Consider the following 43536-nt stretch of genomic DNA (forward strand, 5'->3'; position numbering starts at 1 on the left):
TGAGTAGATGCCAACTTCCATGTCGATCACACCTTTTTCATCTATGTCTTTGGCTACTTGCGAATAATATTTCATTTGGTTCGCAAGATTATTGATATTTACAATGACTTGATTGCCATCATTCATGTTCAATTGGATCAGGTTTTTATTACTTGCTCTTGGTGTATACTTGATTTCAGAGATTGCTTTTTGCAATTCTGATGATAACTGATTGTATTGCTTTGTTAATTCTTTGATTTTTGCTGAATCTTTGAACTCTTCTAAGATAGGGAGATTTTTTGTAGGATTTGCTACTTTTTCATCTAATACTGTTCCATTTTCAATTACTGGATAGTATTGATTATCTTTTGCAATCAAAGCGATTTCTTTGTATTCTGTCACATCCAAATCGAACTCATTTATCCCTTTGAAGTGTATAGCTGCTTTTTCGATTCTCGGCTGTGCTTTTTTTAGCCGTTCGATATAAGTGGATCGATCGAAATACTGCCCCCAGACATTTTCTCCCAATGACAATTTGGTATCAGAGATGATTTCCTGACTGTTGACTACCTTATTACCTGACACTGCAACTGCTTGTAGCTTGCTATAAGGAGAAACATAATAGATCAAAAAAATCAGCGGTATGCCCAATACAGTAATAATCAATGCTAACCGACGAAACAGTACTTTATGCCTTTGACTTTTTAAATTGGGGAGACGATTCAAAAAAGAACCGTTATACGGGCCACCGTTTTTCTTTTGCTTGATCTCTTCAAAAAATTCGATTTTTTTCTCGGACTGGCTTTCTGACTGGCTTGTTTCTTGCTGTTCCTCTTGAACCGTTCTTTCTTCTTCAGAATCTGAAAGGGGTGTGTCTAATGGTGTGTCTTCTTTTTTTGGCTCTTGGTTTTTCATCCCTTGTTCTGCCAGATATTTTCGGTTAGCCTTTTGCCAAGGAGTCAAATTGTTTTCATCAGAAGACGAATGAGACAATTTTTTAGGTTCTTTTTTCTTACTCACTAAGACCACCGCCTTTATTTTTTGATTATTTGATTCACTACGTCATAAAGACGTTTTGAAGCATCAGGGATGCCTTGTTCTTTAGAAGCTCGGCACATTTGCTTTTGCAATTCTTCATCATCCATGATTTCGTTAATTGTCTGACTTAGTGATTCACCCGTTAGCTCATTATCCGCAATCATTTTTGCTGCTCCTGCATGAACAAGACTCATTGCATTTTTAGTCTGATGATCATTCGTAACATATGGACTGGGAACAAGCACTGCCGGAAGCCCCAAAGCTGTAAATTCTGCGATCGAAGTTGCACCAGCACGTCCCACTAGCAGATTGCTCGAAGCCATGACTTCTGCCATGTTTTTGATGTAAGGCTGGACACTAATGTTTTGTATTTCAGGATTTATTTTATTTAGGATTTCTTCATAATATCTTTCTCCTGAAGCATACAAGACTTGATAAGAGGAAGGAATATATTCACTTAAAAAAACCGATACCGCTTGATTGATTTTAAGTGCTCCTTGACTGCCGCCAAAAATCAAGACTGTTTTCTTTTCTGGATCCAACCCAAATGTTTTCAAAATATCTGATTTTTTAGTATCTGCTACTTCTTGTGCTCGAGGATTACCTACAAGGACTGATTTGTTTTCAGGAAAAAAAGGAGCCGCATCTTTGAATGAAAGAGCGATCCGATCCACATATCGGCTTAAAAATTTATTGGTAACACCTGGTACACTGTTTTGTTCATGGATAATAGTTGGAATTCCCATTTTTGATGCAGCATACACTACCGCTCCGGATACATATCCTCCAGTACCGATAACGATATCTGGTTGAAAATCACTGAGGATTTTTTTTGCTTGACGGATACTCTTAAGAAACAATCGGATTGTCTTGATATTATGCATGGAAATTTTTCGTTTAAAGCCTTGAATCTCCAAAGTATGGAAAGGCATTCCTGTATCAGGGACAATTTTATTTTCCAGACCACGTTTTGCTCCCACATACATGAATTCAGCATTCGGTTCTTGAGTCTTCACATAATTGACAAAGGCAAGAGCCGGATAAATATGTCCTCCCGTTCCTCCGCCTGTAACCAAAATTTTCATTTTTTATCGCTCGCTTCTACTTTTTCTATTTTAATTGATTCACAGCTTCCATGAATCGGTTTCCTCTAGTTTCAAAATTAGGGTATTGATCCCAGCTGGCATTCGCTGGTGATAATAAAATCACATCACCATCTGTACTGTTTTCTAATGCTAAAGGAACTGCTTGTTCTACAGAATCGGCTGTTACTATCGTTTCGATGCCTGCTTTTTTTCCAGCATCGATCAATTTTTCTTTTGTTTGACCAAATACGATCATTGCTTTGATTCCTTTTAGTGAAGGAACCAATTCATCAAATGTATTTCCTCTATCTAATCCGCCTGCCAATAACACGACCTTAGCCGTTTCAAATCCGCTTAGAGCCATTTTAGTCGCTAAAATATTGGTTGCTTTTGAATCATTATAAAATTTTCTGCCTTGAATCTCTCCTACATATTGCGTACGATGCGGCACGCCATGGAATAAATGCAACGTTTGTCGTATAGCTTCATTTGATACACCATACAATTTTGCTACAGTAATAGCAGCTAGCGCATTTTCTACATTATGCGTACCTGGTACGCCAAGTTCAGAAATTTCCATTATTTTTTCTTTTCTATAATAAATTGCGTGATCGTCAGCATACACACCGTCTTCCAACACTTCTTTTGTCGAAAAAGGCAGGACGCGTGCTTTTGTTCTTTGCGCTAATTCTTGTAGTTCTGACTGATTCCAGTTAAGAACCAGATAATCTTCAGCTGTCATATTTTTTTGAAGGTTCCATTTAGCTTTGACGTATTCTTTTCTTGTGCCATGATAATCAATATGTGCTTCATAAATATTGGTGATCACCGCTATATGAGGATGGAAATCTGTGATTCCCATGAGTTGAAAACTAGATAACTCCATCACGATTTTATCTTCTGGTTTCGCTTCTTGCGCGACACCACTTGCTGGATACCCAATATTTCCTGCTAAACGGGCAACTCCTTTGTCTACGCCTGCATTCAGTAGTAGTCCAGTCATCGTTGTTGTCGTGGTTTTTCCATTCGTTCCTGTAATCCCAATAATTGGGCATTCCGCTACTTCGTAAGCTAGCTCCACTTCCGTAATTACCGGAATACCCATTTCTTGGGCTTTTGCTACTAAAGGATGGCTGTAGGGAATCCCAGGATTTTTGACCATCAACGAAAATTCTTCATCTAGTAATTCGATTGGATGACTGCCTGTTATTACTTTTATCCCTAAAGAAAGCAATTCTTGTGCTTCCGGATTTTCATCAAAAGGTTTTCCGTCATTAACGGTGACAAGTGCGCCCAATTCATGTAATAATTTGGCCGCACTTACTCCGCTTTTTGCGAGTCCTAAGACAAGCACTTTTTTATTTTCATATGTTGATATTTTTTTCATTTCCTGTCATCTCCTACCAAACGATCCATAATGTGATCAATGAAGTCACAATGCTGATCAACCAAAAAACTGTATCAATCTTCCACTCCGACCATCCGCACATTTCAAAATGATGGTGGATTGGAGACATTTTAAAAATTCGTTTTCCCGTAAGTTTAAAGGATGTAACTTGAAGCATCACACTTGCAGTTTCCATAACATAAATCAAGCCAATCAAAAGCAATGTCCACTCTTGGTTCAGCATCATAGAAATTGCCGCTAAAAGTCCGCCCAAAGCTAATGAACCAACATCTCCCATAAAAATCTTGGCAGGTTTCCGGTTATAGACGAAGAATCCAAGTAAACCACCTAAGACACTGAGACAAATGATTAATACATCATACTGATGCTGATGCCAAGCAATCAGACCGTAAGCTGCAAAAGAGATGCTGCCTAAGCCAGCAACTAATCCATCGATACCATCCGTCAGATTGACCGCATTTGAAAATCCAACAAGCCAGAAGATAGCGAAAACCCCATAAATGATTCCTAAAGGCAGATCCAGCCCAAAGAAATTCAATACACCTGGATAGCCTTCAGAACGGTAAACAAGATAAAAGATGATTCCCCCTAGAACCTGTCCAATCAGTTTCTGTTTCGAGTTCAGCCCCATGTTTCTTTTCTTGAAGATCTTTATAAAATCATCAAGAAAACCAATTACTCCATATAATGCTAATACAAAAAGCAAGATGAAAAGAGTAGGAGTCAGCTGTTTTTGCCAAGCTCCAACCCAAATCCCTGTCAAAATAGAGCCGATCAGAAACACTAAGCCGCCCATTGTAGGAGTTCCGGCTTTGATATTATGCCACTTTGGTCCCTCCTCGCGAATCGCCTGACCTTGCTTTTTCATTTGAAAGTAACCAATAAATAGCGGCATTGCGGCAATCGTCATTGCACAACTGCTGACAATGGGAATCAATGCTTGTGTCCATTCCATGCTCTTTTCTCTCCTATTTCTCTTCTTATTCTTCTAAAGTAAAATTAAGTTTTTCTTTTGTGATTTTTTCATATGGAGCAAGTTCTTGTTTGACACAATAACCATCCCCATCAAAACTAACTTCGATACCAAGGATTTTCCCTAGCTTCATGATATCTGCTTTTGACCATCCAGTTACATCAGGCATCAGCTTGTCGCCGCCAGTATATAGAATCAGTTTTTCTCCAGAGATCAACTGATCACCGTTGGCAGTAGATTGTTTTTGTACTTTTTTCCCGTTACCGATAACGACAGGTTGCAGTCCGCTTTTTTGAGCATCCGCTGCTGCAACATCTGCTTCTAGATTACGATAATCGGCTACGGATACTTTTTCTGTTTTGGTTTCTGTATCCGTATCTTCTTCAGTTTCTTTAAAATCCATTGCCCGTTTCATCAATGGATTTGCGATTTTAGCCAAAGCCATTCGATCATATGTCTTAGGGTGTTTCATTGTTAGATACAAGACATAGTCTGGATCTTCAGAAGGAACCATCTCCACAATCGAATACAGGTAGGCTGTATCTCCTGTTTGGTATCCCCCTGTATCAGAAGCGATTTGGGCTGTTCCGGTTTTTGCCGATACATTGTATCCAGGTACACTATATACGCCATAAGCACTACCGTAGTTTTCGCTTTCGACAACATCTCTCATATATTCACGGACTTTTTCTGTTGTTTCTTTTGAAAAAGGTTGTCCTAGAACTTCTGTTTGAGTTGTTCGCTCTTCTCCAGTTTGAGGATCCACTACTTTGCTGATATATCGAGGTTGAATCATTGTACCGTTATTCGCAATAGAAGTGAAAGCTTTCATCATTTGGAAATTCGTCACACCTACCGCTTGTCCATAAGCACTCATTGCTCGGTCGACAATATTTGATGTAGGCAAAGCACCATTTACTTCGTCATCTAATCCAGAATGGGTACTTTGTCCAAATCCTAGTTTTTGTAAATAATTGTACCATCGTCCGCCTAATCGCTGTTCCAGTATGACCATCCCGACGTTACTTGACCATGAAAGAGCTTGACGCATGGTCAGCACACCTTTTTCACCAAAGTCATGGTCATTGATCGTCGCATCTTCTACTTGGATTTTTCCAGATTGGAAGGTTTCATTCTCGTTGAATTCTCCTTCTTCGATAGCGGCTGCAGTAGTGAAAACCTTCATGGTTGATCCTGGCTCATAACTATCTTGTACCAAGAAATTACGCCAGATAGCATCTTCTCCAGTCAAACCTTCCATTGTTTCGGGATTGAAAGTAGGACGCTGCCCCATCGCCAAAATCTCTCCAGTTTTTGCTTTCATCAAGACTGCTGTCAATTCTTCCGGTTGATATTCTTCATTTACTTGATCCATCAGTGTTTCCAAATAACTTTGTAGTCTACTGTCCAAAGTCGTGTAGATATCTTGTCCATCAACAGCTTTTTCTTCTTCTGCTACTGTACCTGGCAGAGGATTTTGAAAATTATCTTTTTGATAAATAATCTTACCATCTTTACCGCTCAAAATATCATTGTAAGCAGACTCCAAACCTAGTTTACCAACTAAGCCATTCTCATCTTTGTCTGGAACTGCATATCCGATAAAATGAGAAGAAAAGACGCCATTTGGATACATCCGAGCCTGATGGTCGACAAAGTAAAGACCAGCGACACCTTCTTTTTTCATATCTGCTTCGATGTTTTGCTTGGTTTCTTGGGAGATATTTTTCCCATAGCTACCAAATTCAACTTGATATAGCTCTTTTTTTGCGCCGTCTTCTAAAATATTCAGTGCATCTTTTTTGTCTATAGAAAGATTCTTATGCAGGATTTCTGCTATTTTATCAAAATTCTTTTCTTCGACATACAGTTTTTTATCCCCAGAAGTATATGTTTTTGAGAGTATCGCTTTAATTGAATAAGAGGAGGCATCTTCTGCGAGCGCCACACCGTTACGATCATAAATCGTTCCTCTTTTTGCTTTTACTACTTCACTTCCTTGGTACAACTGTTTTGTTTTTTCAGCTAATGAGGTACCAGCAACATGACCTCCAATAACGATATACGAGAAACGGACGGCAAATAAAAAGAACAATCCAATACTCGTAGCAAATAAAATGATACCTACTTTTTTGCGATTGTTCATCGGATTTAGATTTTTCTTTTCCATAAACCGCCGAATTTTATTTTTAAGACTCATTTACTTCACTTTCCTTAAATTGTCGTCATTAATAGACAATCCTTTTTCTTCTGCGATTTGTTTAATCCGTTCAGTACGAGAAAGTTCATTTTTTTCTTGTTCTAAACTCGTTTTTTCTTGCTTTTTATCCTTGATTTCTGTTTGTATTGATGTGATTTCTTTTTCAGCTCCGCTGATATTTGTACGCAACATGACTGTTAAAACACACAAAGCAACAATAGCAATCGCCACGCTTGCCACAGCAATTTTTTCCAAAGCAGAAATCTGCTTCAATCGTTTTGCTGGTGATTGTGGAAGAATGATTTCTTGATTCGAAGAAGAATCTGGCATTTGTTGTTCTGGCTGATCCACCAATTCAGGTAAATCATATTCGTACTCTTGCATTTTCTTTAATTCTGCCATCATTCTACTCCTCTTTCATTCTTATTTTTTCTGCAATACGTAACTTTGCACTGCGTGATCGATTGTTTTCTGCTAACTCTTCCTCTGAAGGAAGGATTGGTTTACGAGTAATGACTTTCAGTTCCGGTTGAAATTCGTCAGGTATGACAGGAAGTCCCGGTGGTAAATCTTGAACCGTACTATATTCTTTAAACATACTTTTGACAATTCTGTCTTCTAATGAGTGGAATGTGATCACACTGATTCTTCCATTGACTTTCAATAACCGGATTGCCTGTTCTAAAGAGGCCTCTTCGGCACCAAGTTCGTCATTTACTGCAATCCGCACAGCTTGAAAAATTCTTTTTGCAGGATGCCCGCCTTTTCTTCTTGCGGGAGCTGGGATGACTTGTTTAATGATTTCGACAAGCTCACCAGTTGTTTGGATTGGTTTTGTTTTTCGTACTCGTTCGATTTCACGAGCAATTTGTTTGGAAAATTTCTCCTCGCCATAGCGGAAGAAAATCTTTACTAATTCATGGTAGGAATATTCATTAATTACGTGATAAGCGGTTAAAGGAGCTGACTGATCCATACGCATATCCAAGGGTGCATCTTGATGATAACTAAATCCACGTTCTGCTTCATCTAGTTGAGGAGAGGAAACCCCTAAGTCATACAAAATACCATCTACCTTATCTACATACTCACTCAAGCGTTCTTCTAATTCTCTGAAATTCGCTTTGATAAATGTGACCATCCCTTGTTCGACATAAGAAGCTAAACGCAGCTTGGCGTGATCGATTGCTTTTTGATCTTGGTCAAACGCATACAGGTGCCCTTTAGAACTTAGTTGGCTCAATAAATATTCACTATGTCCGGCACCGCCGAGTGTACAGTCTACATAAACGCCATCCGGTTTGATGTTCAATCCATCTACCGTTTCTTTCAACATGACTGTATAGTGTTGAAATGTTTCAGTCATTAGTCAGCCTCTTCCTATTCTTATAGTCCGAAATCAATCATATTTTCAGCAATTTCGTCAAAATTCTCTTCTGCTTCTGCAGAAAAATCTTCCCATCGTGTCTCATCCCAAATTTCAATTCGGTTAGATACGCCGATGATTACGCACCCTTTTGTCAAAGCTGCATAATTTCTTAACGTGCTTGGTATATTGATCCGTCCTTGTTTATCAAGTTCGCATTCAGTGGCAGCCGAATAGAAGAATCGCACAAATGTACGTGCGTCTTTTTTAGCCAACGGCATTTCGTTCAGCTTAGCTTCCAGATTTTCCCATTCGCTCATCGGATAGCCGAAAAGACAACCATCCAATCCGCGTGTCAGAACAAACTTTTCGCCAAGTTCTTCACGAAGTTTTGAGGGAACGATTAAACGTCCTTTTGCATCAATATTATGTTGGAATTCACCCATCAACATTGAAAGCCCCCCATTCCTCCACTAACTAAAATTAGTCTACCACAATCCCCCACTTTCTACCACCTTTTCTAGGAAATCCGGGAACAACTTTTTTTATTCATAAACATTTTTTTAAGAATCAAGCTGCAAAAAGCCTTTTAAAAGACTTTTTACAGCTTTTCTGCTTTTTTCATAGGTAAGAAAGTATATTCACAATGATCAAGACCGCGTACAAGACGATCGTCAGCAGAAATACCAAACGCCAAGTCATCTTGAAATAACGCGGATAAATGATTTCTTCATAATAATATGCTTGAAAAACAGCAATACAGATGCCCATTAGTAAAACAGAAATAAAGAAAAACGGCAGGATAGAAATTGTCGCTGTGTTTCTAGACAACGCATGCATACCGCCCCACAAAAAAGGAATCGCCAAATCAGGGGCTTTTATTTTAAAACGACGATTTAACGAAAATAATTTTACAAGAAATTGGCAACCAAACAAAACGATTACCGGGTAAATATACCAAAACAAGATAAGTGGTGTGAATGTGCCCATGAACGTAAACTCCTTTTTTATCGTTGCTTCAAGTATACTGTATATACTTTACACAACTGTTTCATTTTATTTAAATTTATGCAGTTATATTCTATATCTTACAAACACATTCCATGTATTCCAATCCCCTATCCGTTATAATAAAAGAAACAGGCAACAGGAGGAAAATCATGATCAAATATTTTACATTAGATAATGAGAAACTGCGTAATACCGGAAAGGAAACTGACCAAACGATCTGGTATTGTGTAGAACGTCCCAATCAAGAAGAGATTCATCAGCTGACACATCAATTTGAAATTCCGTCAGATTACATCACTTCCATATTGGACGATGCAGAAAATTCCCGTACAGAAGAATTCAATCAATCAAAGTTGACAAAACCAGCGTTATTATTGTTACAATATCCGTTTGCTAAAACAAGTCCTAGCGGTTATTTTCAAGTGGATACATACCCGCTCTCTATCATTTTGACGCCCAAAAAGAAGCTTATCACAATTACGAATCATGAACCACTATTTTTAAAGAAAGTCTTTAGTCAAACCTTTCCAAAAAGCGATGTTTCACCCAATCTCAATATCTTCTTTCAATTCATCTGGCAGGTTACACTGTCTTATAACAGTTATTTAGCTACGCTTCAATCTCAATGCGATACTTTGGAAGCCAAACTTCAAGTATCAACTGAAAACAAACAACTTTATCAAATCATGGATATCCAAAAAAGCCTTGTTTATTTCAGAGAAGCGACTTCTGCTAATTTAGATGCATTGAAAGAATTAGCGCAAAATAAACTTTTCCAAGAAAATCATGCGTTGAAAAACCATCTGCGTGATGTATTGGTAGAAACAGAGCAAGCAATGACTACTTCTCGCATTCAATTAAAACTAGTAGAACAAATGAATCAGACTTTTTCAGCAATTGTATCGAATAATTTGAATAATATTATGAAAATTTTAACTTCTTTAACGATTATATTAACTATACCAACAATCATCGGAAGTATCTATGGGATGAACATCAAGCTACCCATTGCTGAAAGAGATGATGCGTTTATCTGGCTAGTCCTATTAACATTATTTATTTGTATCGTAACTACCTATTATTTAAAAAAAGGGAAGTTTTTATAAAAAAGACCTCTTGTAGAAAAGACAAAAAGATTGTACACTTGGATTAACTAATTAATTACGAGGTTGAAAACAATGCGTGAAAAAAAACAAACAAGTACTTTTGCTAAAGTAACAAAATTTGTCATTTGGACGATGCTGATTTTAACGATTGGGTCTGTTGTCTTGACTGCTGTCATGAGTGTCATGTAAAAAATAAAATATAGCTATCAGCTGCTAAAAAGGACCTGAACCACTACGAGGTGGATCAGGTCCTTCTTGCGAGTTGCAATAGTTCTTTTGCATGTTCGAGTGTCAGTTTTGTAATCTCACTTCCAGCTAGCATGCGTGCAATTTCTTCTTCTCTTTCTTTTGTTTTCAATTCTGAAACAGAAGTTTGCGTACGACCATCAATCACTGCTTTCACGATATAATATTGATAGTCGGCGACTGCGGCGACTTGCGGTAGATGAGTGATGCACAAAACTTGAGAGTATTTCGATATTTGAGAAATTTTATCCGCGATGGCTTGTGCAACTCTTCCACTTACACCTGTATCCACTTCATCAAAGATAATACTTGTCATACCTTGCTCAGAAGAAAAAATCGTTTTCAAAGCCAGTAACATCCGAGATAATTCGCCGCCAGAAGCGACTTTCACTAAAGGCTTCAGCGGCTCTCCTGGATTGGTCGTAATGTAGAATTCGATTTGGTCAAACCCATCATGATTCAATTGTCTGTTTTCTTCTTTTAAGAAACGTACTTCAAACTCAGTGTTTTCCATATACAGACTTTTTAATTCATGCAGAATGGATTTTTCCAATTCTTTTGCGATTTTTTTACGCGCTTCATGAAGATCTGCGGCTTGTTGCTGAAGTAGAAGCTCTTTTTGCTCTAGTTCCTCTTTCATTTTGTCCAATTGACCTTCTGAAAAATCAGAAGAAGCTAGCTCTTCGGTGATTTCGTCATAGTAAGCCAATATCGACTCAATGGATTCGCCATATTTGCGTTTCAACTGTCGGATTAATTCTAGACGTTGAGTCACTTCTTCTAAACGGTTCTCATCTAACTCCAACAAATCGATTTGACGACTCATGTCTCCGATTGCATCTTGTAACAAATAGTAAGCACTTTGGATATTTTCATAAATTGCTTCATACTCCACATCTAGATGTGCGATCCCTTGCAATTCTGCAACGGCCAAGCCAACGCCATCTACACTGTTTTGTTCATTATTCGTCAGTGCTCCGTAGCCTGCAGCTAATCCATCAGCAATTTTTTGATAATTGCTAAGTTTTTCTCTTTCTTCTTTTAATTTCTCTTCTTCTCCGACTTGCAAATCAGCAGCAGCTATTTCTTCTTGCTGGAAATGGAGCATATCTATTCTCTGAACATAGGATTTTTCATTTTGCTGCACTTTTCGTACCCTTTTTTCCAGCTCACGATAAGAGGTATATTCTTGCTGATAACTCTTTTTCTTCTGTTGGAAAGCTGCATCTCCAAAACGATCCAATAAAGCAAGATGTGATTCAGGCTGGAGCAGTTCCTGATGTTCGTTTTGCCCTTGGATATCCACTAAATAACTGCCGATTTTCCTTAGATTAGCTAGCGTGATGATGTGACCATTCACTCGGCAAACATTTTTTCCAGTCAACGACATATCTCGTCGAACGATCAGATTGTCTTCATCCGTTTCGATACCTAATTCAACCATCAATTCAGAGAATCCTTCTTGTTTCGGAAGTTCAAACAATCCTTCAAGAATGCATTTTTCTGCGCCTTGACGTATATAATCGCTTGAACCTCTTCCTCCTGCTAACAAACCTAAAGCATCGATAATGATGGATTTACCCGCACCAGTCTCTCCGGTCAGCGCGGTCATTCCTTCGTGAAAAGAAAGCCGCAATTCCGGAATAATCGCAAAGTTAGTAATACTGATTTCTTGTAGCATCACATTCGCTCCTCAACTTAAAGGTAATGCAGGAAGTCTTTCTTTAGTAAAACTGCCTGGTCTTCAGTTCGTGTAATCATCAAAACATTATCGTCATCATTGATAATCGAAAATAATTCTTTCTTGTAGCGCTTATCGATCAAATTCGCTGCTGCCGAAGCATTCCCCGGCAAAGTTTTCAAAGTAACAAATTTTTCCATTTGGTCAACTGCTACGAAAGCGTCTTTTAACAGTTTTTCCAATTTAGTATTTACATCTTCATTTGTTTCAGCTGGTATACTATAACGGTAGCCGCCATCTGAGGCCGGTACCTTAATCAGTTTTAGTTCCTTTATATCTCTGGAAATCGTAGCTTGAGTAACAGATATTCCTTTGCTTTTCAGGATTTCAACAAATTCTTCCTGCTTTCGGATATCTTGCTCACTCAACAATCGAGTAATCAAACGATGCCGATCTTTTTTTCTCATTACGTCTTCGCTCCTTAGCTTATTCTTCTTAACCAATGATAGCTTATTTCCTTGGTATAATAAAGAAGAATCCGCATACTTCTCACTTGATTTTCACAGTTACAATTTATTTATGGTCAAACTGTTCGTGTGCGTTTGAAACCACTTCTGCCATATTAATAGCTGGATTGATCGTGCCGCTTTCAGGTACCTTCCTCAAGTGAGCCAAGAACTCGATATTTCCTTCTCCCCCCGTGATTGGAGAATAACTTACTTCCAGCACATCATATCCACCTTGTGCCGCAAATGACAAAATGTCTTCTAAAACTTTTTGATGGGTCTGTGCGTCACGAACAATTCCGTTTTTCCCTACAGCTTCTCTGCCTGCTTCGAATTGGGGTTTGATTAAGGCAATCACTTCTCCCTCTTCTTTTAAAATAGCATGTAATGGAGGCAGCATCAGTTTTAGTGAAATAAAAGAAACATCGATGACAGCAACTTCTGGAATCCCTAAGGTAAAGTCATCGGGTTTTGCATAACGAAAATTCACTCTTTCCATTACGACGACTCTAGGATCTTGTCTGATTTTCCAAGCTAGCTGATTGTAACCGACATCTAAAGCATAACTCATTTTAGCGCCATTTTGCAAAGCTGCATCAGTAAATCCGCCAGTGGAAGCACCGATATCTAACAATGTTTTTCCTTCAACAGATAGATCAAATGCTTTGAGCGCTTTTTCTAATTTTAATCCACCCCGAGAAACATAAGGAAGTTTTTTACCTTTGACTCTTAATTCACTACTTACTGGAATTTTTTCTCCCGGTTTATCAAACCGCTCGTTTTTTTCGTTGTAAATCAAACCAGCCATAACTGAACGTTTGGCTTGTTCTCTTGTTTCAAATAATCCTTGTTTGACCGCTAATACATCTACGCGTTCTTTTTCCATTCTTTCCCTCATTTCTCCACATCAAATTGCTTGATCATCTGGCGCATCAGCCCGCCATCAAAAGAAAAAACGTCCTCTTCTAATTTGTCTATGATCTTATTAGCGGATAACAACTCAATCTCCAACGCCTCATGTGTCTTTTCTAGTCCTAATAAACGCGGGTAAGTGTTTTTTTCCATACGTTCATCTTTGCCAGCTGTTTTCCCTAACGTTTTCGTTGTACCAATCACATCAAGTAGATCATCTCTTATCTGGAAAGCCAAACCTAAATGTTCGGCTAATCGTTGAAGTAGCAATAAGATTTCTTCAGGTTGCTTCGCTAATATACCTCCAGCTAGCAAGGCATAACGAATCAAACGTCCTGTCTTTCTTTCATGAATAAATGCTAATTCCTCTAATGAAAGCTTTTTTGATTCTCCTTCGATATCTGCAGCTTGTCCAGCCACCATACCTTGTGACCCCGCACAAACAGCTAATTGCTGAAGCAACAGAAGCTTAGGAGAATGACCCAAGTGTGCCATACTGATCAGCTGGAATGCGCCTGTCAGTAAACCATCTCCAGCCAATATAGCTAACGCTTCGCCGAATACTTTGTGATTGGTAGGTTTTCCCCTTCGAAGATCATCATTGTCCATCGCAGGCAAATCATCGTGGATCAAGGAATACGTATGCACCATTTCTAAAGCAGCTGCTACTTGATAGACGGGAACATCGATAGGCTCATCAAAGGAAGCAACGGCCGCTAAAAGTAATAAGGGACGGATTCTTTTTCCACCTGCTTTCACTGAATAAGTCATCGCATCACAGAGTGCTCTATCCGTCGTATGTTCATCTAAAAAAGACAAGATTTCTTTTTCTACAGCAGGTAGATGAATAGCTGAAAAGTCAGTTAATCTCATCTCAGCTTTCCTCGTTTCCGTCAAAATCAACTTCTTCATTTGATTCTGTCATCATTTTCGTCAAAGTTTCTTCTGCTTTAGCTAAGGTATCTTGGCAATGTTTGCTTAATTCCATTCCTCGTTTAAACGAATCTAGAGCTGATTCTAATGGAACGTCTCCTTGTTCTAGCTGCATGACGATTTTTTCTAATTCTTGCAGTGACTCTTCAAAAGTTGGATTTTCCATATTCTTATTCTCCTTTATCTATCTCTTGTACTTGTCCTTTAACGATTCCATCTTGATAATGGATTGTCAGCAAATCCCCTTGATGAATCTCGGAGACACTTTTTACTACTTGATCATTTAACGTCGTATAGCTGTAGCCTCTTCCCATGATTTTCAATGGACTCAACAAATCAAGAGATTGAACAGCTTGAGCAAAACGCTGCTGCTGTTGTTTCATATATTGTTGGATTTTCTCTTCTAAACGTTTTTCTAGATAAGCAGTTTCTTGGCGGGCTGCTTTGACTCGATAAAGCGGAGCCACTTGTTCCAATTGGTGGCTTAACGCGATCGTTTGCTTTTCTTTTGCATGATAAATCTGCTGTGTAGCTTGATATAATCGCTGTTTCAATTGATCTAATTTGATGGTCTGTCCTTCATACAATCTTTCAGGCTGCCGAAAGACATAGGAACGTCGAGCACGCTCGAACCGTTCTTGTTTGCGCTGGATCTGGCGTACAAACGCCTGCTGCAATCTAGCTTGCCGTTCTTGAATGCGCATCAACTCTTCTGACAAAACAGGAACAGCTAATTCTGCAGCTGCTGTTGGAGTAGCAGCCCGAACATCTGCTACTAAATCAGCGATCGTGGTATCTGTTTCATGTCCCACAGATGAGATCACCGGTGTATTGGCTTGATAAATCGCTCGGGCAACCCGTTCTTCATTAAACGGCCACAAATCCTCAATCGATCCGCCCCCACGACCAATGATCATTGTATCAAAATCGCCCATCTCTTCTACTCGTCGGATATTTTTGACAACATTGTCCGCTGCTTGATTCCCTTGTACAACGGTTGGGAACAAAACCAATTGGACAATTGGATACCTTCTTTTCACCGTCGTGATGATATCGCGTATAACCGCTCCGCTTGGACTGGTAAGAATCGCGATTCGCTTTGGGAAACGCGGCAACATTTTTTTAGGACCTTGAAAAAGGCCTTCCTTCATCAGCTTTTCTTTTCGTTCTTCCAATTCTTGATATAACGCACCTATTCCATCAGGCTCCATGTGCTCTACATAGATTTGATACGAACCTCCCGCTTCATAGAGTGAAATACGCCCAACAACAAGGACTTTCATTCCTTCTTTTGGCTGGAATCGTAATTTTTGGAATGCACCTTTGAACATAATAGCAGATATTTTTGCATGATCATCTTTTAAGCTGAAATATTGATGGGCATTGGCGCGTAAACGGAAATTCGATATTTCACCGGTTAAATATACCCGTTCTAAATAAGGATCGGCATCAAATTTACGTTTCAAATACCTCGTTAATGTAGTGACAGTTAAATATTCTTGTGCCATTTATTCACCTGCTCCAAAAGCTTCGGCAGATTTTACGGTTTGATACATCAGCATTGTGATAGTCATTGGCCCTACACCCTTTGGCACAGGAGTGATCCAGCCTGCAATAGGCTCCACTTCATCAAATTTCACATCACCGATCAGCTTACCGTTAGCATCACGGTTCATCCCTACATCGATCACTACAGCACCTGGTTTTACGAATTCTTTTGTGACAAAATGTCCACGTCCTATCGCTACGACTAAGATATCTGCTTCTTGTGCCAGTTCAGCCAGATTTTCGGTTTTAGAATGAGCAACAGTAACAGTTGCATCTGCCATCAAGAGCAGCTGAGCCATCGGTTTGCCGACGATATTGCTTCGTCCGATAACTACTGCTCGTTTACCCGCCGGATCGATAGAATAAGCTTCAAATATTTTCATGATGCCATATGGCGTACAAGGAATCTTGTCCGGTTTACCCGCAAGGAGTCTGCCTAAATTCATTGGATGAAAACCGTCTACGTCTTTTTCAGGACGGATAGCTAACAGGATCTTTTCTTCATCTATATGCTTTGGCAATGGTAATTGGACCAATATACCATGAAATCTAGGATCTTGATTGTATTTTTCGATTTCTGCAAGTAGTTCGTTTTCAGAAATCGTCTCAGGATAACGCTCTACTGATGAATGGATTCCGATTTCTTTTGCTACGCGTTCTTTATTTCTTACATAGGTTTGACTGGCTGGATTTTCCCCTACCAATAAAACAACTAATCCGGGATGGATACCATTATCTTTCAATTTTTGGATTTTTTCAGCAATGTCTGCCTGCATTTTTTCAGCTAATTCTTTTCCGTTAATCAATTCTGCCATCTAACCACTCCCAGATATTTTTTGTGTTTTCATTCTACCATAGAATTTTCCCGATTTATAACAGGTTTATGATGATTCACAGAAAAAAGCTAGGACTTACGCCCCAGCTTCTAATTCTTTTAATACATTGGATAAAACACCGTTGACGAATTTACGCGAACGGTCATCACTAAATGTTTTTGCCAACTCAATTGCTTCATTTAAAGCAACAGCCGCTGGTACATCTGTCACATAAGTCATTTCAAAAATCGCGATACGCAAGATCACCAAATCCATTTTTGAGATCCGATTGATATGCCAATTGTTTTTCAAATGTTTTTCGATTACTTTATCCAATTCATCTTTTTTTGCACAGACACCGCCAACTAGCGTATCAAGATAAACAGGAACAAACTCTGATTCATCTTCATTGATCATGTCGCGGTGGTCTAATTCGATTGCGTTGAAAATCGCATCTTCTTTTGTTAGGTCTGCATTGAAGTCTAACGGAAATAAAGCCTGCAATGCCATCTCCCGAATCTCGTGTCTTGATAATTCTTTATTCATTCTCTTCCTCTTCGTCTTCAAAAAGTTCTTCGATTGTTGGTTGTTCTAATTTTTCAGGAACAACAGCTACTACATGGATATTGACTTCAGCTAGATCGATATCTGTCATGAAAAGGACTTGCTGGCTAACCCGTTCTTGCATTTCCATTGCAACTTTAGGAACTGAAACACCATATTCCAGGTAGCAGTAAAGATCTACTTTCAAGCCATCTTCCTCATTTGCCAAGTAAACACCTTTTCCGTGAGCTGCTCGTCCTAATAATTCAGTGACATTGCTGGCAAAAGTTCCGCGCATTCCATATACGCCTTCTACTTTAGAAGCAGCAATCCCGATGATTACTTCGATGACTTCAGGAGCAATCACGATCTCTCCCAAATCTTGGTTTGCGTTTAAAATCAAATTTTTTTCATCTGCCATTTATTTATTCCTCCCTTTGCCTAAGCACGAGATACATCCGAATTCTCTATGATGCGGCTATAATGATCATTTGGTAAAAAAACTGCCGCCGATCAGCTGCAAATTGCTATGAATTGGAGAAAATATCCAACTTTATTATCTCTTACAGCTTAAAAGTTCTTCTATAGTGTATCATTAAATCAAGCGATTTTCTATAACAAAGTCTGTGAACACTGATTTTTACGCTTACTTCTTTTATGGACGAGACTATAAGATGATCAATTCTTTTGGTGAACGAGTCAATACACGATTGCCATCTTCTGTGATCAGCAAATCGTCCTCAATACGTACCCCACCGATTCCTGGTAAGTAGATCCCTGGCTCGTCAGTAATTACATTTCCTGGTACAAATTGCTTTTCCGCACGAGAAGAAACATTCGGTCCTTCGTGGATCTCCAGACCGATCCCATGTCCTGTAGAATGTCCAAATGCTTCACCGTAACCATGTTTTGAAATATAATCTCTAGCAACTGCGTCTAATTGTACACCAGTCATTCCTGGTTTCGCAGCATCAATAACCGCTAATTGCGCATCTAGAACTACTTGATATATTTCTTTTAATTTTTCTCCAGGATCACCAATAGCGAATGTACGTGTCATATCAGAAACATACCCTTCGTAATAGCAGCCAAAATCCAACGTGATCAAGTCACCTTGTTCGATGAGTTTCTTGCTTGCTACACCATGCGGCATAGCCGAACGCAATCCGCTAGCAACGATCGTATCAAAAGAAACACCTGAAGCGCCAAGAGAACGCATATAAAAGTCTAGTTGATTTGCGACTTCAATCTCAGTCATGCCCGGTTGGATCATTTTCAGGATGTGATCATAAGCCATATCCGCAATATTACATGCTTTTTCGATAATGGCGATTTCTTCTTCATCTTTCACTTCTCTAAGTTCTTCAATCATCTGTGAAACAGGTACTAATTCCGCATCGATGATTTCTTCTAAAACCGAATATTCTAAAAATGAGACTGTTGTTTCCTCAAAAGCTAATGAGTGCAGTTCTTCTTTGCGTACTAAGTTTGCTACCTCATCAAAAATAGGTCCGACATTTTTAATAATTTCAAACCCTTGAGCCTGCGCTGCCGCCTGCTCGGTATAACGAAAATCAGTAATAAAAAATGCTTTTTCCAAAGTAATAACAGCTAATCCTGTCGTACCTGTAAAGTTCGTTAAGTAACGAAGATTGTACGGACTGGTAACCAAAAATGAATCCAAATTTTCTTCTTGCATTTTTTTGCGCAATTTTTCTACACGTAGCATCATAATGAAACTCCCTCTTTCTTTGCACGCTTTTTTCTATTATAGCAAACTTTTCTTCGTACACGACAGTTAAATAAAAATTTCCGGAAAACTTCTTTTTCTTTTAAAGAAAGAAAGCCAAAAAGGAGTCACAGTCTCGCTGCAACTCCTTTTAGTTTACTATTTTGTAAAAAACTTATGACCGTTTTCCAAAGAAAAACGAGACAACTGCTACCAAAATCACTGCGCCTAAAATAGATGGAATAAGTGCCATACCTGCAGCTTTTGGTCCCCATTCGCCGAAAATCGCTTGTCCAATACTTGAACCAACTAATCCAGCAATGATATTCGTGATACAGCCCATCGAATTTCCTTTGCTAGTGATTGCACCTGCAATCGCTCCGATCACAGCTCCAACAATCAATGTCCATAACCAACTCATAATATAACCTCCTTCTTTGCTAATCAATTTTAGCATAAGGGATTTAAAGGGGACAAATAATTGGTTCTGCTATTTCATATTTTCTTCTGCAAAGTAAAAAATAAAGAAAACCTCCCCTTAGAAGTTTTCTTTATTTTTTATTTGCGTTTAAACATGCTACGGATACCACGTTTCACTACATCAAAGAAACTCAATGACTGTACCATTCTATCTTCATCTACATATTCTCTGATCGCACGAAGTACTTTTTTAGGTTCTTTGGAAGAAAATGTGTATGTACCATTTTTTTTCGTTTGAATGGCATATCGAGGAATCCATTTTCCTTTTAGCATGACCGATGCTAGTACATAATCCACTTCTTCCCATGGAATTTGGATATATTTGCGTCTATCTCGCGCATGGTAAAATTCAAAGCCATTATCGCCTATCATGATTTGTCCGTAATCTGTCAGCCCCGTAAATGAAGTAGCGTCAATTACTAAGTCTACTTTTGTATTGATTGATTGAACCATTTTCTCCCTCCAAATATCTGTTTATTCACAGTATACTATATAAAAAAAGCTCGGGACAACGCCCGAGCTATATTTTTATGGATTATAAAAGTCCGATGACGTGTCCTACAACACCGACTACGAATAAGCCAAGGATAATAACGATTGGAGAAACTTTTTTCTTAAGCAACCACATACAGAACAATGTTAATCCTAATGCAGCTAAACCAGGAATCAATTGGTCTAAGTTGTCTTGTAACGTTGTTACCTTTTCAGGAGAAAGGGCTAAGCCATTATTAACTTGTTCAAATGCACTCTTGATTCCTTCACCACCTGAAGGTAATTTATCCCATTCGATGTAAGCACCTTTATCTAATTTTACAGTTGATACAACTGGTAAGAATTTGATTGATACCCATCTTTGTACCAAGGCAGCTAATACGAACATCCCTAAAATAGAAGCACCTTTTGTTACGTCTTGTAATAATCCGCCAGAAAGGTCATCCGTAATTTTAGAACCAGCTCTGTAGCCGAATTCTTGTGTATACCACATGAATGCCCAACGAATAATGTTCCAACCTAAGAAGAAGATGATTGGTCCAAGGATATTTCCTCCCATAGCTAATGAAGCACCTAGTGCACCTAGCATTGGACGTACTGTAAACCAGAACACTGGGTCACCAACACCAGCTAAAGGACCCATCATACCTACTTTAACCCCTTGAATCGCTACATCATCAACAGGTGCGCCATTCGCACGTTCTTCTTCCAGTGCCAATGTAACCCCTAAAATTGGAGAAGCAATGTATGGGTGTGTATTAAAGAATTCCAAGTGACGTTTCAATGCTGCAGAACGTTCTTCTTTTGTTTTGTATAATTTTTTGATTGCTGGAATCATAGAAAATGCCCAGCCACCGTTTTGCATACGTTCGTAGTTCCATGAACCTTGAATGAAGGTAGAGCGCCATGCAACAGCTAAACGATCTTTTTTTGATAATTTGATTTTTTCTTCTGCCATTTTATTTTCCTCCTTCAAGATTAATAGTCATTCAAAATGTCGCCTAAAGGGTCACCAGAGTTGCTTCCGCCTCCATTATTTGATGAACCACCCATTTTAGAAAGGTTCAAGTAAATAAGAGCTAATGCAACACCTAAAGCACCTAGAGCAATCAATGTTAATTGAGAAATTGCAGCTACAACGAAACCGATAATGAAGAATGGCCATACTTCTTTTGTAGCCATCATGTTGATTACCAAAGCGTAACCTACAGCTACGACCATTCCCCCACCGATAGCCATACCATCTGTTAACCATGCTGGCATTGATTCAAGGAATGATTGCACAGTTTGTGCTGGGATAAATAGCAATGCTGCTGCTGGGACCGCGATACGAACCCCTTGTAAACATACAGCAATGATGTGCCACATTTCAACCGTACGGATGTTTCCTTCTTCAGCAGCTGCATCCATCAAATGAACGATTGGAACAGCGATTGTACGTACGATCATTGTTAAGAACAACCCTGCAACAGCCAAAGGAACGGCAATCGCGATCGCAGAAGGAACACCTTTAACACCTTGTCCACCTAAAACTAAAATAATTGCTGATGCTACTGATGCTAATGCAGCATCTGGTGCTACAGCAGCACCGATATTTGCCCAACCTAAAGCGATCATTTGAAGCGTACCGCCAAGTACGATACCAGCTTCGAGGTTTCCGGTAACTAAACCGATCAATGTACATGCCACTAGTGGTTGATGAAATTGAAATTCATCAAGAATACCTTCCATACCAGCTAGAAAGGCAACTAATACGACTAAAATTATTGAAATAATAGACATGATAAGCCTCCTATAAATTTTAATATTATTTATTACGCTTTTGCTAATTCAGCTTTTGCTTTTTTCAAAATGTCATCCATGTTATCGCGTGAATCATTAGGTACTTTACGTACATCGAATTTCACACCTTTTTGTTCAAGCTTCTCAAACGCTTCAACATCTTCTTGTCCCATAGACAATACTTTACTTACAACGACTTTACCAACCGAATGCGCCATTGACCCAACATTTAATTCTTTGATGTCCACGCCACCTTCAACAGCTGTCAATACATCTTCAGGATTTTCAAATAAAAGCAATGCTTTGGTATTTCCAAAACGAGGGTCTTTTGCGACTTCGATCATTTTGCTAATAGGAATAACATTTGCTTTTACACCTGGAGGAGCAGCTTGTTCGATTAGTCTCTTACGCAGATCATCCTTTGATACTGCATCTGAAACAACGATAATACGGTTTGGTTGCACTGCTTTTGTCCAAGCTGTCGCAACTTGTCCATGTAACAGACGTGAGTCAACACGAGCTAATACATATTTGATTTTCCCGTCTCCGACCACAGTTCCTTCTGGAAGTGCTCCTTTAGGTTGTGCGTCTTCAACTGCTGCTTTCGGTGCTTCTGCCGGTTCTAATTCTTCCGGTTTCACTTTTACACCATCTTTTGCTGTTTCAATGATATGCGCTGCAATTTCATGAGCAGATTCCATTGAAAAGCGTGATGCATAGGCTTCAATCAACATTGGCAAATTCAAACCGCTGACGATTGCCCATTTATCTTTGTGCTCTTCGAATAATGTGTTTGATTGATTGAACGGTGTTCCGCCCCATAAATCAACTAAGAATAACACTTCGTCTTGATTATCAAAAGAAGCAACCGCTTCTTCTAATTTGGCTCTCAAGTCATCTGGACCTTCACTTGGTTTCAAAATCACGGCTTTGACGTTTTCTTGTTCGCCAAAGATCATTGAACCGGATTGTAAGATTCCTTCAGCAAATTGTCCATGACTTGCTAGGATAATCCCTACCATATTTATACCTCCTATTTACTTTTGTTGTAACAAATTCAAAAATATTAATAATTGCTAACCATTACAACAGAATTATTTGACCTTTTCCAACAACCATTTTTGTTACACCTTTTTGATTTTCGCTAGTAGTTCCATCAAAAGGATTTTCCTGTCAGCAGGTACTTTTCGAATCTCTAACTCCACTTCTTGACTGTTCAAGTAACGAAAGGAATCAATATCTTGTTGATTTACTGAAACAAAATTGGTAATCATTGATTTGCCTTCAGTAAAACTCATACCGCCGATATTCAACGACTTCAACTGTACACCGCAGCGGACAACCGCTTCAACATCTTGGGGATTGGTGAATAAAAGCATCACTTTTGCTCGTGATAATAGTCCACTATGATAGATTTGAATCATTTTCTGCACGGTTATTACATTTGCTGTGATTCCCGGCGGTGCAGCTTCTTTTAATAGAAACTTTCTCAATTTATCTTGAGCAACTACATCGCTAATCACAATGATACGTTCAACACCTGTTTGCTTCGACCAAACTGTTGCGACTTGCCCGTGGATTAAACGATCATCTATACGTGCCAATCGAATATCCATCTGCAAAACTCCTTCTTCCTCACTACTTCACAGAAACCCCTATCATTTCTGTGTGAACAACCACCTCCTAGCACACACTACTATAAGCAAAAAGCGTGCCAACTTTTTTATGATACACTAATTGAATTTAAAGGATTCTTAACCAATACACAAAAACGATACACTATGAAAGTGTATCGTTTTTGTGTATTTAAGGCATAGTGTATTCTTTTTTATCTAGCTGATTATGCACTAGACGTAGCAGATAATACATTTCTTCTATTGGCACTTTTACTTTTATCTTATCTTCTAGCAGGACAACCGAGGCTGTTAATTGATTATAAAGAGGATCACTCATTGTATTCGTCAATTCGTTTTCTTCCACCGTCAACGTTTCATTTCGAATAATCCGTTCGATCATTCCTGCTGCGTGCATCACTAAGTTGATCTTAAAACCATATTCTTCATTGCCAATTCCCATCGTCTGAGAGACTTGTGTAGAAAATTGCCACATTGGATCGATTAGTTTACTACCATTGATAAAGATGAAGTTCTCAGAGATAAACTCAACACATGTTTTTTTAGCTGTCTCTTCATCTAGCGAGACGAATTCAGTTTCTTCCATTTCTGATTCCATAAGCAACTGATCCAAAATGACTTCGATATTTTGATCAATGAAGCGCTCTAAAGGAATAAATGGTGCTTGGATATTCAAATCAGTAATTCCAGTAGTTGCTATGATCTGATATTCTTTTTGGATAACTGGCAATTCTTCTTTCACTTCCACAATCGACAAAGCTAGAACTTCTAATTCTGTTTCTTGACGCTTATTTACCGCTCGTTCGATCAATTCTTTGATTCTTTGCGCTGTACCTTCGCCAGATGCACAAATGGCCAAAACAGCTTTTTTCTTATGGATAGGTTTTGTTTCCTGGACAGGTTCTACAGAAGATATTTCTGCGTAACCTCGAAAATTCTTCAATGATTCATGCAACATATCTAAATCTGTCCCTAATACAGAGACCTTTCGCACAGTTTCCAAAACTAGAGAAGTTGTTACCATGTCAACGGTACGTACAGGTATCCCGGTGTCTCGCTGAATTTGCGAATTAAATGAGGCGAGGGACCCCATATCCACTAATAGTATGACCCCGCTTCCTTCATCTACTTCTTGTACATTGCGTTCAATTCGGTCTAAAGCTGTTTTCGGATCCATATCCAACGGCATGTCTACTGCTCGTACATTCTCTGCATCTAACAACTGTTGGACAACCTGAACCATACTGCTTGCTGTACTGTTTCCGTGAGCCGCAACGACTACACCGATTCTGCCGCTTGCTTGGTTCGCCCGTAACGAGACGAGTAGAACAGTCAAGTAGTAGTCTTCACTTTCTGGAATATCCACTTGAAAATACGTTTCTATATAACTACGCACTTCTTTCGCAACAGCATATTCATCTGGAAAATCAAATGCCATCTCACGGATATTATCATTCGTATGCCGTTCTTCTCCTAAATTGATCTTTTTCAAAAACGAACTGATATGCAAGCTCATAGCATAAATAAAGTTTTGCTGAAAGTCATATGGTAAAGATCTTTTGACCATTACATAAATCTGATTGGTCACTTCTATGATTTTTGGATCTACAAATTCTGCTAATTTGCTATCTGCATTAAAAGAAAACCCATGGTCTTTATAAAAAGACTTCAGATGGATGTTGATATCTGTAGAAATAAAGTGATTGATTGCTTCTTGGTCCAACCCATCCGACTTCAGCAAAGCTGCTTTATCTCCGATGATATCATATAGATTATAAGGTAATTCATAGGAGTCTGATTGGATTTTCATGATCGTATCGTTTGGTGCTACAGTTATCTTTGGCTCCAATATTTTAGAAAGCTCTGCCATTGCACTGCGGTTGCTTGCTAATTGAATCAATCCGCTACGAATCCCTTCTGTCAAATCATCAATCGTAATCGATATTTCGGGAGATTGCATATGATTTAGAAATCCTCGTGCGCATACTAACTGGATATTCGACTTCAATTGACCTATATTACCATAAGTCACACTGCCAATCAGTGCTTTTGCTACATCTTCTGTCAAAGAGATCTTTCGTTGCGTGCGGTTCGCTTCGTGGGCAATCATAATTTTTACTAAATCGACTTTCTCATTTGCAGGACGTTTTTCAAAAGCCGGAAGTTTGATATTAATTGGGATACGCCGAACAAAAGTTTCCAATAGCGAAGAGCCTGGATCTTCTGTGGTCGCACCTACGATTCGTACATTTGCTTCATGAGATTTCGTTGTTTCTCCAAGTCGACTGTAAGTCCCGTGATCCATAAAGTAAAAGATCATTTCTTGACCTTCTGGAGGCAATCGGTGAATTTCATCCAGAAATAGCATACCACCATCCGCTTGATCGATAATTCCCATTTTTTCTTCATCTGCACCTGTAAAGGCTCCTTTTGCATACCCAAATAAATGGCTCATCAAAAGCTCAGGGTTATTCGCGTAATCAGCACAATTGAAAACAATCAGTTCCGTTTCCTCATCTATTACATGATGTGCTTTGGCAAAATGATACATCGCGTGCGCAAAATAAGTCTTTCCTGATCCGGTAGGTCCTGTAATCAAGCAATTTAATCCTCTTGGCGGATACAAGATCGCAGCTTTTGCCTGTTCCACTGAGTTTTTCATGCTACCATTAGCTCCAATGATTTTTGCAAAGATATCCTTAGTATCTATCTGGAGCGTATTTTTTTCTTCAGAGACCGGCGTTTCTTTGTAACTGACCACATGTTTTGCAGCTGGCTTTACGTGCGTAGCGAGTGTTTGATATATGTAACGTACTGGTCGTCCATCTGTCTTTATCAATTTTCCTTCGCGCACTAGCTGATTCAGATCCTTACTGCTATTCGTTCGTTGGATTCCTAACACTTCAGCAATTTCTTGTGTCGTTACTCCTTGGTCATATTCTGCCTTTGTTAAATGAGCGGTTTTTTCTTTGACATACATATAAATTCGGTCCATGCGTTTTGCCAATGGTATCGCTCCTTTTCTATAGACTGTTGTTCTTAGGCTTCAAAACATAATACTATGTATTTATTTCCGTTTCGTCAACTATTTACCTGATTTTGTTTCGTTGACAACAAGCGAAGGGACAAGCGTAATGAAGATAAAAGAACACAAAATATCAATTCCATTTTTATATTGGAAACAAGAAAAAGAACACTATTTATTCTACAATGATGCTGCTGATAGCAAACAATATCGCTTTCATTAATAAAAACAATCGTTATCAAAACATTCTGATTACAAGATGGCAAAAAAATATTAAGCGTAAAAAGACATGGTAACCTTCGCATCCTTCATTACAACTTTTATTTTTATAAACAAAGAAGAGGCTGTGACAAAAGTCTTGTCACAACCTCTTTAATCGCAAGATTCAATTAAGCTTCTTGAGCTACTGGATAAACAGACACTTGTTTTTTGTTACGGCCTTTACGTTCGAAACGTACTACGCCATCAACTTTTGCAAATAAAGTGTCGTCTCCACCGATACCCACGTTTACACCTGGATAGATTTTTGTACCGCGTTGACGGTAAAGAATTGATCCACCTGTAACTGTTTGTCCATCAGCGCGTTTAGCACCTAGACGTTTTGATTCTGAGTCACGGCCGTTAGATGTAGAACCGCCACCTTTTTTGTGGGCAAATAATTGTAGATTCATAGATAACAACATGGTCTGCACCTCCTATTTATCATTGATTGTTTTAATTTGGATATATTCTGAGTTTTCAGCTTCTATTGATTGTAAACCTAATAAAAGATTTTCTAATAGAATCTCAGCAATATTGTTTTGTTCTTGTGTCATTCCTGAAGTGACTTCGGTATAAAGATAACCGCCTTCTTCTTCATTCATTTCAACAATCGGTTCAAAACCGGCTAATGAGGCAATCCCGTTGACAGTGCTGATCGCTAACGCAGAAACACCTGCACAAACGATATCACTTCCATAAGGACCAGCATCAGCATGCCCGGTCAAAGTGAATGAAACGATCTGACCTGCGTCATTTCGCTTAAATGTTCCTTTGATCATATATAGGCCTTCTTTCTCAAACGCTGATTAAGCGTTGATCGCGTCGATAACCACTTTTGTATATGGTTGACGATGACCTTGTTTGCGGTGTGAATGTTTTTTAGGTTTGTATTTGAAAGTAACGACTTTCTTTTGTTTGCCGTGTTTTTCAACAGTACCTTCAACAGTTGCACCTGCAACAGTTGGAGCGCCTACTTTTGTAGATTCGCCACCTACTAAGATAACTTCGTCAAAAACAACTTTTTCTCCTGCTTCAACGTCAAGTTTTTCAACATAGATTGCTTGTCCAACTTCAACTTTTACTTGTTTACCACCAGTTTTAATAATTGCGTACATGCTATAAAGCACCTCCTTCTGATATACTTAGACTCGCCATCCGAAGTGACAGCATCTGCTGTGCTTATTACTTGTTCTGAGCGGTTGTAGCTGTGGAGTCCACAATTACAACAGTACTAGCTTACCAGAACAGCCGCTGTTCGTCAACTAAATTTAAAGTCAAAAAATGAAATAAAGATTTAAACAATCGTTCTCCTGCTTTTCTTTCCCCTTCGTTTCTGCCAAATAAAATAGTCGCATTGCGTTTCTTTTCTTCTTATAATAAAAGAAAAAGGAGGAGCACAAATGGAATACCCAACAGAATTGATACAAGAGGCTTCTTTAAGGATGAACGGCCGTCCTGTAGAAGGGTTTGTCGCTGGGCAAGGACCTCTTCATCCTAAATTAATGCTTGTAGGAGAAGCCCCAGGGAAAACAGAGATTGATACACACATCCCTTTTAGCGGACAAGCTGGAAAAGAATTGATGCAGGCACTTTCTTCCACTGGTTTAACACGAGAAGAGGTTTATATCACCAGTGCTGTACGGAGTCGCCCGTATCGCGTGACTCATCGGATCAATAAACGGACACAACAGACAGAAACTGTTTATCCAAATCGTACACCTACGCGATCCGAAGTATTTGCACACGCACCGATACTGGATTACGAACTGATGGAAGTCCAGCCAAAATTAATTGCAACACTTGGAAATATTGGCCTGCAACGATTACTTGGTAAAGAATATACAGTTACCAAAAACCATGGTCAACTCTATACAGGTCCCGTCTTACAGCTAACAGAACAAAAAGATGCCTACGAATGGTCAGAAAAAAACTACCGTATCCTTCCACTTTTTCATCCAGCAGCTATTTTTTATAATCGTTCCCTTGTACCTGTTATCCATCAAGATTGGCAAGTACTAGCTTCACTTTTACAACAAGATTAAAAAGAACAGACAAGACGGTGTAATTTTTAGTTTACAGTCTTGTCTGTTCTTTTTCATTGTTTTAATGGCTCATTGCCGTATATTTCGCATGCAATGCTGTCAACGCATGAGCAACTGTTTGATGTTGATGTGTGGATGTATATTCCCATAGGTGAGAAAGCTGTTTTTCTACTTCTGGCTGCAAGGAAGTATAAATAATCGTTTGTCCTCTCTGTTCTGCTTTTTCTTGAAATTCATCAAAAACTGCACGTGCCGTCAAATCAATACTTGGTACCCCGCGCATGGAGAAGATAACACCGTCGTGATGGTTTAGTTCTTCCAATTTATTTTTTAGTTTCTCTGAAGACATGAAAAATAGCGGACCGCTAATGTACACTACTGTCCAATTATTCAGCTTTTCCGTTTCTGGCAGCCCCATTCTTTGCCAATCGATTGTTTCTAATGAAATCGTGATAGCCGCACTTTTTACAACAAAAAATACACAACCGCCGATAATCCCAATTACAATAGCAATACTTAAATCAAAGATGACTGTACAAATCATTGTAAGAACAAACAATAGAATAGCTGACCAATATTTATGAACAAATAGCTCCTTAATCGTTCTCCATTCATTCATACGCCAAGCTGTCACGATCAAAACGCCTGCAAGTGCCGGCATCGGAATCTGTGACATCACTGGCGCAAAAACAAGCATGGAGAGCAACAAGACAACTGCATGGATCATGCCAGCTAATCTGGTTTGTGCGCCAGATTTGATGGCCACACTTGTACGAGCAATGGCTGCAGTAGCAGGAATCCCACCAAAAAAAGGAAGCAATAGATTTCCAACCCCTTGTGCCACTAATTCTTGGTTACTGTCTAATGATTTATTCGCCATTCGACCAGCAGAAGCACCACATAATAAGCTCTCAATCATCCCTAACAGAGCAATACTAATGGCCGGAACGGCTACTTGTTGCAAGGCAGAAAAGCTAAAATCTCCCAAGCCCAAGCGATTACTGCTGATCAGTGTTTGTGGGATGTTACCAACAGTGGCTACTGGTAAATGACACAGTAGCGTAACTGCTGTTGCTAAAATGATGGCCAACAGCGAACTAGGCATTCGTTTCGCCCATTTTTTCGGATAGATGAACATCCCTAAAATGACTAGTCCTCCCATAATCAAAGATGCTATGTTTATTGGAAAACCTAGTGTTTGATAACTACTTAGCTTTTCAATAACATTTGTACCTTCCGAATGAACACCAAACAAATTATCGATCTGACCTAATGCAATAATAATAGCAATACCTGAAGTAAATCCTGTGATTACTGGTGCTGGGATAAAAGAAGTTAGTGTTCCTAATCGGAAAAGTCCTGCTGCAAGTAAAAATAGACCTGCCAAAAAAGTAGCAAGCAACACACCTTGCATTCCCTTTGTTGCCGCAATGGACATTAGAATAGCTGCCATTGCGCCTGTCGGACCTGATATTTGATAAAAACCGCCTGATAAACCGCCAATAACGAGGCCGGCAATGATAGCCGTAATCAAACCTGCGGACGCATCGGCTCCGCTTGATACCCCAAAAGCCAAGGCTAAAGGCAATGCTACAGCAGCTACTGTGATTCCAGCCAAAAGATCTTTCTGAAATCTTGAAAGATCATAACCTAAAAATTCTTTTTTTAGTGATAAAACATAATTTTTGAACACCTATCTAACTCCTTTTCATGAAATTTTCTAAAATACCATTCATTAGAATAGCATATTTCATGAGAAAAAGTAATATTTTTCACAAAGTTTCCTGTCCAATAGATCCTTGTTTTTCTACATTTAGAAGAAAATAGAAAGCAAGGCCAACAGAGCTAACCCACCTTGTTTTAGTAAAACCCAACGATCGCTAGTCAGACTTCCATACAATGCAACAATAAAAATTGATAGCAACAGCATACTTGTAATTTCTTTAGGTGCGGAAGAAAGGTAAGCTCCGTAAAGTAGTCCCACCCCTAATAGTCCATTGTATACTCCTTGATTCTTAAATAATGTTTGAACAGATTTTCTGCTTAATTCTTCTTTATTCATTTTAAAAACTCTGCTTGTCGTATCGGAATCAGTTCTTACTGTTTCGATGTACATGATATAAAAAAATTCGATGGCCACTAGAGTGACTAAAATTTTTGATAATATTGACATATTTGCTTCCTCTTTCTGATGGATTTTATTTTTACTTCCTATAATTGTACTAGATAAAGATGTTTTTTTTATTTTATTTGCCTTTGAAAACAAACAATATTGGCACAAAAAACAAAGAAAAACCGTTAGAAACTGAGGTTTCTAACGGTTTTTTAGCGTCACAGGAGGGATTCGAACCCCCGACCGTCCGCTTAGAAGGCGGATGCTCTATCCAGCTGAGCTACTATGACAGGAATCAGCGGAACATCAATAATTATAGATAATTAAATTGCTTCTGTCAATATGAAATAGTTATTTAATTAGCAAATAGCCAATTATTTTAATTCAACTACCAAATCAATCCTTTGAAAAGAAACATTCGCTTCCATCTATTCTAAGGTTATCAGTCGAAAACAGGAGTTGCATTGTCTTCATACTTACTCCTGTTTATTTCAATCTATTTACTATTTCCTTCAGTTGTTTTACAAATACAGTCTCTTTCACATCAAATTTAGATGGATTCCTTGATATAATCAATCACTTACTGATTGTCATAATCATGTATCACCAATCGATTTCTTCTGCTTCTTTTGTCATTAAGATTACACCATCGCCTAATGGTAAGATGGTCGATGTCAAATCAGGATGGTTCATCACGACACGAAGGAATACATTTAATTTACGATGGATAGCTCGTTTGCCACGAGGAATCTCTTCATCAGGGAGCAAGATCGTCCCTCCTTGGAAAATATCATCTACCATCAAAACGCCACCTTTTCGTAACAAACGCAAACATTCAGGTAAAAATTCAATATATTTTGATTTTGCACTATCCATAAAAATAAAGTCATATGGACCAGACAACTCAGGCAAAATATCTGCGGCTTGCCCTTCAAGCAAGGTTACTTTATCTGTCAATCCTAGACGTTCATAGTTTTTTTTCGCTTTCTCGATCATGACATCGAAACGATCAATGGTCGTAACATGAGCATTTTCTCCGATTGTTGTCGCCATGACACTTGATGAAAAACCGATAGCTGCACCGATCTCTAAGATTCGTTCAGGCTGAATCTGTCCAAGTAAAAATTTCAAAAATACAACTGTTTCGTGGGGAATAACCGGTACTTCTGCTACATGAGCTTCTTCTTCCAATTTGCCTAGCTCACCCGGTAATTTTTTTTGCTGGGTACGCATAAAGTCCAATAGTTCTTCTTTGACTACAGGACGATGCATCATTTCATTGCGCATACTACTCCTCCTCTTTACACATTATACGAACAACTAGCTAAATCTACAAGCTGTATGAGTATTTTCCGTATCACTCGTTCAGAAGAGTAATGGTATCTCTTGAATATATTTGTCTTTTTCAACATTCTCACAAAAATTTCTGTGTTCGTCTCCGCTTCTTCTTCAACTCTACAAAAGTATTCCAAGCTGTGATTCCTGTTAAGCAAAAAGCAATCGTAAAGAATAACCCCTGGATCCATGCAAATGCTGTTTTGGAAAGGACCAGACCAATATATGGAATCTGGAAGATTGGACTACCGATAATATTTCTCTTTTTTACTACTCCAGGCTCGATATAAGTCCGTGTGTCAGCTTTTGTATAAAAGTCGTTGTAGTTGTTTTCAATAGCTATTACGCGACGTGTCGAGATTTTTTTACCTGAATTTTCATAATATGTAATAATATCTCCGACTAAAATCTCATCTGTATTTTTTGGTCGTACATATATCAGATTTCCTTGTGCATAATATGGGTTCATTTCTCTATCCTCAATAATATAAGGAGTCAATCCAAAAATTCGGGGAACCAAGACGACGAGAAGAATAAGTATTAAAAATATAATCAGCGTTACAGAACTAACAAAAGTTATTTTTTTGTAATCAGGCATCGTTTTCAACTCCTTTCTTTCTTCAATCCTTCTTAATCATATAATAACGATAAATTTTTTTCAAATTATAACTGTAAAAACACATTTTTATGACAACGACGTTTTTTGATTCTATTTCCTCATCTTTATCTCATTTTTTATTATAAATAATTGACGTTAGTAAAAAAAACGTTTACCCTAAAATTACAAGTTTTAGAAAGGAATACCTTTATGGCTTTTTTTAATAACATATATAATAAAAAAGAATCTTTCTATATGCGCATAAAATGGAGCATAATAATTATATTATCAGTGTTATTTTTAGCAGGGATTGCTTATTTCTTCTATTTTATCTTCTCTCCTGCTGATAGTAATCAAATGAAAGAAATAAAAGATTCATGGGTTTTCTATTCAAAAGATGATCCTGATTTTAAGTTTGACAGCAAGTACACTCGTACGATTCCTACCGTAGACAAAGATGAAACATTTATTATGGAAACGACACTTGAGAAACCGTTGAACGAAGCAAATTTACTAATCAAAGGAAATCACCAATGGATTACTGTGTATCTAAACGGAAACATTTTATACCAACGGGAAGATTACGACGCAGAAAGCAACCCTGGATTATCGCTGGCTGTGATAGATTTACCATCAGATTACATCGGAAAAAAATTGATGATCTCTGTCTCATCTCCTTATCAAAACTACGCTGGGTTGCCACCGAAAGTCTATATAGGTACAACTGGTCCGTTAATCGGTTTTATCTATTCTCAATCAGTACCGCAAGTATTAACGATGATCATTGCAGTTTTCATTGCTATTGGGACGTTTATCTATACCATCTACTTGATGTACAAACAAAAACGGCTTGAATACTCGCTGATTATCTTAAGCTGCTTTGCTTTGGCATTAGGATTTGAAGCTGTTTCAGAAGATATTTTAAGTGGCATCCTTTTTGAACCATTCGTTCACTCTTTTTTATCTCATTTATTTATTATCCTAACCTCGGCTTTCATTATCTGCTATTATTGGAGCCGGATGATTTATTATAAAAAATGGTATGGGATTTTTTGTAAAATCCAGCTTTCGATCTTTTCTGGTGTTCTGCTTTATGCAGCTTTTACTTCTGCAGAACTTCCTGAATTGATGCCAATTGCTAATATAGCTAGTGTTATCAGTACTCTAGTCACTTCGCTTACCTGCATTGGTGAAGCATATAAGAACAATCGTTTTTATGTAGTTTGTACACCTTGGATCGTCTTGGTTGCCATTATCCACTGCTTGATTTATATCCAAACAGCACTAGGTATTTATCAAACGACGATCAATTGGTCTACGATTTTATTCATTATTATTTTGATTGTTATTATCAGTTACAATCTGATTGACCACATTCTGAACACAGATAAAGACCGAAGACAAGTAGATTTCTTAAAAATCAAAAACGATTTGCTGGAACAGCATTATGAGCAACTTCGACAGCATATCCAAGAAGTAAATACGCTTCGTTTAGAATTTGTTCAGGAAATGGAAAATCTGCAAGACTTAATGCATACGGATCAAGTAAAAGCAAAAAAATATGTGGAAACAATCTTGGAAGAAGCAAAAAATTTTGAAATGCTGTGTTCTTTTTGCAATCATCAGATGACAAATCTGATTTTCGCGCGCTATCAACAGTTAGCTGCTAAACGGAATATCCAGATCACCTTCCAAGCAGAACTTCCTGAGGAGCTTCCTATCAAAGATGATGATCTAGCCCAGCTTTTGATTCATGCCCTAGAGCATTCATTTAGAGAAACTCATGCCATCGAAAATCCGCTGTATCGAAAAATTCATTTGTCGATACATGAGCAAGAGGATCATTTCGTCATTTGTTGCGAACATAGTGCACATTATGATACGAATATATTCAGTCGAGGTATCACAGAAGAATTAGATGATCAGGAACGCTTTGATTTGATGATGATGAAAGATGTGGCAGATCGTTACACTGGAACACTAACGCAGGAAAAAGATACATTGATTGATCGTATCACTGTTCAGCTTTCCCGAAATTACTCGAATTCTATATAAAAAAGCAGTGGGATCCAATACATAAGGATTCCGCTGCTTTTTGTTTTTAATAAAGTAAGGTAAGCAATTCTTCTGATTCTATCGCACCAAAATATTTTTTCACATCAATTTGGTCAACTATTTTTGATAGAGATTCTTTATCATATTTCTGTCCCACCAATTTTTTTTCGACATCAGAGATATCTCCTAGTCCGAAGAAATCACCAAAGATTTTTGCTTCTTTAATCATTCCTTCTGATACATTCAAGTGGACTTCGATCGAACCGATAGAGAAACGTTTTTGACGAGAGAAATTGAAATCTGGGGACTTTCCGTAATTCCAATCCCAATTTCGGTAATATTCTTCAGAGATTCGATTGATTTTTTTCCAATCTTCGTCGGTCAATTCGTACGTTTTTACTTCCTCTACTGATTCTACACCAAAAATTTTCAACAAGATTTCTTGACGAAATTCTTCCGTTGTCATTTTTTGTTTTTCTTCGGGAAGAAACGGTTTGATATTCGTCACACGAGAACGGATCGATTTGATTCCTTTTGATTCGATTTTGTCTTTTTTTACTTTTAATGCATTGACTACTTCATTGATATCAGAGTCGAACATGATCGTTCCATGAGCAAACATTCGGCCATTGGTAGCATACATCGCATTACCGGAAAATTTCATACCATCAATGACTAAATCATTTCGGCCTTTCAACTCAGCCCCGGCAACACCCAATTCATGAAGTGCTTGGATGATTGGTTGTGTTACTTTCGCAAAATCACGGAAGGAATCACCATCATCAGGCATAATAAAACTAAAGTTCAAGTTCCCAAAATCATGGTAGACAGCTCCGCCTCCACTTAGACGGCGGACCACATGAATACCATGTTCTTCCACATAATCTCGATTGATTTCTTCAATCGTGTTCTGATTCCTACCGATGATGATTGAAGGTTCATTGATATAAAAGAGCAAAATGGGTTCATCTAATGGCATTTCTTGCAACAAGTATTGTTCAATTGCTAAATTGATTCTTGGGTCGTGGTTTTCATTTGGTACAAAAATCATGTTCTTCCTCCTAAATGTCAAACACTTTGTCAACTGCAGCAAGTTCTACATCTATCCCTTTACCTGCTGCTTTTTGCGCTTCATTTTTCAATTGTTCTAAGTCGCCAAACTGAGGTAGATGGGTAAGTACAAGTTTCTTTACGTTAGCTGATTTCGCCAGTTCTCCAGCTTCTTTTGAAGTGAAATGTGCATGATGATGTTCATTTCCTTCAAATAGATAGGTATCTGCTAGAAACAAATCAGCCTCTTTCGCAAAATCAGCGAAACTTTCCAAATAACCTGAATCTCCTGTAAATACGAATACTTTCCCCGTTGCTTCTTCTACGATTCGCATGGCGTAACATACTACTGGATGGATTGTTTCCATAAAAGTAATCAGAAAAGGACCAATTTTTAATTCTTCGGCTTCAAAATAAGGATGTCCTTTTGAGACATTCGCCATCGTCAATTCTTCAAAGTGGACAGAATCTTTTGTGTGCCCGTAAATTGAAAGCAATGTCTCCGGATCTCTCTTGGGATGAAGTTGCCAGTAATACTGTAATACACCAAGGTCAGCAATATGATCATGATGATAATGGCTAAGGATCACAGCATCCAAATCAAGTGGATCAAGATGTTCTTGTAATTTGATCAGTGTAGCACTACCTGCATCAATCAACAAGTTGAAACCGTCAGATTGAAGTAAATAACCTGTTGTCCCTTGATTATTATAAGGATACGCCCCTAAGCAGCCTAAAACAGTTAATTTCATCATACATTCCCCCTCAAAGATTTATCCTACCACAAAAGTTATTTTTCTAATGAATGAACTGCTTACAGATTAAGCAAAATAGGCTTCTGGACCACCTTTTTCAATCCGTGCTTGTTCATAAAATTCTGCAACAGATACATTCACATAAACGATGACCCACAAAAGACCGATGAATAAAGCGATTGCCCCTAACAAATACCAGCCGATAAAAGATAGTTGCAACAAAATATACGTACCGATTCTATCTTTCAATAAGAACCAGCCATATTTTAAGCATTGTACAACCGACAAATCAGGATAGTCGAACTTCGTCCATGCAGCAAATTGGAACAATCCGCCAACGATGCTCATGATAAGTGCTGAAACAAAAATCATCCCTACCATTGATAAAACAAAGCTGATATCAAGAAAATCTCCTGGCATGACATCCGTAGGTACCGTACTTGAATTGAAAAGCAACTGCGTATAAGCACTCACTCCGCTGATTAAAAACATGGGCAGAAAGATCAAACTATTGAGCAACCAGTTGATGATTGAATTAATCAAATTGATGACAAGTATCGAACCAAAATATTTTTTTTGGAAAACTGAAAATAGAAGATTGCTTTTTGGTCTGCCACCTCGTACAACTACTAACGCAATATAAAACAATGCATAGTTGAATGCGAATAAAAGCAAATTATTGACTAGAAAACTCAATAGGTTTTGCTGCATGCTTTCTTCCGTAAAAGGACTGAAACCGTAAAAAAAATTCTGTATGACGCTTGTGAACAATATGGATAAGAAAACAAGCCAAGCATTGATTCCCCATTGATTCTCTAAAGAAGCTCGCGCTTTTTTTCGATATTCAGAAATAGGCATTTTATTATTCATTATTCATAACTCCGGATTTGTTCAACTGTTTCACTATCAAGCCGTTTCACTAACTCAGTAACTAGCTTCACTGTATTCAAATAATCATCTTCATGGATCACTGATGTGTGGGAATGCAAATAACGAACAGGAACAGTAATGGCTACAGAAGGAACACCGTCTCTTGTCAAATGCATTTGTCCTGCATCCGTTCCACCGCCAGAGATCACTGTATATTGGAATGGGATAGCCATTTCCTCTGCTACATCGATAACGAAATTCAATAATTTTTTGTGCGGAATCATCGATGCATCAAAAATCAAAATCTGTGGACCTTTTCCTAAAATCGAATCTGCTTCTTTTGGTGTCATTCCTGGAGTATCACCTGCTGTACCAGTATCTAAAGCAAAAGCAATATCCGGATTTACAAGGTGCGTGCTTGTTCGAGCGCCTCGCAAGCCCACTTCTTCTTGCACATCGCTTCCTGCAAATAAAACATTTGGATGTGCTTCTTTAGATAGATTCTCCAATACTCGCAAAGAAACAGCTGTCCCTAACCGATTATCCCATGCTTTTGCCAGTAAATATTTACTGCCGTTCATTCGTTTGTATTCAATATATGGGGTGACCATATCTCCCGGACGTATGCCCCACTCTTTGGCTTCTTCTTGGTTTGATGCGCCGATATCAATAAACATATCTTTGATTTCATATGGTTTATTTCGTACCTGAGGTGTTAAAACATGCGGTGGTTTTGAACCAATTACCCCGTGAATGATTTTTCCTTCTCGTGTTTTGATTTCCACTTGTTGAGCAAGCATCACTTGTCCCCACCAGCCTCCAAGTGTTTGGAACTCCAAGAAGCCTTTTTCGGTTATTTTTGTTACCATAAAACCAACTTCGTCCATATGACCAGAAATAAAGACTTTTGGTCCTCCGCCAGCGCCATGCTTAGCAATCACACTGCCTAATCCGTCATAAAAAATATCATCAGCGAATGGTTTAGCATATTCTCTGAATACTTCTCTTACCTCTTCTTCATTCCCAGGTACTCCTTTTGCAGAAGTCAAATCAATTAGTAGCTGTTCTTCTTTTGTATCCAAATGTTTTCCCCCATTTCTATATTCATATTGTGATTATACCATTGCTTTTGTTTTTTGTTCAGGCAAACTTGGTATTTTTACTGTTTATTTCAGAATATTCTAAAATAAATAAAACAGGCAGATATCCTCCACCTGTTTTATTTATTTTAATCGTAGTTTATCTGCTACTTGCTGTTGCCAAGCTTTGCTGAAAAAAGCATCATCGAGATGGTACCTACTAGGAAGCTGGTTTTCTTCTAAAAACGGTCTAATCTGTTGATCTGCGGCCAGCCAGCCTTTCCACCCTAAATGGATCGTATCTTCCATAAAATAATTGGTACCAGCTTGATTGACAAAATCAGCTATTCGATTGAATCCTTGGCTATTTAATTGAAATTTGATTTTTTTGGCAAATCCTTGTAGCATTTCTTGAGATAGTCCGGTATAATCGCTCCATTTCTCGTTGACCGGTGGAATGATAAACAACACTTCATTATGGTTTTTTGCTAATTGATCCAAGATCAGCTGAAAATCAGAAAATTCTGGTGAAAAACGATAATCCCAATTTTTTTGTGACTGTTTGAGTTCTGGCTCGTGGGATCGGATACGATGTGTATAAAAATCGTTTTTCAAACCAAATGGATTATTTGTCGTTTCTTGTTTTCCAATCTCATCTGCCAAAATGGATAATTCTGTTTCTTGATAGTGGTCTGGTAATCGTTTTGATTCATGATCGATTTTTTGCTGACGATCTTTCAAACCGATATCACTGAATATCTCATCCTCACGCTTCAACATGTTCCATTGGCTGTGCAACTGATCCAAAGAATCAGGTAAAGGTAACTTTCCTTCTTTAATCGTTTGTAGAATTCCTGTCAGCGTATCGTTCTCTTTTACTTTTGAAAAAGTTAATAGTCTTCTAGCTAAATAGCGATCAGCTGATGTAACTTTTTTCAATGAGAACAACCAATCATAGGTCTGAAGTTCAGAATAGTAAGTGTTGAAATAATCTGTTTTTACACCATCTTTTACAAACCATTGAGGCGAGATGATAAACACCACTTTTTTGTTTTTCAAATCATCCCCTGCAGATCGCATCATCATATATTGACTTAATGATTGTGTTCCCGGCGCTCCTAGCAAGAAAGGACGATAACCTCTATCATATTTTTCAGCCAAAACAGACGGATGGAATGGACTGATCCTGCTTAATTCACTCGACCCAAAAAAGGGGATATATTGTTTTTCAGACAAAGCTTTGTTTTTTATTGCATCGCCCTTTAGTACATTTGCTGACATAGATGAAGACGCTCGCTTGATTACTTCCGGGTTATCAATATTTACTTGATAGGAAGAAGTAAAGAATAGGGCAAGCAGACCAAAAGCGAGAACAACAGGTCCAAAAATAGCAAAGAGTTTCTTTTTCATACTCAACCCTTCAATGCAGTTGCTTGTTGAATGATTTTATTCGGTGTGCGCCAATCCTCCCGCTCGAATTCAGAGACTGGGACTTGGATATCCAACTCTCCGTCTAGCTCGACTAATAATTGCACAGATGCTAAAGAATCAAGCAAACCTTCATCAAATAGATCAATATCACGATTTTTTCTTACTTCATCTGTTCCTGTTATTTCTTCTAAGATTGATAAAATTTGTTCTTCCATTTTCCTTTTCTCCTTTGTTATATAAATTAATATGTCACTATTCGTTAGCTAAAAAAAAGTTTATCTAAAAATCCTGAAAAAATCAGGAAGCTGAAACATACCGCTTGCAATGTCAAAAATACGGCTACGCCATGCGTAAATTTGTTAGAAGGCAACTGTTCTTTATGCTTCTTCTTAAATCGGATCCATGCATCTGTCAGACAGATCAGACAAGCATGATACAGACCGTATACGATGTAGTACCACGTCAATCCATGCCAGACACCCATTAGAAGAAATAAAGCGAAATACCCGATATTTGACATCACGATCTTGCTTTTAAAGATTTTTTTCTTCATCATGAAGAACATCAACCGCATATACACGTAATCGCGGAACCAAAAAGACAAGGTCATATGCCATCGGTTCCAGAATTCTTTGATATTCCATGATAAAAATGGTTTATTGAAATTGATTGGCGTCTGATACCCCATCATGTAGCTTGTACCGACTGCAAACAAACTGTAACCTGCAAAATCAAAAAATAAATACATGCTATACACGTACATGTAACCCACTAACGCCCATGAAATCCCACCATGCTGTAATGCGATGCGCCCTACTACAGGGAGCAGTACTTGACCAAAATAATAACCGATAATGAACTTATATAAAAAACCGACAAAAATATTTTGGACGCCTTTTCCCAAGAGATCAACATATTTATCACGAACAGGTGGATGGAGCTGATCCTTTTCAAATCTCCTATAACGATCGATGGGTCCAGAAGATATTGTCGGGAAAAACAGCAGAAACTGGATATAACGAAATGGATTATATACTTTGATCATGCCATCTCTTATTTCCATGATCATTTGCACAGACTTAAAGGTTAAATAAGAGATTCCTAAAAAACCAAGTAGCGATGCTTTTCCATGTTCAAAAAAAGGAGTCACTTTCGTTAAAAACAGTGGAATTATTGCTAAAATAACGGCGGCGTAAAACCATCCTGTTTGATTTTTCCTTTGCCGGTGAACAAAATAGCCCCATACAAGGATTGTCTGCCAAAAAACATACCCAATCAGCGCCGCTCCCTGTTCCCAATAAGTACCTCCAAAGCTGACAAATAAAAAGAAAAGTGTCACCACTGATTGATAAATTGGTAATCTTTTTTTCCATATCAGTAAAGATAGAACGATTGGTATAAGCGCAATGGCTAAAAGAAAAAAATAAAACGGCTCTGCGTAAGGGATCATATGAGGAAACATCATTCAGGATTCACCTCAGCTGTTAATTTTTTTCGATCAATTTTTCCATTTACTGTCTGAGGCAGCAGATCGACATAATGGAACTTCTGAGGAATCATATACTCCATCACAACTTGCAGTAATTGTTCTTTGATCGATTTGGTCAGTTGAAAATCCGGTTGTTTCGTTGCGTTTTCTAATACGATGAAAGCAACAAGCTGCTGCACTTTTGTTCCTTGATATTTTGGTACGACAACGGCTTGTTTGATCCGGGAGTCTTGCAACAGATAATGTTCGATATCCCCTAACTCGATCCGGTAACCATGTAATTTGACTTGCTGATCCATACGGCCTTCATAAAATAAAAGCCCGTCTTCATCCAACCTTCCTGCATCCCCTGTATGGTAACTTGCTAAGTCATTTTGACAAAAGAACGCAGCTGCTGTTTTTTCTGGATTGTTCAGGTAACCTTTTGATACGCTTGGTCCTGCAATAATGATCTCACCTGTTTCTCCGTTTGGAACAAGTTTGTCTTCTTGGACAATAGAAACTTTGGTGTCTTTTTTTACATAGCCGATCGGTAGTCGGTCATATTTATCTAGTACGTGCTGATCAATCTGGATACTTGAAATAGCCACAGTTGCTTCTGTTGGACCGTAAGTATTATATATCCGTGCATTTGGGAATCGATCAAGTAGCGTTTCTGCAGTTTTTTTTGTCAATTCTTCTCCGCAAAATAAAAACATGTCCAATTCTGGCACATTTTCTCCATTGAAGGTAGGCTCCATCAAGCAAATATCCATAAAAGATGGAGTAGAAACCCAAATATTCAACTTCAAGTTAGGCAATGTCGCGAACAATTGACGAAAATCCTGAATAACTTCTTTATTCAACGGCTTCAGCATTCCACCAGAAACTAATGCAGGATAAATAGAAAATACCGATAAATCAAAAGAAAATGGCGCTTGGGCTAAGAAATGCATACCAGGCTTGATCCCAAAGTCTTCCATCGTCCATTGAACAAAGCTGACTAGATTATCATGACTGATTTGTACGCCTTTTGGTTCTCCAGTAGTACCAGAAGTAAAAATAATATAAAAATTTTCTGTACCTTTTACGCTGTTTCTGGGATAAAATTCTACTGGTATCTTCTCGATTTCTTGAAATTCTTCTTTTGTTACGACAGGAACAGAAGGAATATCTTCTATCCAATTCCCAATACTGACGACCATAGATGGTTTAGCCACCCGAAAGATCGACAGGATACGTTCTTTGGGTGTATGTTCTTCAATTGGCAAATAGGCATGACCAGATTTGACAATTCCTAGAAATGCGACAATCATCTCAAATTCTAAATTACCAAAAACGACGATTGGTCCATCCCCTTCTACCTTTTCTTCTAAATAATAAGCAAGTGCGTCTGATGCTTGTTTCAATTCTCCAAAAGTATGCATCTCATCCGCCTGATAAGCAATTCGATCAGGTTCGCTTATTCCCCAATCATCGACTGCTTCAATAATCGTTTTGATTTCCATACTCTTCCTCCTAAAATTCGTTATAGATAAATGTTCCTCCTTGAATATTTTTATAGTGATACAGGTAGATCAGGAACAGCAGTACCGCACTATAAAAAATTGTTCGAATGATGAATTTTCCCCAATAATTCAATTTTGGATTAGACCACCATTTGTTCATTGGATTCCCTCCTCATATAACCTCACACAAAGTGTAACGAATTTTGACAAAAAGAAACATGTGTCTAGCTTACAGAAACCGTTTTTTTACTAACAGTTTTGTCACATAGCTTTTATAAAAATAGCACATCAAAACACTGCTTTTTTCTTTATAATTTCTAGTAATTTTAAAAATATGATTTGTCAAATTAAGCTAGAATAAAATGCTTCTTGTACATAGCTCAAAAATATTTCGATTGGTGTTCTGTAATTCAATGATTTTCTTGGAATATGATTACGTTGATTGCTGACACTGGAAATAAATGTCTGATTCACTTCTC

Annotated in this window: 46 protein-coding genes, 1 tRNA gene, 1 pseudogene and 1 other annotated feature (1 of these 49 only partly in view); of the genes and pseudogenes, 4 read left to right on the forward strand and 44 right to left on the reverse strand. The window is 38.2% G+C overall.

The features are described 5' to 3' along the window. The 9 genes from KFO35_RS07520 to KFO35_RS07560 all read right to left on the reverse strand — a co-directional run. Positions 1 to 999, reverse strand: the 5' portion of a protein-coding gene (locus tag KFO35_RS07520; protein ID WP_167513738.1) for a cell division protein FtsQ/DivIB. The gene continues 234 nt to the left of window position 1, outside the view; only the first 999 of its 1233 coding nucleotides appear in the window; the start codon lies at positions 997 to 999; its stop codon lies beyond the left edge, outside the window. Positions 1000 to 1013: 14 nt separating this feature from the next. Beyond that, positions 1014 to 2102, reverse strand: a complete 1089-nt coding sequence (murG, locus tag KFO35_RS07525; RefSeq protein ID WP_002291857.1) for an undecaprenyldiphospho-muramoylpentapeptide beta-N-acetylglucosaminyltransferase — start codon at positions 2100 to 2102, stop codon at positions 1014 to 1016. Positions 2103 to 2127: 25 nt separating this feature from the next. Further along, the gene (gene murD / locus KFO35_RS07530) at positions 2128 to 3489 is read right to left on the reverse strand and encodes a UDP-N-acetylmuramoyl-L-alanine--D-glutamate ligase (RefSeq protein WP_002315409.1); all 1362 of its coding nucleotides are present in this window, start codon (positions 3487 to 3489) and stop codon (positions 2128 to 2130) included. Positions 3490 to 3502: 13 nt separating this feature from the next. Beyond that, the gene (gene mraY, locus KFO35_RS07535) at positions 3503 to 4465 is read right to left on the reverse strand and encodes a phospho-N-acetylmuramoyl-pentapeptide-transferase (RefSeq protein ID WP_002291862.1); all 963 of its coding nucleotides are present in this window, start codon (positions 4463 to 4465) and stop codon (positions 3503 to 3505) included. A 25-nt stretch (positions 4466 to 4490) separates the two neighbouring features. Then, on the reverse strand, positions 4491 to 6683 hold the full coding sequence (locus KFO35_RS07540; RefSeq protein WP_002310275.1) for a penicillin-binding transpeptidase domain-containing protein: 2193 nt from the start codon (positions 6681 to 6683) through the stop codon (positions 4491 to 4493). After that, complete coding sequence (gene ftsL, locus KFO35_RS07545) at positions 6684 to 7085, reverse strand: cell division protein FtsL (RefSeq protein ID WP_002291866.1); 402 nt, start codon at positions 7083 to 7085, stop codon at positions 6684 to 6686. A 4-nt stretch (positions 7086 to 7089) separates the two neighbouring features. Beyond that, positions 7090 to 8049: a 16S rRNA (cytosine(1402)-N(4))-methyltransferase RsmH gene (gene rsmH / locus KFO35_RS07550; protein WP_002291868.1), complete on the reverse strand. Its 960-nt coding sequence runs from the start codon at positions 8047 to 8049 to the stop codon at positions 7090 to 7092. A gap of 20 nt (positions 8050 to 8069) precedes the next feature. Next, a complete protein-coding gene (gene mraZ, locus KFO35_RS07555; protein ID WP_002291870.1) occupies positions 8070 to 8501 on the reverse strand; it encodes a division/cell wall cluster transcriptional repressor MraZ in 432 nt (143 codons plus the stop codon). Between the two features lie 169 nt (positions 8502 to 8670). Beyond that, positions 8671 to 9039 (reverse strand): DUF3397 domain-containing protein, encoded by a 369-nt coding sequence (locus tag KFO35_RS07560; protein WP_002291871.1) that lies wholly within the window; start codon positions 9037 to 9039, stop codon positions 8671 to 8673. A gap of 170 nt (positions 9040 to 9209) precedes the next feature. On the opposite strand from KFO35_RS07560, the gene KFO35_RS07565 reads away from it, so the two are divergent. Both KFO35_RS07565 and KFO35_RS07570 read left to right on the forward strand, forming a co-directional pair. Further along, entirely contained in the window at positions 9210 to 10166 is a 957-nt protein-coding gene (locus tag KFO35_RS07565; RefSeq protein WP_002291874.1) for a magnesium transporter CorA family protein, read from the forward strand. A gap of 72 nt (positions 10167 to 10238) precedes the next feature. Further along, a complete protein-coding gene (locus KFO35_RS07570) occupies positions 10239 to 10355 on the forward strand; it encodes a DUF4044 domain-containing protein (protein ID WP_002291876.1) in 117 nt (38 codons plus the stop codon). A gap of 55 nt (positions 10356 to 10410) precedes the next feature. Here KFO35_RS07570 and recN read toward each other — a convergent pair whose 3' ends face one another. The 20 genes from recN to rplU form a co-directional block, all read right to left on the reverse strand. Next, on the reverse strand, positions 10411 to 12093 hold the full coding sequence (gene recN / locus KFO35_RS07575) for a DNA repair protein RecN (RefSeq protein WP_025477278.1): 1683 nt from the start codon (positions 12091 to 12093) through the stop codon (positions 10411 to 10413). Between the two features lie 17 nt (positions 12094 to 12110). Continuing rightward, the gene (locus KFO35_RS07580) at positions 12111 to 12560 is read right to left on the reverse strand and encodes an arginine repressor (protein ID WP_002291879.1); all 450 of its coding nucleotides are present in this window, start codon (positions 12558 to 12560) and stop codon (positions 12111 to 12113) included. A gap of 106 nt (positions 12561 to 12666) precedes the next feature. Then, positions 12667 to 13485, reverse strand: a complete 819-nt coding sequence (locus KFO35_RS07585) for a TlyA family RNA methyltransferase (protein WP_002315411.1) — start codon at positions 13483 to 13485, stop codon at positions 12667 to 12669. A gap of 8 nt (positions 13486 to 13493) precedes the next feature. After that, positions 13494 to 14384, reverse strand: coding sequence for a polyprenyl synthetase family protein (locus KFO35_RS07590; protein WP_002315412.1), 891 nt, complete (start codon positions 14382 to 14384; stop codon positions 13494 to 13496). A 1-nt stretch (position 14385) separates the two neighbouring features. Beyond that, positions 14386 to 14610: an exodeoxyribonuclease VII small subunit gene (locus KFO35_RS07595; RefSeq protein WP_002286657.1), complete on the reverse strand. Its 225-nt coding sequence runs from the start codon at positions 14608 to 14610 to the stop codon at positions 14386 to 14388. Positions 14611 to 14614: 4 nt separating this feature from the next. Beyond that, positions 14615 to 15952, reverse strand: a complete 1338-nt coding sequence (gene xseA, locus KFO35_RS07600; protein ID WP_002315413.1) for an exodeoxyribonuclease VII large subunit — start codon at positions 15950 to 15952, stop codon at positions 14615 to 14617. Continuing rightward, positions 15953 to 16807: a bifunctional methylenetetrahydrofolate dehydrogenase/methenyltetrahydrofolate cyclohydrolase gene (locus KFO35_RS07605; protein ID WP_002315414.1), complete on the reverse strand. Its 855-nt coding sequence runs from the start codon at positions 16805 to 16807 to the stop codon at positions 15953 to 15955. Between the two features lie 96 nt (positions 16808 to 16903). Next, complete coding sequence (gene nusB / locus KFO35_RS07610; protein ID WP_002286662.1) at positions 16904 to 17353, reverse strand: transcription antitermination factor NusB; 450 nt, start codon at positions 17351 to 17353, stop codon at positions 16904 to 16906. Then, a complete protein-coding gene (locus tag KFO35_RS07615) occupies positions 17346 to 17771 on the reverse strand; it encodes an Asp23/Gls24 family envelope stress response protein (RefSeq protein WP_002291889.1) in 426 nt (141 codons plus the stop codon). The genes nusB and KFO35_RS07615 overlap by 8 nt, the downstream gene beginning before the upstream one ends. Before the next feature lie 246 nt (positions 17772 to 18017). Beyond that, positions 18018 to 19082 (reverse strand): M24 family metallopeptidase, encoded by a 1065-nt coding sequence (locus KFO35_RS07620; RefSeq protein WP_002315415.1) that lies wholly within the window; start codon positions 19080 to 19082, stop codon positions 18018 to 18020. 172 nt (positions 19083 to 19254) lie between these two features. Further along, complete coding sequence (locus KFO35_RS07625) at positions 19255 to 19500, reverse strand: GlsB/YeaQ/YmgE family stress response membrane protein (protein WP_002291892.1); 246 nt, start codon at positions 19498 to 19500, stop codon at positions 19255 to 19257. Between the two features lie 137 nt (positions 19501 to 19637). After that, complete coding sequence (locus KFO35_RS07630) at positions 19638 to 20012, reverse strand: DUF956 family protein (RefSeq protein ID WP_002286668.1); 375 nt, start codon at positions 20010 to 20012, stop codon at positions 19638 to 19640. A gap of 82 nt (positions 20013 to 20094) precedes the next feature. After that, complete coding sequence (locus KFO35_RS07635; RefSeq protein ID WP_002310262.1) at positions 20095 to 21009, reverse strand: PTS system mannose/fructose/sorbose family transporter subunit IID; 915 nt, start codon at positions 21007 to 21009, stop codon at positions 20095 to 20097. 20 nt (positions 21010 to 21029) lie between these two features. Further along, positions 21030 to 21833 carry a PTS mannose/fructose/sorbose transporter subunit IIC gene (locus KFO35_RS07640; RefSeq protein ID WP_002310261.1) on the reverse strand — a complete coding sequence of 268 codons (804 nt, stop codon included), beginning with the start codon at positions 21831 to 21833 and terminating at the stop codon, positions 21030 to 21032. Positions 21834 to 21865: 32 nt separating this feature from the next. Next, positions 21866 to 22855 (reverse strand): mannose/fructose/sorbose PTS transporter subunit IIB, encoded by a 990-nt coding sequence (locus KFO35_RS07645; RefSeq protein WP_002289456.1) that lies wholly within the window; start codon positions 22853 to 22855, stop codon positions 21866 to 21868. 102 nt (positions 22856 to 22957) lie between these two features. Beyond that, on the reverse strand, positions 22958 to 23449 hold the full coding sequence (locus tag KFO35_RS07650) for a mannose/fructose/sorbose PTS transporter subunit IIB (RefSeq protein ID WP_002289455.1): 492 nt from the start codon (positions 23447 to 23449) through the stop codon (positions 22958 to 22960). A gap of 190 nt (positions 23450 to 23639) precedes the next feature. Then, the gene (locus tag KFO35_RS07655) at positions 23640 to 26474 is read right to left on the reverse strand and encodes a sigma-54-dependent transcriptional regulator (protein WP_002315416.1); all 2835 of its coding nucleotides are present in this window, start codon (positions 26472 to 26474) and stop codon (positions 23640 to 23642) included. Positions 26475 to 26881: 407 nt separating this feature from the next. After that, positions 26882 to 27175, reverse strand: a complete 294-nt coding sequence (gene rpmA, locus KFO35_RS07660; RefSeq protein WP_002289452.1) for a 50S ribosomal protein L27 — start codon at positions 27173 to 27175, stop codon at positions 26882 to 26884. Between the two features lie 12 nt (positions 27176 to 27187). Then, the gene (locus KFO35_RS07665) at positions 27188 to 27532 is read right to left on the reverse strand and encodes a ribosomal-processing cysteine protease Prp (RefSeq protein ID WP_002289451.1); all 345 of its coding nucleotides are present in this window, start codon (positions 27530 to 27532) and stop codon (positions 27188 to 27190) included. A gap of 27 nt (positions 27533 to 27559) precedes the next feature. Then, entirely contained in the window at positions 27560 to 27868 is a 309-nt protein-coding gene (gene rplU / locus KFO35_RS07670; protein WP_002289450.1) for a 50S ribosomal protein L21, read from the reverse strand. Between the two features lie 19 nt (positions 27869 to 27887). Then, positions 27888 to 27964 (reverse strand) — a sequence feature (ribosomal protein L21 leader region). Positions 27965 to 28153: 189 nt separating this feature from the next. Between rplU and KFO35_RS07675 the strand changes: the two genes are divergently transcribed. Continuing rightward, positions 28154 to 28795, forward strand: coding sequence for a uracil-DNA glycosylase (locus tag KFO35_RS07675; protein WP_002315417.1), 642 nt, complete (start codon positions 28154 to 28156; stop codon positions 28793 to 28795). A 61-nt stretch (positions 28796 to 28856) separates the two neighbouring features. Here the strand turns inward: KFO35_RS07675 and KFO35_RS07680 are convergent, their stop codons facing one another. The 5 genes from KFO35_RS07680 to KFO35_RS07700 all read right to left on the reverse strand — a co-directional run bounded on the left by KFO35_RS07680 (position 28857) and on the right by KFO35_RS07700 (position 32841). Continuing rightward, positions 28857 to 30488 (reverse strand): SulP family inorganic anion transporter, encoded by a 1632-nt coding sequence (locus KFO35_RS07680; RefSeq protein ID WP_002315418.1) that lies wholly within the window; start codon positions 30486 to 30488, stop codon positions 28857 to 28859. Positions 30489 to 30608: 120 nt separating this feature from the next. After that, positions 30609 to 30968: a DUF1304 domain-containing protein gene (locus KFO35_RS07685; RefSeq protein ID WP_002315419.1), complete on the reverse strand. Its 360-nt coding sequence runs from the start codon at positions 30966 to 30968 to the stop codon at positions 30609 to 30611. A gap of 156 nt (positions 30969 to 31124) precedes the next feature. Next, positions 31125 to 31198, reverse strand: a tRNA-Arg gene (locus KFO35_RS07690). A 313-nt stretch (positions 31199 to 31511) separates the two neighbouring features. Further along, positions 31512 to 32195, reverse strand: a complete 684-nt coding sequence (locus tag KFO35_RS07695; protein WP_002315420.1) for an O-methyltransferase — start codon at positions 32193 to 32195, stop codon at positions 31512 to 31514. A gap of 127 nt (positions 32196 to 32322) precedes the next feature. Continuing rightward, positions 32323 to 32841 (reverse strand): signal peptidase I, encoded by a 519-nt coding sequence (locus KFO35_RS07700; protein WP_002292363.1) that lies wholly within the window; start codon positions 32839 to 32841, stop codon positions 32323 to 32325. Positions 32842 to 33051: 210 nt separating this feature from the next. On the opposite strand from KFO35_RS07700, the gene KFO35_RS07705 reads away from it, so the two are divergent. Then, positions 33052 to 34896, forward strand: a complete 1845-nt coding sequence (locus KFO35_RS07705; protein WP_002315421.1) for an ATP-binding protein — start codon at positions 33052 to 33054, stop codon at positions 34894 to 34896. A gap of 46 nt (positions 34897 to 34942) precedes the next feature. Here KFO35_RS07705 and lplA read toward each other — a convergent pair whose 3' ends face one another. The 10 genes and pseudogenes from lplA to KFO35_RS07755 form a co-directional block, all read right to left on the reverse strand. Further along, a complete protein-coding gene (gene lplA / locus KFO35_RS07710) occupies positions 34943 to 35947 on the reverse strand; it encodes a lipoate--protein ligase (protein ID WP_002310251.1) in 1005 nt (334 codons plus the stop codon). 10 nt (positions 35948 to 35957) lie between these two features. Then, a complete protein-coding gene (locus tag KFO35_RS07715) occupies positions 35958 to 36698 on the reverse strand; it encodes an MBL fold metallo-hydrolase (RefSeq protein WP_016853388.1) in 741 nt (246 codons plus the stop codon). 69 nt (positions 36699 to 36767) lie between these two features. Further along, positions 36768 to 37571: a DUF975 family protein gene (locus tag KFO35_RS07720; RefSeq protein WP_156272094.1), complete on the reverse strand. Its 804-nt coding sequence runs from the start codon at positions 37569 to 37571 to the stop codon at positions 36768 to 36770. Then, positions 37571 to 38653: a M42 family metallopeptidase gene (locus tag KFO35_RS07725; protein WP_002315423.1), complete on the reverse strand. Its 1083-nt coding sequence runs from the start codon at positions 38651 to 38653 to the stop codon at positions 37571 to 37573. The genes KFO35_RS07720 and KFO35_RS07725 overlap by 1 nt, the downstream gene beginning before the upstream one ends. A gap of 141 nt (positions 38654 to 38794) precedes the next feature. Next, positions 38795 to 40060: a D-alanyl-lipoteichoic acid biosynthesis protein DltD gene (dltD, locus tag KFO35_RS07730; RefSeq protein ID WP_025477279.1), complete on the reverse strand. Its 1266-nt coding sequence runs from the start codon at positions 40058 to 40060 to the stop codon at positions 38795 to 38797. 2 nt (positions 40061 to 40062) lie between these two features. Beyond that, complete coding sequence (gene dltC, locus KFO35_RS07735; RefSeq protein ID WP_002292356.1) at positions 40063 to 40296, reverse strand: D-alanine--poly(phosphoribitol) ligase subunit DltC; 234 nt, start codon at positions 40294 to 40296, stop codon at positions 40063 to 40065. Between the two features lie 44 nt (positions 40297 to 40340). Continuing rightward, a complete protein-coding gene (gene dltB, locus KFO35_RS07740; protein ID WP_002315425.1) occupies positions 40341 to 41546 on the reverse strand; it encodes a D-alanyl-lipoteichoic acid biosynthesis protein DltB in 1206 nt (401 codons plus the stop codon). After that, positions 41543 to 43057 (reverse strand): D-alanine--poly(phosphoribitol) ligase subunit DltA, encoded by a 1515-nt coding sequence (gene dltA / locus KFO35_RS07745; RefSeq protein ID WP_070705082.1) that lies wholly within the window; start codon positions 43055 to 43057, stop codon positions 41543 to 41545. Before dltA ends, dltB begins: the two co-directional genes overlap by 4 nt. 10 nt (positions 43058 to 43067) lie before the next feature. Beyond that, on the reverse strand, positions 43068 to 43217 hold the full coding sequence (locus tag KFO35_RS07750; protein WP_002292353.1) for a teichoic acid D-Ala incorporation-associated protein DltX: 150 nt from the start codon (positions 43215 to 43217) through the stop codon (positions 43068 to 43070). A gap of 182 nt (positions 43218 to 43399) precedes the next feature. Next, a pseudogene (locus KFO35_RS07755) lies at positions 43400 to 43536 on the reverse strand (IS30 family transposase); the annotation flags it as partial.

Source organism: Enterococcus lactis (assembly GCF_015751045.1).
In the GTDB taxonomy this organism is placed as follows: domain Bacteria; phylum Bacillota; class Bacilli; order Lactobacillales; family Enterococcaceae; genus Enterococcus_B; species Enterococcus_B lactis.

Coding starts and splice junctions, on each gene's coding strand:
- KFO35_RS07585 (WP_002315411.1), bottom strand. CDS start 13,485: ATGGAAAAAGAACGCGTAGATGTATTAGCGGTCAAACAAGGATTATTT.
- murD (WP_002315409.1), bottom strand. CDS start 3,489: ATGAAAAAAATATCAACATATGAAAATAAAAAAGTGCTTGTCTTAGGA.
- KFO35_RS07645 (WP_002289456.1), bottom strand. CDS start 22,855: ATGGTAGGGATTATCCTAGCAAGTCATGGACAATTTGCTGAAGGAATC.
- KFO35_RS07620 (WP_002315415.1), bottom strand. CDS start 19,082: ATGATGCTACGTGTAGAAAAATTGCGCAAAAAAATGCAAGAAGAAAAT.
- KFO35_RS07625 (WP_002291892.1), bottom strand. CDS start 19,500: ATGAGTTGGTTATGGACATTGATTGTTGGAGCTGTGATCGGAGCGATT.
- KFO35_RS07595 (WP_002286657.1), bottom strand. CDS start 14,610: ATGGAAAATCCAACTTTTGAAGAGTCACTGCAAGAATTAGAAAAAATC.
- KFO35_RS07560 (WP_002291871.1), bottom strand. CDS start 9,039: ATGGGCACATTCACACCACTTATCTTGTTTTGGTATATTTACCCGGTA.
- KFO35_RS07665 (WP_002289451.1), bottom strand. CDS start 27,532: ATGATCAAAGGAACATTTAAGCGAAATGACGCAGGTCAGATCGTTTCA.
- KFO35_RS07615 (WP_002291889.1), bottom strand. CDS start 17,771: ATGGCAGATGAAAAAAATTTGATTTTAAACGCAAACCAAGATTTGGGA.
- KFO35_RS07705 (WP_002315421.1), top strand. CDS start 33,052: ATGGCTTTTTTTAATAACATATATAATAAAAAAGAATCTTTCTATATG.
- xseA (WP_002315413.1), bottom strand. CDS start 15,952: ATGGCACAAGAATATTTAACTGTCACTACATTAACGAGGTATTTGAAA.
- KFO35_RS07540 (WP_002310275.1), bottom strand. CDS start 6,683: ATGAGTCTTAAAAATAAAATTCGGCGGTTTATGGAAAAGAAAAATCTA.
- rsmH (WP_002291868.1), bottom strand. CDS start 8,049: ATGACTGAAACATTTCAACACTATACAGTCATGTTGAAAGAAACGGTA.
- KFO35_RS07640 (WP_002310261.1), bottom strand. CDS start 21,833: ATGTCTATTATTTCAATAATTTTAGTCGTATTAGTTGCCTTTCTAGCT.
- KFO35_RS07590 (WP_002315412.1), bottom strand. CDS start 14,384: ATGAGATTAACTGACTTTTCAGCTATTCATCTACCTGCTGTAGAAAAA.
- ftsL (WP_002291866.1), bottom strand. CDS start 7,085: ATGGCAGAATTAAAGAAAATGCAAGAGTACGAATATGATTTACCTGAA.
- KFO35_RS07685 (WP_002315419.1), bottom strand. CDS start 30,968: ATGTCAATATTATCAAAAATTTTAGTCACTCTAGTGGCCATCGAATTT.
- nusB (WP_002286662.1), bottom strand. CDS start 17,353: ATGAATAAAGAATTATCAAGACACGAGATTCGGGAGATGGCATTGCAG.
- KFO35_RS07715 (WP_016853388.1), bottom strand. CDS start 36,698: ATGAAATTAACTGTTTTAGGCTGCTTAGGGGCGTATCCTTATAATAAT.
- KFO35_RS07695 (WP_002315420.1), bottom strand. CDS start 32,195: ATGCGCAATGAAATGATGCATCGTCCTGTAGTCAAAGAAGAACTATTG.
- dltC (WP_002292356.1), bottom strand. CDS start 40,296: ATGGAAGAACAAATTTTATCAATCTTAGAAGAAATAACAGGAACAGAT.
- dltA (WP_070705082.1), bottom strand. CDS start 43,057: ATGGAAATCAAAACGATTATTGAAGCAGTCGATGATTGGGGAATAAGC.
- dltD (WP_025477279.1), bottom strand. CDS start 40,060: ATGAAAAAGAAACTCTTTGCTATTTTTGGACCTGTTGTTCTCGCTTTT.
- KFO35_RS07675 (WP_002315417.1), top strand. CDS start 28,154: ATGGAATACCCAACAGAATTGATACAAGAGGCTTCTTTAAGGATGAAC.
- KFO35_RS07580 (WP_002291879.1), bottom strand. CDS start 12,560: ATGAGAAAAAAAGATCGGCATCGTTTGATTACTCGATTGTTGAGTGAG.
- KFO35_RS07750 (WP_002292353.1), bottom strand. CDS start 43,217: ATGAACAAATGGTGGTCTAATCCAAAATTGAATTATTGGGGAAAATTC.
- dltB (WP_002315425.1), bottom strand. CDS start 41,546: ATGATGTTTCCTCATATGATCCCTTACGCAGAGCCGTTTTATTTTTTT.
- KFO35_RS07650 (WP_002289455.1), bottom strand. CDS start 23,449: ATGGATATTCGATTGGCACGTATAGATGATCGTTTAATCCACGGGCAA.
- rplU (WP_002289450.1), bottom strand. CDS start 27,868: ATGTACGCAATTATTAAAACTGGTGGTAAACAAGTAAAAGTTGAAGTT.
- KFO35_RS07605 (WP_002315414.1), bottom strand. CDS start 16,807: ATGGCAGAATTGATTAACGGAAAAGAATTAGCTGAAAAAATGCAGGCA.
- KFO35_RS07720 (WP_156272094.1), bottom strand. CDS start 37,571: ATGAATAATAAAATGCCTATTTCTGAATATCGAAAAAAAGCGCGAGCT.
- KFO35_RS07700 (WP_002292363.1), bottom strand. CDS start 32,841: ATGCCTGATTACAAAAAAATAACTTTTGTTAGTTCTGTAACGCTGATT.
- mraY (WP_002291862.1), bottom strand. CDS start 4,465: ATGGAATGGACACAAGCATTGATTCCCATTGTCAGCAGTTGTGCAATG.
- KFO35_RS07565 (WP_002291874.1), top strand. CDS start 9,210: ATGATCAAATATTTTACATTAGATAATGAGAAACTGCGTAATACCGGA.
- lplA (WP_002310251.1), bottom strand. CDS start 35,947: ATGATTTTTGTACCAAATGAAAACCACGACCCAAGAATCAATTTAGCA.
- KFO35_RS07570 (WP_002291876.1), top strand. CDS start 10,239: ATGCGTGAAAAAAAACAAACAAGTACTTTTGCTAAAGTAACAAAATTT.
- KFO35_RS07635 (WP_002310262.1), bottom strand. CDS start 21,009: ATGGCAGAAGAAAAAATCAAATTATCAAAAAAAGATCGTTTAGCTGTT.
- murG (WP_002291857.1), bottom strand. CDS start 2,102: ATGAAAATTTTGGTTACAGGCGGAGGAACGGGAGGACATATTTATCCG.
- rpmA (WP_002289452.1), bottom strand. CDS start 27,175: ATGTTGTTATCTATGAATCTACAATTATTTGCCCACAAAAAAGGTGGC.
- mraZ (WP_002291870.1), bottom strand. CDS start 8,501: ATGTTGATGGGTGAATTCCAACATAATATTGATGCAAAAGGACGTTTA.
- KFO35_RS07630 (WP_002286668.1), bottom strand. CDS start 20,012: ATGGTTCAATCAATCAATACAAAAGTAGACTTAGTAATTGACGCTACT.
- recN (WP_025477278.1), bottom strand. CDS start 12,093: ATGCTACAAGAAATCAGTATTACTAACTTTGCGATTATTCCGGAATTG.